General features: G+C 72.3%; 45 protein-coding genes (1 of these 45 cut by a window edge). 32 read left to right on the top strand and 13 right to left on the bottom strand.

The genetic code is table 11. The features are described 5' to 3' along the window. Positions 1-160, bottom strand: the 5' end (the start) of a protein-coding gene (locus ACZ3KP_RS38365) for an NADP-dependent oxidoreductase (RefSeq protein ID WP_467505464.1). Its footprint begins 839 nt before the window's first position; only the first 160 of its 999 coding nucleotides appear in the window; the start codon lies at positions 158-160; the stop codon falls past the left edge of the window. Between the two features lie 117 nt (positions 161-277). On the opposite strand from ACZ3KP_RS38365, the gene ACZ3KP_RS38370 reads away from it, so the two are divergent. After that, complete coding sequence (locus ACZ3KP_RS38370; protein ID WP_467505466.1) at positions 278-727, top strand: MarR family winged helix-turn-helix transcriptional regulator; 450 nt, start codon at positions 278-280, stop codon at positions 725-727. Between the two features lie 46 nt (positions 728-773). Here ACZ3KP_RS38370 and ACZ3KP_RS38375 read toward each other — a convergent pair whose 3' ends face one another. Both ACZ3KP_RS38375 and ACZ3KP_RS38380 read right to left on the bottom strand, forming a co-directional pair. Continuing rightward, on the bottom strand, positions 774-1247 hold the full coding sequence (locus ACZ3KP_RS38375; RefSeq protein WP_467505468.1) for a carboxymuconolactone decarboxylase family protein: 474 nt from the start codon (positions 1245-1247) through the stop codon (positions 774-776). A gap of 102 nt (positions 1248-1349) precedes the next feature. After that, a complete protein-coding gene (locus tag ACZ3KP_RS38380; protein WP_467505469.1) occupies positions 1350-2249 on the bottom strand; it encodes an SCO2400 family protein in 900 nt (299 codons plus the stop codon). A 201-nt stretch (positions 2250-2450) separates the two neighbouring features. On the opposite strand from ACZ3KP_RS38380, the gene ACZ3KP_RS38385 reads away from it, so the two are divergent. From ACZ3KP_RS38385 to ACZ3KP_RS38420, 8 genes are all read left to right on the top strand, one after another. Then, entirely contained in the window at positions 2451-3608 is a 1158-nt protein-coding gene (locus ACZ3KP_RS38385; protein ID WP_358970835.1) for a mandelate racemase/muconate lactonizing enzyme family protein, read from the top strand. Beyond that, complete coding sequence (locus tag ACZ3KP_RS38390) at positions 3605-4612, top strand: zinc-dependent alcohol dehydrogenase (protein WP_360565456.1); 1008 nt, start codon at positions 3605-3607, stop codon at positions 4610-4612. Before ACZ3KP_RS38385 ends, ACZ3KP_RS38390 begins: the two co-directional genes overlap by 4 nt. A 114-nt stretch (positions 4613-4726) precedes the next feature. Then, positions 4727-5701 carry a hypothetical protein gene (locus ACZ3KP_RS38395; protein WP_358970841.1) on the top strand — a complete coding sequence of 325 codons (975 nt, stop codon included), beginning with the start codon at positions 4727-4729 and terminating at the stop codon, positions 5699-5701. Positions 5702-5806: 105 nt separating this feature from the next. Beyond that, entirely contained in the window at positions 5807-6916 is a 1110-nt protein-coding gene (gene chvE / locus ACZ3KP_RS38400) for a multiple monosaccharide ABC transporter substrate-binding protein (protein ID WP_358970844.1), read from the top strand. 45 nt (positions 6917-6961) lie between these two features. Then, complete coding sequence (mmsA, locus tag ACZ3KP_RS38405; RefSeq protein WP_360565451.1) at positions 6962-8512, top strand: multiple monosaccharide ABC transporter ATP-binding protein; 1551 nt, start codon at positions 6962-6964, stop codon at positions 8510-8512. Continuing rightward, complete coding sequence (gene mmsB, locus ACZ3KP_RS38410) at positions 8509-9753, top strand: multiple monosaccharide ABC transporter permease (protein WP_467505472.1); 1245 nt, start codon at positions 8509-8511, stop codon at positions 9751-9753. Before mmsA ends, mmsB begins: the two co-directional genes overlap by 4 nt. A gap of 135 nt (positions 9754-9888) precedes the next feature. Then, a complete protein-coding gene (locus tag ACZ3KP_RS38415) occupies positions 9889-11043 on the top strand; it encodes an aldose epimerase family protein (protein ID WP_467505474.1) in 1155 nt (384 codons plus the stop codon). Between the two features lie 202 nt (positions 11044-11245). Beyond that, complete coding sequence (locus ACZ3KP_RS38420) at positions 11246-12985, top strand: pyridoxal phosphate-dependent aminotransferase (protein WP_467505476.1); 1740 nt, start codon at positions 11246-11248, stop codon at positions 12983-12985. Between the two features lie 114 nt (positions 12986-13099). Here ACZ3KP_RS38420 and ACZ3KP_RS38425 read toward each other — a convergent pair whose 3' ends face one another. Further along, positions 13100-14719 carry a methyltransferase gene (locus ACZ3KP_RS38425; RefSeq protein WP_467505477.1) on the bottom strand — a complete coding sequence of 540 codons (1620 nt, stop codon included), beginning with the start codon at positions 14717-14719 and terminating at the stop codon, positions 13100-13102. A 56-nt stretch (positions 14720-14775) separates the two neighbouring features. Next, positions 14776-15945 (bottom strand): 4-hydroxybenzoate 3-monooxygenase, encoded by a 1170-nt coding sequence (locus ACZ3KP_RS38430; protein ID WP_467505479.1) that lies wholly within the window; start codon positions 15943-15945, stop codon positions 14776-14778. Between the two features lie 148 nt (positions 15946-16093). Between ACZ3KP_RS38430 and ACZ3KP_RS38435 the strand changes: the two genes are divergently transcribed. From ACZ3KP_RS38435 to ACZ3KP_RS38450, 4 genes are all read left to right on the top strand, one after another. Then, on the top strand, positions 16094-17221 hold the full coding sequence (locus tag ACZ3KP_RS38435; RefSeq protein WP_467505480.1) for a sensor histidine kinase: 1128 nt from the start codon (positions 16094-16096) through the stop codon (positions 17219-17221). Continuing rightward, complete coding sequence (locus ACZ3KP_RS38440; RefSeq protein WP_467505482.1) at positions 17218-17877, top strand: response regulator; 660 nt, start codon at positions 17218-17220, stop codon at positions 17875-17877. The genes ACZ3KP_RS38435 and ACZ3KP_RS38440 overlap by 4 nt, the downstream gene beginning before the upstream one ends. 112 nt (positions 17878-17989) lie before the next feature. Then, positions 17990-18625 carry a GOLPH3/VPS74 family protein gene (locus ACZ3KP_RS38445; RefSeq protein ID WP_467505484.1) on the top strand — a complete coding sequence of 212 codons (636 nt, stop codon included), beginning with the start codon at positions 17990-17992 and terminating at the stop codon, positions 18623-18625. 51 nt (positions 18626-18676) lie between these two features. Continuing rightward, positions 18677-20290: a carboxylesterase/lipase family protein gene (locus ACZ3KP_RS38450; protein ID WP_467505485.1), complete on the top strand. Its 1614-nt coding sequence runs from the start codon at positions 18677-18679 to the stop codon at positions 20288-20290. Between the two features lie 98 nt (positions 20291-20388). Here the strand turns inward: ACZ3KP_RS38450 and ACZ3KP_RS38455 are convergent, their stop codons facing one another. After that, positions 20389-21045, bottom strand: a complete 657-nt coding sequence (locus tag ACZ3KP_RS38455) for a hypothetical protein (protein ID WP_467505487.1) — start codon at positions 21043-21045, stop codon at positions 20389-20391. A gap of 23 nt (positions 21046-21068) precedes the next feature. Next, positions 21069-21575: an ATP-binding protein gene (locus ACZ3KP_RS38460; protein ID WP_467505488.1), complete on the bottom strand. Its 507-nt coding sequence runs from the start codon at positions 21573-21575 to the stop codon at positions 21069-21071. A gap of 121 nt (positions 21576-21696) precedes the next feature. Here ACZ3KP_RS38460 and ACZ3KP_RS38465 point away from each other — a divergent pair, with 121 nt between their 5' ends. The 4 genes from ACZ3KP_RS38465 to ACZ3KP_RS38480 all read left to right on the top strand — a co-directional run bounded on the left by ACZ3KP_RS38465 (position 21697) and on the right by ACZ3KP_RS38480 (position 25043). Then, positions 21697-22527 carry a helix-turn-helix domain-containing protein gene (locus tag ACZ3KP_RS38465; protein ID WP_467505526.1) on the top strand — a complete coding sequence of 277 codons (831 nt, stop codon included), beginning with the start codon at positions 21697-21699 and terminating at the stop codon, positions 22525-22527. Then, complete coding sequence (locus ACZ3KP_RS38470; protein ID WP_467505489.1) at positions 22524-22766, top strand: DUF397 domain-containing protein; 243 nt, start codon at positions 22524-22526, stop codon at positions 22764-22766. Before ACZ3KP_RS38465 ends, ACZ3KP_RS38470 begins: the two co-directional genes overlap by 4 nt. Before the next feature lie 705 nt (positions 22767-23471). Further along, positions 23472-23993, top strand: a complete 522-nt coding sequence (locus tag ACZ3KP_RS38475; protein ID WP_467505491.1) for a hypothetical protein — start codon at positions 23472-23474, stop codon at positions 23991-23993. 63 nt (positions 23994-24056) lie between these two features. Further along, a complete protein-coding gene (locus ACZ3KP_RS38480; RefSeq protein ID WP_467505492.1) occupies positions 24057-25043 on the top strand; it encodes a GlxA family transcriptional regulator in 987 nt (328 codons plus the stop codon). Between the two features lie 30 nt (positions 25044-25073). Here ACZ3KP_RS38480 and ACZ3KP_RS38485 read toward each other — a convergent pair whose 3' ends face one another. Continuing rightward, on the bottom strand, positions 25074-25742 hold the full coding sequence (locus ACZ3KP_RS38485) for a DUF4360 domain-containing protein (RefSeq protein ID WP_358970892.1): 669 nt from the start codon (positions 25740-25742) through the stop codon (positions 25074-25076). Between the two features lie 243 nt (positions 25743-25985). Here ACZ3KP_RS38485 and ACZ3KP_RS38490 point away from each other — a divergent pair, with 243 nt between their 5' ends. Next, positions 25986-26978 (top strand): YdcF family protein, encoded by a 993-nt coding sequence (locus ACZ3KP_RS38490; protein WP_467505495.1) that lies wholly within the window; start codon positions 25986-25988, stop codon positions 26976-26978. A gap of 7 nt (positions 26979-26985) precedes the next feature. Here ACZ3KP_RS38490 and ACZ3KP_RS38495 read toward each other — a convergent pair whose 3' ends face one another. Continuing rightward, positions 26986-27444: an RrF2 family transcriptional regulator gene (locus ACZ3KP_RS38495; RefSeq protein ID WP_467505497.1), complete on the bottom strand. Its 459-nt coding sequence runs from the start codon at positions 27442-27444 to the stop codon at positions 26986-26988. Between the two features lie 73 nt (positions 27445-27517). Between ACZ3KP_RS38495 and ACZ3KP_RS38500 the strand changes: the two genes are divergently transcribed. Then, positions 27518-30508, top strand: a complete 2991-nt coding sequence (locus ACZ3KP_RS38500) for a glycoside hydrolase family 35 protein (protein WP_467505498.1) — start codon at positions 27518-27520, stop codon at positions 30506-30508. Positions 30509-30597: 89 nt separating this feature from the next. Here the strand turns inward: ACZ3KP_RS38500 and arfA are convergent, their stop codons facing one another. Next, positions 30598-32109, bottom strand: coding sequence for an arabinosylfuranosidase ArfA (gene arfA / locus ACZ3KP_RS38505; RefSeq protein WP_467505527.1), 1512 nt, complete (start codon positions 32107-32109; stop codon positions 30598-30600). Positions 32110-32332: 223 nt separating this feature from the next. Here arfA and ACZ3KP_RS38510 point away from each other — a divergent pair, with 223 nt between their 5' ends. Beyond that, on the top strand, positions 32333-33211 hold the full coding sequence (locus tag ACZ3KP_RS38510; RefSeq protein ID WP_467505500.1) for an ATP-grasp domain-containing protein: 879 nt from the start codon (positions 32333-32335) through the stop codon (positions 33209-33211). On the opposite strand, the gene ACZ3KP_RS38515 is transcribed toward ACZ3KP_RS38510, so the two are convergent. Beyond that, a complete protein-coding gene (locus ACZ3KP_RS38515; RefSeq protein ID WP_467505502.1) occupies positions 33189-33791 on the bottom strand; it encodes a hypothetical protein in 603 nt (200 codons plus the stop codon). The genes ACZ3KP_RS38510 and ACZ3KP_RS38515 overlap by 23 nt on opposite strands. A gap of 119 nt (positions 33792-33910) precedes the next feature. Between ACZ3KP_RS38515 and ACZ3KP_RS38520 the strand changes: the two genes are divergently transcribed. From ACZ3KP_RS38520 to ACZ3KP_RS38550, 7 genes are all read left to right on the top strand, one after another. Beyond that, a complete protein-coding gene (locus ACZ3KP_RS38520; RefSeq protein WP_467505504.1) occupies positions 33911-34684 on the top strand; it encodes an IclR family transcriptional regulator in 774 nt (257 codons plus the stop codon). Next, complete coding sequence (locus tag ACZ3KP_RS38525) at positions 34681-35541, top strand: SMP-30/gluconolactonase/LRE family protein (RefSeq protein WP_467505506.1); 861 nt, start codon at positions 34681-34683, stop codon at positions 35539-35541. The genes ACZ3KP_RS38520 and ACZ3KP_RS38525 overlap by 4 nt, the downstream gene beginning before the upstream one ends. Positions 35542-35749: 208 nt before the next feature. Then, positions 35750-37189 carry an acyl-CoA synthetase gene (locus ACZ3KP_RS38530; RefSeq protein ID WP_467505508.1) on the top strand — a complete coding sequence of 480 codons (1440 nt, stop codon included), beginning with the start codon at positions 35750-35752 and terminating at the stop codon, positions 37187-37189. Then, positions 37182-38525, top strand: coding sequence for a carboxyl transferase domain-containing protein (locus ACZ3KP_RS38535; RefSeq protein ID WP_467505529.1), 1344 nt, complete (start codon positions 37182-37184; stop codon positions 38523-38525). The genes ACZ3KP_RS38530 and ACZ3KP_RS38535 overlap by 8 nt, the downstream gene beginning before the upstream one ends. Positions 38526-38686: 161 nt before the next feature. Then, the gene (locus ACZ3KP_RS38540; RefSeq protein WP_467505510.1) at positions 38687-39724 is read left to right on the top strand and encodes a rod shape-determining protein; all 1038 of its coding nucleotides are present in this window, start codon (positions 38687-38689) and stop codon (positions 39722-39724) included. An 87-nt stretch (positions 39725-39811) separates the two neighbouring features. After that, complete coding sequence (locus ACZ3KP_RS38545) at positions 39812-40645, top strand: hypothetical protein (RefSeq protein WP_467505511.1); 834 nt, start codon at positions 39812-39814, stop codon at positions 40643-40645. A 505-nt stretch (positions 40646-41150) separates the two neighbouring features. Continuing rightward, positions 41151-41687 carry a hypothetical protein gene (locus tag ACZ3KP_RS38550; protein ID WP_467505531.1) on the top strand — a complete coding sequence of 179 codons (537 nt, stop codon included), beginning with the start codon at positions 41151-41153 and terminating at the stop codon, positions 41685-41687. 18 nt (positions 41688-41705) lie between these two features. Here the strand turns inward: ACZ3KP_RS38550 and ACZ3KP_RS38555 are convergent, their stop codons facing one another. Next, complete coding sequence (locus ACZ3KP_RS38555; protein WP_467505513.1) at positions 41706-42623, bottom strand: DUF4231 domain-containing protein; 918 nt, start codon at positions 42621-42623, stop codon at positions 41706-41708. A gap of 188 nt (positions 42624-42811) precedes the next feature. On the opposite strand from ACZ3KP_RS38555, the gene ACZ3KP_RS38560 reads away from it, so the two are divergent. From ACZ3KP_RS38560 to fxsT, 5 genes are all read left to right on the top strand, one after another. Next, the gene (locus ACZ3KP_RS38560) at positions 42812-42979 is read left to right on the top strand and encodes a hypothetical protein (protein ID WP_358970933.1); all 168 of its coding nucleotides are present in this window, start codon (positions 42812-42814) and stop codon (positions 42977-42979) included. 159 nt (positions 42980-43138) lie between these two features. Further along, on the top strand, positions 43139-45559 hold the full coding sequence (locus ACZ3KP_RS38565) for an FxsB family cyclophane-forming radical SAM/SPASM peptide maturase (RefSeq protein WP_467505515.1): 2421 nt from the start codon (positions 43139-43141) through the stop codon (positions 45557-45559). A 91-nt stretch (positions 45560-45650) separates the two neighbouring features. Next, positions 45651-46358, top strand: a complete 708-nt coding sequence (locus ACZ3KP_RS38570; protein WP_467505533.1) for an AAC(3) family N-acetyltransferase — start codon at positions 45651-45653, stop codon at positions 46356-46358. A 109-nt stretch (positions 46359-46467) separates the two neighbouring features. Beyond that, a complete protein-coding gene (locus ACZ3KP_RS38575; protein WP_467505516.1) occupies positions 46468-47769 on the top strand; it encodes a TIR-like protein FxsC in 1302 nt (433 codons plus the stop codon). Beyond that, positions 47766-51710 (top strand): FxSxx-COOH system tetratricopeptide repeat protein, encoded by a 3945-nt coding sequence (fxsT, locus tag ACZ3KP_RS38580; RefSeq protein ID WP_467505518.1) that lies wholly within the window; start codon positions 47766-47768, stop codon positions 51708-51710. The genes ACZ3KP_RS38575 and fxsT overlap by 4 nt, the downstream gene beginning before the upstream one ends. Before the next feature lie 38 nt (positions 51711-51748). Here the strand turns inward: fxsT and ACZ3KP_RS38585 are convergent, their stop codons facing one another. Then, on the bottom strand, positions 51749-52624 hold the full coding sequence (locus ACZ3KP_RS38585) for an alpha/beta fold hydrolase (protein WP_467505520.1): 876 nt from the start codon (positions 52622-52624) through the stop codon (positions 51749-51751). Between the last annotated feature and the right edge of the window lie 625 nt (positions 52625-53249).

Here is a 53249-nt window from a genome sequence, read left to right on the forward strand (position 1 = left end):
TCATCCTGCCGCGCATGTACGGGTCGACGGAGACGTACTTGTTCCGTACCAGCACCTGTCCCTCACCCGGCGTCGGGACCTCGGCCTCGACCAGGGCGAAGTCCTCGGGCTTCGGCCAGCCGACGGGACGGCTGAGCAGGTGCCACTCGCGGTTGATCATGACGGTGCGCCTTTCCTCTTACTGCTTCCGGTTACTGCTTCCGGGAATACTTCAGTACCTGAAACAACCATGCTCCTGAATATTTCAGCATGTCAAGTAAGGAGGTACCCTCGGAGCATGTCGTCCTCACAGTCCAGTCCCACGCCTACCCGCCGTCCGGACGCCCTCACGCTCGAGGTCGTAGAGCTGATCGGGGACGTCGTGGCCCGCTTCTACGCGGACTACGAGGAGGCGGCGGGCGAGCACGCGCTCACCGGGGCGCAGGCGCGGCTGCTCAGCCTGCTGTCGCTGGAGCCGCTGCCGATGCGGAAGCTGGCGCAGAAACTGAAGTGCGAGCCGTCGAACGTCACGGGGATCGTGGACCGGCTGGAGGCGCGCGGGCTGGTGGAGCGGCGGCCCGATCCGGCGGACCGCCGGGTGAAGCTGGCCGCGGCGACGGACGAGGGCCGGCAAGTCGCCCGCGACCTGCGGGAGGGGCTGCGCTTCGCGCGCGAGCCGCTGGCGGGGCTCTCGGACGCGGAGCGGCTGTCCCTGCGGGACCTGCTGCGCCGCATGCTGCAGGACTGACCGCGACGGGGGCCGGCGCCCGGTGGCGCCGGCCCCCGTCGGAGGGTCAGGCGAACTGGCCGGGCCGGTAGTCTCCCGCCGGCTGCTGCAGGATGACGTTCAGCCGGTTGTAGGCGTTGATCAGGGCGATCGTCCCCACCAGGGCGAGGAGTTCCTCTTCGGTGTAGTGCTTGGCCGCGTTCTCCCACACCTCGTCGGGCACGCCGCCCGCCGCGTCGGCGATCCGGGTGCCCTGCTCCGCCAGTTCCAGGGCGGCGCGCTCGGCCTCGGTGAAGACGGTCGCCTCGCGCCAGGCGCCGACCATGTGGAGGCGCTGCTGGGTCTCGCCGGCCGCAGCCGCGTCCTTGGTGTGCATGTCGAGGCAGAAGCCGCAGCCGTTGATCTGGCTGGCGCGGATCTTGACCAGTTCCAGGGTGGCGGCGGGGATCGACGTCCCCTCGACGGCCTTGCCCGCCCCGTTGAAGGCCTTGACGAGCTTGTTGGCGACGGGGCTGGCGAAGGGGTTCAGACGGGCTTCCATGGGGGCTCCCTGTGGCGTCGTCGGTGGCGTTTCAGTTGCTTGCACACCTATGACGGAGCAGGGGCGACGAATGTGACACGTTTGCTGGATTTGCTTGCGTGGTCACGTGCACCACCACAGGAAGCGGTTGCAGTGGTCCGTCGGGGACGGGTCCGGGGACGGGGCCGCTGTCGTCGGGGTGGCGGTCGGGGGCGAGTCCGGCGTGGCGGTCGCCGTCGCTGTCGGCCTGCCGCCGACCGGGCCCGTCGTCGCCGACTGGGCGGCGGGGTCCTTCGGGGACGCCGACGGGGAGCCGGACGCCTCGCCCTTCGAGGCGGAGGGGGACGGGGAGGCCGAGGGGTCGGGCGAGGCGGATCGCGACGCGTCCGGCGCGCCGGACGCGTCGGCCGCGCCCCCCACGGGCCGGGCCGTCGTACCGGGGGACGACGTGGCCGTACCGCCGTCGGTCGTCTCGCCGCCCGCCGAGGACGAGCCGGGGCTGGTGAAGGGTATGGCGTCGGTGCCCAGTTCGGCGAGGCTCAGGGCACCGGCCGCGAGGACGCAGGCCGCGCTCACGAGCAGGATCCTGCGCCGCCGTCTTCGATGGGCCGCGGCCTTGCGGTCGCGGCGGCTCCCGTCGGCCTCGGAGGGACCCGTGGGGGCGTTGCCGGCGGGGCTCGTGGAAGGTCCGGCGGGATGCTCGGCGGCCCGGCCGCGCCCTCGGCCGCGGGTGGCGCGGCGCCGGTCCGCCCGGCCGCCCGGCCGGAACTCGCCGGGGCCGTCGCCTCCGTCCCCCTCGTCGTCGCCGTGGTCGGCGTGGTCGGCGTCCGGTCCGCCGGCGGGATGGCCGTCCGCGGGATGGCCGTCCGCGGGATGGCCGTCATGTCCCGCGCCGGTGGACTCCACCCCCGCGTACGGCGTTTCGAGGCTCCCGGACGCCTGGCGGGTTTCGACCGGGGCGCCGCACCCGGGGCAGGCGAGGGCGCCGTTGAGGTGCCGTCGGCACGGGTGGCAGTAGTCCATGACGCGGGAAGACTAAGTTCCCCGCGGGTCTCATCACCAGCCGCCTCTGTGAAGGTTCTGTGGGAGACCGAAAGAACTGTCGAAAGCCTTGCCGAAACCGTTACCTGTTCGACCCATTGACACTGCCCTCACCCCATCCTTACTGTCACGCCAGCATTTCGAACGCGTGACGAAATCTCGAACAGCTGAGGGGCAACTGCCGTGCGCATCACCGGAATCAGCACACACGTGGTCGGGACGCCCTGGCGGAACCTGACCTACGTCCAGGTGCACACCGACGAGGGGATCACCGGAGTCGGCGAGACCCGGATGCTCGGTCACACCGACGCGCTGATCGGCTACCTCCGGGAGGCCGAGGCCAACCACATTCTCGGTTCCGACCCGTTCGCATTGGAAGACCTCGTACGCCGGATGAAGTACGGCGACTACGGCCGGGCGGGCGAAATCGTCATGTCCGGTATCGCCGTGATCGAGATGGCCTGCTGGGACATCAAGGGCAAGGCGCTGGGCGTGCCCGTGTGGCAGCTGCTCGGCGGCAAGGTGACCGACAAGGTCAAGGCGTACGCCAACGGGTGGTACACGACCGAGCGGACGCCGGAGGCCTACCACAAGGCGGCCCAGGGGGTGATGGAGCGCGGCTACAAGGCGCTCAAGATCGACCCCTTCGGCACCGGGCACTTCGAACTGGACCACGAGCAGACGCTGTACTCCGTGTCGCTGATCGAGGCGGTGCGGGACGCCATCGGCCCGGACGCCGAACTGATGCTGGAGATGCACGGCCGCTTCTCCCCCGCCACCGCCGTCCGGCTGGCCAAGGAGCTGGCCCCCTTCAAGCCGGCCTGGCTGGAGGAGCCGTGCCCGCCGGAGAACCTGAAGGCGCTGGAGAAGGTCGCCGCCAAGGTCGACATGCCGGTCGCCACCGGTGAGCGCATTCACGACCGCATCGAGTTCCGCGAACTCTTCGAGAGCCAGGCCGTGGACATCATCCAGCCGGACGTCGGCCACATCGGCGGCATCTGGGAGACGCGCAAGCTCGCCGCCACCGCCGAGACGCACTACGTCCTGGTCGCCCCGCACAACGTCGGCGGCTCCGTGCTCACCGCCGCCTCCCTCCAGGTCGGGTTCACCTCCCCGAACTTCAAGATCCTGGAGCACTTCAACGACTTCGCGGACGCCGAGATCAAGAAGGTCGTCAAGGGCGCGCCCGAGGTGGTCGACGGGTACTTCCACCTGTCCGACGCGCCGGGTCTCGGAGTCGAGTTCGACGCCGACGCGGCCGCCGAGTTCCCGCAGCAGCAGGCCCGCTTCGACCTGTGGGCGGACGGCTGGGAGCAGCGCAGGCCGAAGGGCACCAAGTGAGCGCGACCCAGGTCGTCATCGAGGCGCCGGGCGCGCACCGGGTGGAGGAACACACGCCCCGCGAGCCCGGTCCCGGTGAGGCACTGGTCGCGGTGCACGCGGTCGGCATCTGCGGGAGCGACCGCGAGGTGTACCAGGGCAACCGGCCCGAGGGGTACGTCCGCTATCCGCTGACGCCGGGTCACGAGTGGTCCGGGACGGTGAGTGCGGTGGGCGCCGCAGTGCCCACCGGGCTGGTCGGCCGCAAGGTCGTCGGCGAGGGCTTCCGGAACTGCCAGGTGTGCGACCGCTGCCATGCCGGCGAGACCACCCTGTGCAGCTACGGCTACGAGGAGACCGGCTTCACCCAGCCGGGCGCCATGGCCACCACCCTCACCCTGCCGGCCCGGCTGCTGCACCCCCTGCCGGACGACGCCGACCTCACCGCCGCCGCGCTCCTGGAGCCCGCCGCCTGCATCGCGGCCGCCGCCCTGAAGGGCAACGCCCGGCCGGGCGAGCGGGTCGCGGTGGTCGGCACCGGGACACTGGGCATGTTCGCCGTGCAGTTCCTGCGCGCGGTCTCGCCGGGCGAGCTGCTGGTCGTCGGCACCCGCGGTGACCGGGAGGCGCTCTCCCGGCAGTTCGGGGCCACCGACTTCCGCACCAAGGGCCAGGAACTGCCCGACGACTTCGACGTGGTCATCGAGACCGCCGGGTCCGCGTCCGCCGCGCGCACCGCCGCCTCCCTGCTCAGGCGCGGCGGACGCCTGGTCCTGACCGGCATCCCGGCCGCGGGCGCCGACGGCCTGGACCCGACCGACCTCGTCGTACGGCAACTGGAGGTGCACACCGTCTTCGGGGCACCGCCGGACGCCTGGGCGCACACGGTACGGGTCTTCGCAGCCGGTCTCCTGGACCCGTTGCCGCTGGTCACGCACGAGCTGCCGCTGACCGAGTTCCCGCAGGCCATCGAGCTGATGGGGGCCGGTGATCCCAAGGTGGGCAAGGTGCTGCTCCGCCCCTGAGTCGTACGCCGGTCGCGGCGTGCCCTGACCTCGCCGGGGCCGGCGTACCACCACACCGTTTTCACACCCCGAGCCGCGAACCTTGTCCGATATACCGAACATGAAGGACAGCTTGTGACGACCGACGCTTCCGCTGCGGCCCGCCGACCCGGTGAGCAGGCGCTCGCCGCCCTCGGCCTGGGCGCGCCCGCCCTCGACCCCGCCGACGCCTCCGCCCACAGCTTCCCCGGCGGCGGCACGTGGCGCACCGAGATCCCCTCCTGCGAGGGTCCCGAGGCGCTTGCCGTCGTACTCAAGGAGTCCTCGCGCCTGGACGTGCCGATCCACCGGATCAGCCAGGGCAGCGGCGTGTGGATGCTCACCGACGCCGAGATCACCGAGATGGTCGAGGCGACCGGCGAACGCGACATCGAGCTGTGCCTGTTCACCGGGCCGCGCGGCACCTGGGACACCGGCGGCTCGGTGCGCTCCGACTCGCGGGGCGCCGGACTGCGCGCCCGCGGCCACGACGCCGTCGCCGGCTGTGTCGAGGACGCGGTCCGGGCGACGGAACTCGGCGTCAAGTGCCTGCTCGTCGCCGACGAGGGCGTGCTGTGGACGCTGCACCGGGCGCGCGAGGCCGGGATCATCCCGGCGGACACCACGCTGAAGGTGTCCGCGCTGATCGGTCCGGTCAACCCGGCGTCGTACTCCGTCTTCGAGCACCTCGGTGCCGACTCGATCAACGTGCCGAGCGACCTGACGCTCGATCACCTCACCGAGATCCGGCGGGTGTCCGGCGCTCCCCTGGACATGTACATCGAGGCCCCGGACGACCTCGGTGGCTACGTCCGGATGTACGAGGTCGCCGAGCTGATCCGGCGTGGCGCGCCGGTGTACCTCAAGTTCGGTCTGTCCAAGGCCCCCGGGATCTACCCGTGGGGCAACCACCTGCGGGACGTGACCCTCAGCACGGCCAAGGAGCGGGTGCGGCGGGGGCGGCTCGCGCTGGACCTGCTCGCGCGGCACGGGGCGGACGGGGGGATGGCTCCGCTGGGGTCGCGGCTGCCGGGGGCTCTGCGCCGGTTCCCCGTCGAGGGTTCCGCCTGACGAAACGTTGGGGACTGCAGGTCTGTTGTGGCTGGTCGCGCAGTTCCCCGCGCCCCTTCGGGGCGCTTCAACCTCTCAACGACGAGAAGAACAGGGACGATCATCATGCGCACTCGTAGAAGCGCCCTCACCCTCATAGCCGGGGCCGCCTCGCTCGCCCTGACCCTGACCGCCTGCGGTCAGAGCAGTGAGGGCGGCAGCAAGGAGGGCGGCGGCAGCGCCAAGGGCGGCACGATCGGCATCGCGATGCCGACCAAGTCGTCGGAGCGCTGGATCAACGACGGCAACAACCTCGTCAAGGACATCAAGGCCAAGGGCTACAAGACCAAGCTGGTCTTCGGCGAGGACAACCCGGACACCCAGGTCTCGCAGATCGAGAACCTGATCACGCAGGGCGTCAAGGGCCTGGTCATCGCGGCCATCGACAACAAGTCCCTGAACAACGTGCTCCAGGAGGCCGCGGACGCCCACATCCCGGTCATCGCCTACGACCGGCTGATCCTCGGCACCAAGAACGTCGACTACTACGCGTCCTTCGACAACGAGAAGGTCGGTGTCGAGCAGGGCACGTACATCGTGCACAAGCTCGGCCTGGACAGCGGCAAGAAGGGCCCGTTCAACATCGAGCTGTTCGCCGGCTCGAACGACGACAACAACACCAAGTACTTCTTCAACGGCGCGATGAGCGTGCTCCAGCCGTACATCGACAAGAAGCAGCTGGTGGTCAGGTCCGGCCAGACCGCGCTGAACAAGGTGACCACGCTCCGCTGGGACGGCGCGACCGCGCAGTCCCGCATGGAGGACATCCTCACCTCCTCCTACAAGTCCGCCAAGGTCGACGCGGTGCTCTCGCCCTACGACGGCATCTCGATCGGCATCATCGCCGCGCTGAAGTCGGACGGCTACGGCTCCGGCAGCCAGCCGCTGCCCGTCATCACGGGCCAGGACGCCGAGCTGGCCTCGGTGAAGTCGATCATCGCGGGTCAGCAGACGCAGACCGTCTACAAGGACCTCCGCAAGCTCGCCGAGGTCGCCGCGACCATGGTCGACGACGCGCTGAACAAGAAGACCCCGCAGGTCAACGACACCAAGACGTACGACAACGGCACGAAGGTCGTCCCCGCCTACCTGCTGCAGCCGGTGAGCGTCGACAAGTCCAACTACGAGGAGGTCCTGGTCAAGGGCGGCTACTACACCGACGCCCAGCTCAAGTGACCCCCGCCAAGCCCTGATCGACAAGCACTGATTGGAAGGCAGACCATGGCGGGACCCGTCCTGGAAATGCGCTCGATCGTCAAGACCTTTCCCGGCGTCAAGGCGTTGTCGGACGTCACCCTGACCGTCCGCCAGGGCGAGGTCCACGCCATCTGCGGGGAGAACGGCGCCGGCAAGTCGACCCTGATGAAGGTCCTCTCCGGCGTTCACCCGCACGGCAGTTACGAGGGCGAGATCCTCTTCGAGGGTGAGCCCTGCGCGTTCGGTGACATCCGGGCGAGCGAGCAGCGCGGCATCGTGATCATCCACCAGGAGCTGGCGCTGTCGCCGTACCTCTCCCTGGCGGAGAACATCTTCCTCGGCAACGAACACGCCAAGGGCGGGTTCATCGACTGGCGGGAGACCCTGCGGCACGCCACCGAGCTGCTGCGCCGGGTGGGTCTGGACGACCACCCGGAGACCCGCGTCGCCGACATCGGCGTGGGCAAGCAGCAGCTGGTGGAGATCGCGAAGGCGCTGTCGAAGAAGGTGAAGCTGCTCATCCTCGACGAGCCGACCGCGGCGCTGAACGACGAGGACAGCGGCAAACTCCTCGACCTGATCCTGGAGTTGAAGAACCAGGGCATCACCTCGATCATCATCTCGCACAAGCTCAACGAGATCCGCCGGGTCGCCGACTCGGTGACGATCATCCGGGACGGCCACTCCATCGAGACCCTCGACGTGAAGTCGGAGGAGACCACCGAGGAGCGGATCATCTCGGGCATGGTGGGCCGCGACCTGGACCACCGCTTCCCCGAGCGCACCGCGTACGAGGGCGAGGAGGACGCGGCGCCGGCCCTGGAGGTCCGCAACTGGACCGTGCGGCACCCGATCGACCACGAGCGCAAGGTCGTCGACGACGTGTCGATCCACGTCCGGCGCGGCGAGATCGTCGGTATCGCGGGCCTGATGGGCGCGGGCCGCACGGAACTCGCGATGAACGTCTTCGGGCGGACGTACGGCCGTTACGACGGCGGCACGGTCCTCAAGGACGGCACGGAGATCCGCACCAAGTCGGTCGCCGAGGCGGTCGGGCACGGCATCGCGTACGTCACCGAGGACCGCAAGCACTACGGTCTCAACCTGATCGACACCATCAACCGCAACATCTCGCTGACCGCCCTGAAGAAGGTGGCCCGGCGCGGGATCGTGGACGAGCACGAGGAGCGGCAGGTCTCCGAGGGCTACCGCACGTCCATGAACATCAAGGCGCCGACGGTGTTCGAGCCGGTGGGCAAGCTGTCGGGCGGCAACCAGCAGAAGGTCGTCCTCAGCAAGTGGATCTTCGCGGGTCCCGACGTGCTGATCCTGGACGAGCCGACCCGCGGGATCGACGTGGGCGCCAAGTACGAGATCTACACGGTCATCGACCAGCTCGCCGCCCAGGGCAAGGCGGTCGTCTTCATCTCCTCCGAACTGCCCGAACTGCTCGGCATGTGCGACCGCATCTACACCATGGCCGCGGGCCGTCTGACCGGTGAGGTGCCCAGGGCCGAGGCCACGCAGGAAGTGCTGATGCGCCATATGACGAAGGACAAAGAGGTAACGCGATGAGCACGGATGTCACCGCCAAGAGCCCGGCGCCCGCGCCGCCGGGCAAGAGCGGATCGGCCGCCGAGGGGAACCTGCTCCAGCTGGTCCTCGACGGGCTGCGCCGCAACATGCGCCAGTACGGGATGCTGATCGCCCTCGGTCTGATCGTCGCCCTGTTCGCGGTGTGGACCAACGGCGACCTGCTGCTGCCGCGCAACGTCTCCAACCTGGTGCTGCAGAACAGCTACATCCTGATCCTCGCCATCGGCATGATGATGGTGATCATCGCCGGGCACATCGACCTGTCGGTCGGCTCGCTGACGGCGTTCGTGGGCGCGTTCGCGGCCGTGCTGACGGTCAACCACGGAATGGCCTGGCCGCTGGCCCTGGTCCTGTGCCTGGTGATGGGTGCCTTCGCGGGCGCCGCCCAGGGCTTGTTGATCGCCTACTTCGGCATACCGTCGTTCATCGTCACCCTCGCCGGGATGCTGCTCTTCCGCGGTCTCACCGAGATCCTGCTCCAGGGGCAGACCATCGGCCCGTTCCCGAACGGCCTGCAGAACCTGGGCAACGGCTTCCTGCCCGAGGTCGGCCCGAACACCAATTACCACAACATCACGCTGCTGCTGGGCATCGTGCTGATCGCCGCCGTGGTCTGGCAGGAGTTCCGGGACCGGCGCCGCCAGCAGGAGTTCGCGCTGGAGGTGCCGCCCACCCGGCTGTTCCTGCTGAAGCTGACCGCGCTGGTCGCCGCCATCCTCGTCATGACCATGCTGCTGGCCAGCTACAAGGGCGCGCCGATCGTCCTGATCGTGCTGGGCGTGCTGGTCGTCGGCTACGGCTACGTGATGCGCAACGCGGTCTTCGGCCGGCACATCTACGCGATCGGCGGCAACCTGCCGGCGGCCAAGCTGTCCGGCGTCAAGGACAAGAAGGTCACCTTCTACGTCTTCCTCAACATGGGCGTGCTCGCGGCCCTGGCCGGGCTGGTGGTCGCCGCCCGGCTGAACGCGGCCTCGCCGAAGGCGGGCGACGGCTTCGAACTGGAGGCGATCGCCTCCTCGTTCATCGGCGGCGCCTCCATGAGCGGCGGTGTGGGCACCATCCTCGGTGCCATCATCGGCGGTCTCGTCCTCGGCGTGCTGAACAACGGCATGAACCTCCTCAGCGTCGGCACCGACTGGCAGCAGGTCATCAAGGGCCTCGCCCTCCTCGCGGCGGTCGGCTTCGACGTGTGGAACAAGCGCAAGTCCGGTTCGTAGTCAGCGAGGACGCTCCGCCGGGAAGGCCGAATCAACACTGCGGGCCGTGAGGGGCTGGTCGCGCAGTTCCCCGCGCCCCTTCGGGGGCGCGGCTCGGCGGGGCGGCTTTCAACTCTCTTCACAAGGAGCCGCTAGATGGAGCTGAACAGACGCACGGTCATCGCAGGAGCCGCGGCGGCGGGGATCGCCGCCACCACCCTCGGCAGCGGGGTCGCCGAGGCCGCCTCGGGAGGCAGGAAGCCGGTGAAGGAGTCCTTCGGGAAGCTCGCCGACGGTACGAAGATCTACCGCTGGTCGCTGGAGAACGGCGGGACCCGGCTGAAGGTCCTCAACTGGGGCGGTGTCGTCCAGACCCTGGAGCTGCCGGACCGCCGGGGCCACTACGCCAACGTGGTCAACGGCTTCGACACCATCGACGACTACGTCGCGAAGTCCCCGTACTTCGGCGCCCTCATCGGCCGCTACGGCAACCGCATCGGCAAGGGGCAGTTCACCCTCGACGGCAAGCACTACCAGCTGTCCGTCAACGACGGCGCGAACAGCCTGCACGGCGGCACCCAGGGCTTCGACAAGCACGTCTGGGACGTCGAGCCGTTCGTGAAGGGCTCGGACGTCGGCCTCGTCCTGCACTACACCAGCGTCGACGGCGAGATGGGCTACCCGGGCACGCTCAGGACGAAGGTGACGTACACCCTCACCCGGCGCGGCGAGTGGATCATCGACTACGAGGCCACCACCGACAAGGCCACGGTCGTCAACCTCACCAGCCACGTCTACTGGAACCTCGCGGGCGAGGGCAGCGGCTCCATCGAGGACCACGAGCTGACGATCGCCGCGGGCCGCTACACGCCGACCGACTCGGGGCTGATCCCCACGGGCGAACTGGCCACCGTGCGCGGCACGCCGTTCGACTTCCGGGAGACCAAGACGATCGGCCGGGACATCCGCGCCGGGCACGTCCAGCAGGTGCAGGCCAAGGGCTTCGACCACAACTGGGTGCTGGACAAGGGCGTCACCGCGAAGCCGGAGCACGTCGCGACGCTGCGGGACCCGCGGTCGGGCCGGACGCTGAAGATCGCGACCGACCAGCCGGGGCTGCAGTTCTACTCCGGGAACTTCCTGGACGGGACGCTGACGGGCACGGGTGGGCGCACCTACCGGCAGGGGGACGCGCTCTGCCTGGAGACGCAGCACTTCCCTGACTCGCCGAACCACGCGAACTTCCCGTCGACCGTGTTGCGGCCGGGGCACGTGTACAGGACGCGGACGGTGCATTCGTTCGGCGCCTGAGTTGTGGGGGACTGTGCGGGCGGTAAGGGGCCGGCCGCGCGGTTCCCCACGCCCCTTTCGGGGGCGCTGACACTTTTTTCACACCGGTTGAACAGGGACTCAACTGCCCCCGTATTCAGGGGTGGCCCGTGCTCCCCCGCGCGGGCCGCCCAAGACGACGGGCCCGGACGTCCCCATCGGGCCCGCCTCATACGGAGGTTCCATGGCCGGCAACGTCACCTCGTTGTTCCGCAGCGGTGCTCACAGCCCGTCGATGGCGGCGCTGGCACGCGAGGGGGGCGACGGGACCGGCCCGGTCGACTTCTGCGTCCCCTGCAACCCCTATTTCCCCACCCCGGCCATGATGGAAACCATGGCCGCGCGGCTCAAGGACATCATCACCTTCTACCCGAGCAGCGCCGACACCATCACCGCCGAGCTGTGCAACCTCCTCCAGCTCCCGCCGCAGGCCGTGGCCATGGGCAACGGCTCCACCGAGCTGATCACCTGGATCGACCACCTGCTGGTCCGCGAGTCCCTCGCCATCCCCGTCCCCACGTTCGGCCGCTGGACCGACCAGCCCATGGAGACCGGCAAGCGGGTCGACATGTTCCCGCTGCAGGAGTCCAACGGCTTCGCCCTCGACCTCGCGCAGTACGCCGACTTCATCCGCACCCGGGGGACCAGGGTCGCGGTCGTCTGCAATCCGAACAACCCCGACGGCGGGTACGTCCCCAAGCGCGCGCTCGTCCAGTTCATGGACGCCATGGCCGACCTGGACCTGATCGTCATCGACGAGTCGTTCCTGGAGTTCGCCGACGCGGAGCAGGAGCCGAGCGTCGTGCAGGAGGCGATGATGCGGCCGAACGTCATCGTCCTGCGCAGCCTCGGCAAGAACTTCGGCCTGCACGGCATCCGCTTCGGCTACATGGTCGCCAACCCCTCGCTGGCCGGCAAGGTCCGCTCCATGCTGCCGAAATGGAACCTGAACGCGTTCGCCGAGTACGTCGTCTTCATGCTCAAGGAGCACGGCGCCGAGTACGCGCAGAGCCTGCTCCAGGTCCGCAAGGACCGCCTGGAGATGGCGAGCCAGCTCTCCGCGCTGCCCGGCCTGACCGTCTACCCCTCCCAGGGCAACTTCCTCTTCGTGCGCCTTCCCGTAGGCGCCGAGGGCACCGTGGTCCGGGACCGGATGCTCACCGAGCACCGGATCCTGGTCCGCGAGTGCGGCAACAAGATCGGTTCTTCCAGCCGCTTCCTGCGTCTCGTGGTGCGCCCCGAGGTGGACGTGCGTCGCCTGGTGTCCGCCATGGAACAGGTGCTGTACGGGACCAGGAGGGGAGCCGCCGTACCCGAACTGGGCACCGGGAACAGCTACAGCTCGGGTACGGCGGCCGTCGACCGGCTGGTGAGCGAGACGAACGGGGCGGGGATCCCGTTGGCGCAGGCGGTGGGGGCCGGACCGGTCCCGAGCCTCACGCCGGCTCCCGGGCCGGGGCTCGCCACGGCGCCCGCGGCCGGGCTCGGCATGCCGATGACCGGGCAGTCGGGCGGGGCGGGGACGCCGCAGCCGATGATGGCGCCGGTGCCGGCTGCCGCTGCTGCTCAGATGCAGATGCCGATGCAGGCGCCGGTGGCACCGCAGCCGATGACACCGCAGCCGATGGCACCGCAGCCGATGATGACGCCCGTCCCCGCGCCCGCGCCGCCGATGCAGATGCCGCAGATGCCGCAGATGCCTGCCCCGGCGCCCGTCCCCGCGCCTGCTCCGGCTCCCGCTCCCGCGCCCATGCCGACCGGGCCCACGCCCCCCGGGGTACCGGCCCGTGGCGGGCTGACCGCGGCGCAGGTGCGGGGGGCGACCGCGCCGCCGCCCGCGCCCGGGTTGTCGCCGGCGCCGGCGACGGGGTGGCCGAACGCGCAGAGCTGGCCGAACGCGGCGGGGATGGGACAGGCGGGCTGATCGACGGGGGCGTTCCGTACGCGGCCGGGTGCGGGTGGTTCGTGGCTGGTCGCGCAGTTCCCCGCGCCCCTGAAGGGGCGCGTCGTGCCGGGCGGCGTGTCGGAATACTGGCTCCTAAAGGGGCGCGCCCACCCGTACGGCATGGATCAGTGCGGCTCCCAGAGGGAGGGCGTGACATGCCGTCCGTCGGAAGCCTGCCTCCTCCAGTAGGCGTCGGTAATGGGACTCGTCCCGTTCCCGGCCCCCGACGTTGCACAGCATGTGGACGTCCCAGGCCGCCGCTGTGCTGCTGGGCAGCAGGCGTTCCACGACGAGGAGTCCGGCGCCGGGCCGCATCGCCTGGGCGCACCTGCGCAGGATGGTCAGGCAGTGGTCGTCGTCCCAGTCGTGCAGGACGCGCGACAGAAGGTAGATGTCGCCGTCAGGCGGCACCGAGTCGGTGAAGTCGCCCTCGGCGAAGGTGCAGCGGTCTCCCAGATCCGCCAGCTCCGGGCGCGCCGCCGCCAGCGCCTCCGGGCGTTCCAGCAGGACCCCCTCCAGGTGGCTGTGGGCGCGCAGGATCCGGCCGAGCAGCGCGCCGTTCCCGCCGCCCACGTCGATCACCCGCCGGGCGGCGGAGAAGTCGGCCAGCCGCGGTACCGGGGTGAACATCTCCGCGCTCGCGGCCATCCCCCGGTGGAAGAGGTCGGCGAGTTCGGGGTGTGCGGCGAAGTGGCGGAAGTGGTGCCGGCCGTGGCGGTGGGCGAAAGCTTCCTTCCCGGTGCGAACGGCGTAGGGGAGCCCGGCGAAGGAGTCGTAGAAGGGGCCGCCGTAGAGCAGCGCGAGCGGGTGCATCGAGAACTCGGTGCCGGTGCGCAGGGGTTCACCGAGGGCGGTGAGGTGGTAGGTGGCGTCGGCCGCGGTGAGCAGGCCGAGGCCGGCCAGGTAGCGCAGCAGGCGGCGCAGGGCGTCCGGGTCGGTGCCGGTCAGGTCCGCGAGGGCGGCGGCGTCGAGGCCGGGGCGGGCGGCCAGGTGGTCGGCGATGCCGAGTTCGGCCATGGTGCGGACGGCCTGGGTGGCCCAGGCGCCGGTCATGACGTCGAGGAGGGCGAGGGCGGGGTCGGGGAGGGGTTCCTGGCGGCCGGGGAGGCGGAGTTCGAAGCGGCGGTGGCCGGCGGTGCGGAAGTAGAGGACGGTGACGTTCTCGTGGTCGTTGTAGCCGCCGCCGTCCGGGACGGCGCCGCCGCGTTCGGTCAGCAGGGTGCGCAGTCCGGCGGGGATCACCCGGCCCGGCGCGGTCACGGCGAAGGCGTGGTGGGACTCGTGGCCGGCGGAGCGTTCGTCGGCGGCGACCGCCTCCAGCGGGGAGCCGGACGGCACGGGCAGCGCGAAGATCTCCACGGTCCGCCCGGCCACCGGCACGTGCACGATCCCGACCGGGCTGTCGCCGAGGACGGCACCGTAGCGGCGGGTCAGCCGTCCGCGCACCACCACGCTCGGGACGACGGGGCCCGGGTCGAGGCCGGCGTCGCGCAGTTCGGCGCGGAGCCCGTCGAGGGAGGCGGGGAAGACCAGTACGGCGGTGTGGTCGTACCCGAGGTGGCGGGCGACGTCGGCCCGCTCGTCGGCCGTCAGGCCGGGCAGCAGATCGGCCAGCACCTGGTCCGTGTCGTGGTCGCGGACGTGGTCGGCGGCGCGCCGGATCCGGTCCAGGTCGGTTTCCGTCAGACATGCCTGTACGACGGAGAGGTTCATGAAGAATTCCCGATGATCGTGGGGCAGGGAGAACCGGGGCCGAGACGCCCCGGGGGTCAGATGCCGGTGTAGTTCTCGGCGAAGAAGTCCTGGTGGGCGCGGGAGGTGCGCAGGCTCTCCAGGCGGGCGTACTGCAACTGGCGTCCGTAGCGGGCCTCGTCGCCGTCGCCGTCCGCACCGACGGGGCCGTGCAGCAGGCCGCTCATCCAGTGCGAGAACTCATGGGCCCGCCAGACCCGGGGCAGGCAGTCGGCGGCGTACCGGGCGAGGCCGCTGTCGTCACCGCGCAGCAGCGCGGCCTCGAAGGCGCGGGCCAGCAACTCGGCTTGGAGGACAGCCAGGTTGGCGCCCTTGGCCGCCGACGGGCTGATGAGCCCGGCCGCGTCCCCGGCCAGCCACAGCCGCCCGGCGCCCGGCGCCTCCAGCACGTCCGAGCACAGGTCGACGACCGCCTTCTCCAGGACGGCTCCCGTGCGCAGCGGCCCGAACTCGGCCGTGCGCATCCGGGTGGCCAGCTCGGTCCAGATCCGGTCCTCGCTCCAGTCGGCGGGGGCCGTGCCGCGCGGGCACTGGAGGTAGTACCGGGTGACGGTCGCGGTGCGCGCCATGTGACCGGCGAACCCGCGCGGGTGCAGGGCGTATCCGGTGGCCGGCATGCTGGGCGGGGCCGCGGCCAGCACGGCGAGCCAGGAGACGCCGTGGTCCCAGCGGGCGGTGCGGGTGCCGTGCGCGGTCAGGGTGGCGCGGCCGATCCCCCGGTGCCCGTCGCAGCCCGCGACGTACCGGCCGGTGACGTCCGCGCCGTCGCGCAGCCGGACCCGGCCCTCGGTGACGTGCGTCGCCTCGACGCCGAACCGGAGGTCGCCGCCGCGCCGCAGGTACTCGGCGACCAGGTCGCGCACCAGCTCCTGCTGGGGGTAGACGGTGTGCACCTCGCCACGGCCCAACGTGGCGTAGTCGAGGGTGAATTCACCTCGGTCGCCGCGGAACTGGCAGGTGGTGTGGGTCCTGCCGCGGGTGAGCAGGCCTGCCGCCAGGCCGTTCTCCGTGAGGACGCGCACGGAGCGGGCCGCGAGGAACCCGGCGCGGGCCCGGCCCTCCACCGCGGCACGGTCGCGCCGTTCCAGGAGCACGCAGTCGACGCCCCGGTCCAGCAGCAGGTTCCCCAGGACGAGTCCGGCCGGGCCGGCGCCGACGATCACTACCCCGGCCTGTGCTTCTGCCATGCCCGCCTTCTGAAGTCGCTTGTTGATCAAGGCTTGTTGATCAAGAGGTTTCATATCATCTGGATCCTGGATACAGTCGGGTGAACTATCGTGATTAGCCCTAAAGGGTTGCTGTTCGATACGAGAGGCCGTGGATAGGGTTCAGGGCGTGGAGCGCAGCGGCGAAGAGGCGAAGGCGCTGTGGTGGGGGTCGGCCGGGCTGGTGCTCGGGGTCACCGGGACCTCGGTGGTCGTCGCCGGCGCGGAGCACGCCGGACGGCTGTCCGTGGCACTGGCACTGGTCCTCGCGCAGGTTCCCGTGCTGCGCCGGCTGGTACGGGCCCCGGTCGCCGTGCTGGCCGCGACCACGGCCGCGGGACTCGCTGTGTGGGCGCTGCTGCCCGCGGTGACCCTGACGGGCGCGTTGCTCGCGGCCCAGATCGCACTGTGCGTACTGTCGGCGACCGGGCCGCGACGGGTGTCGGCCGGGGCGCTCGCGGCGATGTGCCTGCTCGCGCCGCTCGGCTGGGTGGCAGGCGGGCCCGCGGGGCTGACGGTCTATCTGCTGACGGTGGTGCTGGCGTGGACGGCGGGCCAGTGGCGCCGAGCGCACGGGGCCAGGATCCGGGCGGAGACGCGCCGTGCGGTCGCGGAGGAGCGGGCGCGGATCGCGCGCGAGGTGCACGACGTCGTGGCGCACACGCTGTCCGTGATGGTCGTCCAGGCCGCCGCGGCCGACGACGTGTTCGCGGAGCGCCCCGACCAGGCCCGGCAGGCACTGCGGGCCATCGAGACGGGCGCCCGCTCGGCGCTGGGCGAACTGCGGCTGCTGCTGCGGGCGTTCGGGCCGGGTACGCAGGAGGACGAGGACTCGGTCGGGGCCGGGGCCGGGAGGCGGACGCCGTCGCTCGCGCGTCTCGACGAACTGGCCGGGGCCGTGCGGGCGGCCGGGATGACCGTGCACGTGTGCCGTGAAGGTGCCGTCGACGGGCTGCCGGCCGCGGTGGACCTGGCGGCGTACCGGATCGTCCAGGAGGCCCTCACCAACGCGCTGCGGCACGCGGCCGGCGCCGACGAGGTGCGCGTGCGGGTGACGGCCGACGGAACGGGGGTGCGGGTGACGGTGGTGGACAACGGCCGTAGGCGACAGGGAGGTTCGGGGTCGTCGGGCGCCGGGCGCGGTCTGGTCGGGATGCGGGAGCGGGCCCGGCTGGTGGGCGGCAGCCTGCGGGCCGGTCCGCTGCCCGGCGGCGGGTTCGAGGTGGTGGCGCTGTTGCCTGCGGAGGGCGTGTCATGACGTTGCGTGTGGTGGTGGCCGACGATCAGGCCCTGGTCCGCACCGGGTTCCGGATGATCATCGACGCCCGGGACGACCTGGAGGTGGTGGGCGAGGCCTCCGACGGGCGGGAGGCGGTGCGGCTGACCCGGGAACTGGCACCCGACGTGGTGCTGATGGACGTCCGCATGCCGGTGCTGGACGGTATCGAGGCGACCCGGCGGATCGTGGCGGACGGCGGACCGGCCCGGGTGCTCGTGCTGACCACCTGGGACGCGGACGCGCATGTCGTCGACGCACTGCGGGCGGGAGCCAGCGGCTTCCTGCTGAAGGACATCCGCCCCACCGAACTCGTCGAGGCCGTCCGCAGCACCGCGCGCGGCGACGCGCTGCTCGCGCCGGCCGTGCTGAGCCGGGTCCTGGACCGGTTCCTGCGCACCACTCCCGATCCGGCACCACCGCCGTCCCTGCGGGACCTGACCGGCCGTGAGCGGGAGGTGCTGACCCTGATCGGGCAGGCGCTGTCGAACGCGGAGATCGCCGGGCGGCTCGGCCTGTCGGAGGCCACCGTCAAGAACCACGTGACCGCGGTGCTGCGCAAACTGGGCCTGCGCGACCGCGTCCAGGCCGTCGTCGCCGCCTACGACCACGAGCTGGTGCGGCCGCGCCGTCCCTGAGCCCGGTCTCCTCCTCAGGGAGGAGACCGGGCCGGGGTCCTCCCGTGTTCCCAGTGCCGACCCGTTCCCGTGGCCGATCCGCAGCCGGGGTGTCCGGTCCTAGCGTCGAGGGGTGACCGACGACCTGACCTGCCTCGTGTATCTGCTCGCCCACGACGAAGCCTCCGCGGGCCCCTACGACCGTTCCCGGACCGGACTGCTGGTCCGGGCCGCCGCGCTGATCGACCTCGCGCTGCGCGGCCGACTGCGGGAGATCGGCGGCACGGTCGCCGTGACCGGCACGGAACCGACCGGCGACCCCGTCCTGGACGGTGTGCTGCGCGATGCCTCCGGGCACGGCTGGCGGCAGCTGGTACGCCACCACCGCAGGCGGACCCTGACGGAGCTGGAGGACCGGCTGGCCGCCAACGGGCACCTCACCGTGCGGGCGCCCCGCGCCTTCTCCCGTGCCCGGCGGGTGACCCTCAGGGACCGCACCGCGGCCGCCGCCCTGCGCACCCGGGTCTCCGCGGTGCTGCACGGGGACGGCCCCGTGCGGGAGATCCCGGACGTCGACGCGGCGCTGCTGGCGCTCGCCGCGGCGGGCCGCATCCGCTCGGTCGTGTCACGGCGGGACCAGAAGGAGCTGCGGCCGCGCATCGACGCCTGCACGGGGCGGCTCGCGGCCCTCGCACCCGGCCTGGAGCAGGCCGTACGCGCGCTGCCGACGACCATGGTCGCCGCACAGGGCGGCATGGGCGGCGGCTGACGACCGGACGAACGCCCTGTCGAACGACCGACCGAACGGGGAGACGACGCCATGCACCGCACCCTGACCACCCTGGCCTGCACCCTGACCGCCGCACTCGCGACGGCCTGGCCGACGCCACCGGCCCCACCACCGGGACCGCCCCTGCTCACCGAGACGGCCACCACCGCGACCAGCGCCACAGGGGCCGCGACACCCGCCGCCCCGACCGCCGTCCGCACCCCCGGCGGCCTGGTCCGGGGCGCTGCTCACGGCGGCTACCGGACCTTCGAGGACGTTCCCTACGCCGCGCCCCCGGTCGGGCGGCTGCGCTGGGCTCCGCCGCGGCCTCCGGTCCCCTGGGCCGGGGTACGGGACGCCACCCGGCCCGCGCATGCCTGCCCGCAGCCGGCCGGTGAGGTGCCCGGCGGCAGCACCGACGAGGACTGCCTGCATCTGAACGTCACGACACCCGACGACGCGAGCCCGGCCCGTCCCAGGCCGGTGATCGTCTGGCTGCACGGCGGCGGCCTCACCACCGGCGCGGGCAGCTCGTACGACGCCCACCGCATGGCCACCCGCGGCGATGTCGTGGTCGTCACCGTCGACTACCGTCTCGGGGCCCTCGGTTTCCTCGCGCACGACGGGCTGCCCGGCTCCGGCACCTTCGGCCTGGCCGACCAGCAGGCGGCGTTGCGCTGGGTCCGTGCCGGAATCGGCGCCTTCGGCGGTGACGCGCACGACGTGACACTCGCCGGTGAGTCGGCGGGCGGTTACAGCGTCTGCGCCCAGCTCGCCTCGCCCGCCGCGGCAGGCCTGTTCGACCGGGCGATCATCCAGAGCGGCCCGTGCACAGGCCGCCCCGACCGGCCGTTCGCGCCGTCAGCCGTCCCCCTGTCCGCGGCACGGGCCACAGGCTCGGACTTCGCGACGCGGGTCGGCTGCGGCTCCGCCCGTGACGTGCCGGTCTGCCTGCGACGGGTGCCCGTCGCCCGGCTGCTCGCGGCCCAGGACACCGATCAACATCCCGCCTTCGACACCCCGTTGCTGCCCGGCGATCCCGCGGCGGCGATCTCCAGCGGCCACTTCCGGCACATCCCGGTGCTCCTCGGCGGCAACCACGACGAGGGCAACGGCTGGGCCGCCGGGATCATCCAGGCCGGAAACCCCGTCACCCCGGCCACCTGGCCCGACGTCGTGTCCGCCTTCTTCCCCGCACCGGGGCAGGCCGAGGCGATCGTCCGCGCGTACCCGGTGCACGCCACCGACGGCGGCCCGGTGTTCGGCGCGGTCATCGGCGACGCGGACTTCGCCTGCCCCACGGCACGTACCGACCGTCTTCTCGCCGCCCACGTCCCCGTCTGGCGTTACGAGTTCGCCGACGAACACGCCCCGCCGCTCACCCCGGGCACCCCGCCGTTCCCGCTCGGCGCACCGCACGCGAGCGAACTGCCCTACCTGTTCGACCTGGGCGGCCGTCCCCGTGACCTGACCGCGGCACAACACCGCCTGGCCGAAACGATGATCGACTACTGGACCCGTTTCGCCCGCACCGCCGACCCGAACGGCCCCTCGTCCCCGCACTGGCCGCAGGGGACGCCCCTCTCCCTGTCCCCGGACCACGTCAGCCCCGACAGGACGACCGGCCTCCGCCACCACTGCGCCTTCTGGGACACCCTGGGCTGACCGCCCGGTGCTGTCTCGACGGGGCGCTGGTCCGCTCCGACATCACCGAGCCTCCGGGCCCCGGGGGACGACGAGGTGCGCACGTCCCCCGGGGCCCCTCACACGGGTTCCCGGGCCGAGGCCTCGCGCCGCCGAAACCTCCAGTACCACTCGTTCTGCCTGGCCGTGGAGAACCCGATCACGGCGCAGGCCAGGGCCTGGCAGGCGACCGGCACGGCGGAGACGCCCCACCAGAAGGTGGGGGCCCCGGGCCGGGGACCCCGCCGCACCGGGAACTTGCCCTCCGGGTCGACGGTCACGGTGAGCCGGTCGCCCACGGCGAGGTGCGCGGCGCCCACCGTGCCGGCCAGCCGGTGACCCGACAGATCGGCCAGCCGGGCCACCTGACCCCCGTCGCTCAGGCCTCCCGCGCCGTCGGCGTGGAACACGGACGTCACGACCGCCCGCTCGACCCGACCCCGGTCGTGCAGCGCCTGCTGCTCCAGCGCGTAGACGAACGCGGCCGTCGTCAGCGCGACGCACACCGCGGCCAACACATCCAGCTTCCCGAACTCCCGGTACTTGTCGAGGAGGAGGAAGACCAGGCCGATCAGACAGCCGACCGCGAGGACGGCACCGACGAAGACGAGCTGCGACGCCCACCAGCCGGGCGCACGGGCCACTCCGTACGCGATGCCGAAGGAGCCGGCGGTCACCAGGGCGCTCGCGGGCACCGCCAGTACGGTCCACAGCGCCCGCACGGTCCACGTCCGCAAGCGGGGCGTCTCCTCGGCCTCTTTCATGACACGGTCTTGCCCAGGGCGTCACCTGGTGAAGCCGCCTGGCGGTGGCGCCGCAGGGGCAGGTCGACCTCGGCCCGTACGGTCTTTCCGGGCGCGTCGGCACGGTCGCGGTCCAGCTCCTCCCAACGGTCGGCCAGCGCGTCCACCAGCAGCAGCCCGCGCCCACCGTCGTCCAGCGGCCCAGGCGGCGGTACGGCCCCGGGCGCGGGCGGCCGTCGTTCGGCCCGCGTGTCGGTCACCTCGACGCGCACGCTCCCGGTCACCACCGTGACCCGCAACTCGAAGTCCCGGCCGGGCACGCGGCCGTGCGTCACGGCGTTCGCCGCCAGCTCCGCGACGATCACCGACACCTTGTCGACGACCTCCGCCGACGCGAACACCCCTCCCCATGCGTGCAGTTGGGCGACGGCGAGATGACGGGCCAGGCGTGCGCCACGCGTGGTGGCACTGAGCCGCTGGGCGAAAGTTCGACTCACGGTGACCGTGGTGGGGGGAGCTTCCATGCGCCCAATCTGCCGCCGGTGAGGGGTGGTTCTCCAGGTGACGGCCGCGTACGCCGCGCGGGCGTACGCGGTGACCGACTGGACCGTACCGGTCACCGACTGTGACCATTGCGCTCGGGAGGTGGCCTGCGTGGGCGAGGGAGTGGAGCCGGAGTCTTCCGACAGTCTGCGGACTTTCGGGGCGGTGGTCCAGGCGTTGCGGGAGCACGCCGGGCTGAGCAGGGAGGAGTTCGGCGAGCGGGTGCGGTTCTCGAAACACACGGTGGCGTCGGTGGAGTTGGGCCGCCGCATGCCGGACGAGTCGTTCGTGGAGGCGGCGGAGGGGGCCCTGGGCAACACGGGGGCGCTACGCCGTGCGGCGGGACACGTGGCCCGGCAACCGGGGTTGGCGGCCTGGTTTCGCCAGTGGGCGCGGATGGAGAAGTCTGCGATCAGCCTGTGCAACTACGAGTGCAGGATGGTCCCCGGGCTGTTGCAGACAGAGGCATACGCTCGGCAACTGTTCGCCGACGAACTCCCCCCGCTGTCCGACGAGCAGATCGAGGCCAGTTGGAAGGCACGAGGCGAACGCCAGCTCCAGTTGCGGGAACGGCCGAACACCGCCTTCAGCTTCATCCTGGAAGAGCACGCGCTCCTGCGCCAAACCGGCGGGGTGGAAGTAACGCGTGAGGTAATCGACCGCCTGTTGGAAATGACCCAGTTGCGGAACGTCGAGATCCAGATCATGCCGTTGGTCCAGAGCTCGCACGCCGGGCTGCACGGGCCTATCGCCCTGCTTGAGACTCCCGAGCACAGGTGGTTCGGCTACAGCGAAGGGCAGGAGAACGGCCAGATGATCGCCAACCCGCAAGTGGTCAGCGTGCTGCAGGGCAGGTATGCCAGGATTCGTTCACAGGCTCTCGCCATCCAGGACTCCGTGAGCCTGCTGCAACGGATGCGAGGGGACCTATGAGCATGACAGGCCTGGCCTGGTTCAAGAGCAGCTACAGCAGCGGATCCGGCGATAACTGCATCGAAGTCGCCCTCTTCTGGCACAAGTCGAGCTACAGCAGCAGCGGCGACGGCGACTGCGTCGAGGTCGCCCCCTGCCCCACCACCATCCACATCCGCGACTCCAAGAACCGTCAGGGCCCCCAGCTCGCCCTCTCCCCCGCCGCCTGGGCCAACTTCCTCGCGTACGCCGGAAAGTGACCGGGGCCGCCCGCTTCTCTTGCATGGTCGTGCCTCCGCGACCCGCGTAAAGGGCGCTGCGCGTCGCCTTCGGCGATGGGCCTGCGGCCCACCCTTGACACGGCTCGCTCCATCACGAGGGAGAAGCGAGCGAGCAGCCCGGGAAAGTGGCCGGCTCAGGCAGACAGCCCCCACGGTCGGCTGCGTTCGCGCCCGGCGTGAAGGAACGCGATCGCACCTCGACGGCACGCCGGGCCGGTCAAGCGGCGAACGGCGGGTGGCGAGTGACCGAAGGCCGGGGCCGGAGCAAGAGCGCGAGCCATCGGCTCCGTATCGGCCAAGCAGGCCGGAACGGCAGGGGCCGGGTGCCCGCAGGCGGCCAGAGCGGCCCCCCGCACCCAGGCGCTGTCGCGCCCCCACTTCCGGCGCGGATCTGGCCCACGGCTGGGAACACCCCGGTCGGCCCCCCGTTCCCCTCCAGCCGCCCGCACGCTTCTCTCCCGTGCGGGAGCGCACCTAGTCAAGGGTGGGCCGCAGGCCCATCGCCGAAGGCGACGCGCAGCGCCCTTTACTCGGTGCGCGGACGCACGATACTGGCCGGAGAAGCGGGCGGCCCCACGGTTCTCCTCCCACGGGCGCGGACACTCTTCGTCCATACGACCTACACAGGAAGCGAACGGCGTGATTTGATCTCGGCACTGCGAGTGCACCGGGGGAGATCCAGCCATGTCCAGACGTCTTTTCGCCGTGTTCCTGGCGCTCAGCGCCGCCGCCCTCACCTCGTGCTCCGACGGCGGAGGGGCGGCCCTGGCCGGTGCCGGGAAGGGCGGCAACCTCGTCGGGTACGCGCACACCCAGGTCGGCAAGGAGTACTGGGTGGCCATGCCGCAGCTGGAGAACACCTCGGGGAAGCCGCTCACCGTCCTCAACGGGAAGATCGTCGACGTGCCGGCCGGGCTGCGGATCACGGCGTACCGGGTGGTCAGCGACGGCGCCGGCCCTCACCCCATAGGGGTGGTGCCCGTAGGCGTCACGGACGACAGCGGCTCCGCCCACCAGGGCAGTTCGATCCGGATTCCGGCGCACACCCTGTCACACCTTTCCTACGAGGCCCGGGTCAAGGTGACCGGCACCGTGCACGGCGACCTGACCGACTGCCGCTACACGTACCGGCAGGACTCCACCACGCACCACGAGGACATCGGCTGCGACACCCGAATCCGCCTCGGCAAGCCCCTCAACGGCTAGCCGAACCGCTTCCAGCCCCCCTCGACCGACGGCCGGATACGCCACGAGCGATAGAATCGTGCCATGTCCGCCGACATCGACTTCCTGCCCAGCCGCCCGCACCGCGTCGTCGTGCTCGCTCTCGACGGTGTCTACCCGTTCGAGCTGGGGATCCCGAACCGGGTCTTCCCCGGTGTTCCCGGCGCCTACGACGTGGTGACGTGTGCGGCGACGCAGGACCGTACGGTGGCGACCAGCGCGGACTTCTCGGTCACCGTCGAGCACGGGCCGGAGGCGCTGGAACACGCGGACACCGTGGTCGTGCCGCCGTACGACATGGCGCGGATCTCGCAGGAGCTGCCGGAGCCCGTCGCCGCCGCGCTGGCGCGGATCCGGCCCGGGACCCGGATCGTCTCCATCTGCACGGGCGCGTTCGCGCTCGCGGCGGCCGGGATGCTCGACGGGCGCCCGGCGACCACGCACTGGGCGTTGGCGCCCCGGTTCCGGCGGATGTTCCCGCAGGTCGCCCTCGATCCCGACGTGCTGTTCATCGATGACGGGGACGTCCTCACCTCGGCCGGGGCGGCCTCCGGTGTCGACGTGTGCCTGCACATCGTGCGCTCCGACCACGGCAGCGCGGTCGCCAACAGCGTGGCCCGGCAGTGCGTCGTACCGCCCTGGCGGGACGGCGGCCAGGCGCAGTACATCGAGGCGCCGGTGCCGGACGAGGGGGCCACGGGGACGGCGGCCACCCGGGCATGGGCCCTGGAGAACCTGGAACGGCCGCTGGCGCTGAAGGAGCTGGCCGATCACGCCGGGATGAGCCGGCGCACCTTCGCCCGCCGGTTCCAGGAGGAGACGGGGACGAGTCCCGGGCGCTGGCTGATCCAGCAGCGGGTACGGCGCGCCCGCGACCTCCTGGAGACCAGTGACCTGCCGGTCGACCGCATCGCGGCGGAGGTCGGCTTCGCCACCGGTACGTCCCTGCGCCAGCACCTGCACGCGGCGATCGGCGTCTCCCCGCAGGCGTACCGGAACACCTTCCGGAAGACGCCCGCGGGTACGGGCTGACGGGTCACCGCGACGGGGTGCCGCGACGGGTCACTTCGCGGCGCAGTGCTTCCAGGCCAGGTGGTAGACGGTGCTGATGTCGCCGTCCGTGGAGTCCATGGTCATGAAGCTGACCTTGCCGGGGTTCGCGCTGCCGGCGTTCACCCGCAGCTCCGTGTTGATGTTGAAGTTGCGCTGGACCCCGCAGGGCGCCCAGACCAGCTGGGCCCAGTCGGTGGTGTCGGTGGCCTGCCAGTTGTCGTTGTAGGGGCCGGTGAAGGGGTGGCTGGCGGCGGCCGTGTTCGACGAGCCCTGGAAGTAGTACGAGGCCCGCTGGGTGCCGGTGGCGCCCTGCTGGAGGGAGGCGAAGCCGCGGTAGTCGGCGCTGGCGATGGCGTAGGTGAAGCCGCCCGGCACGTGGACCACCAGGTTGAGCTGGCAGTTGCGCCGGAAGGCGGTGGGGTCGGAGGTGCCGCCCGCCTGGGCGAGGTAGGCGCTGTAGGTGACGGTGAAGGCCTCGTTGTCCTCGGAGACGGCGACGGCGGTGGTCCCCGCGGGACAGCCGGAGCCGTTGACGGTGGCCACGTTGATGACGATCTTGTCCGGCGGCGGGTCGTCGAACACGGGCGACGACGCGGCCTTGGCCTGCGCGGGCAACCCGGCGGTGAGCAGCGCGGCGAGCGCTCCGCCGAGCAGGAGGCGGTGTCTCCTGGGTGCCATGGTTTCTCCAGTTCGGGTGATTCGAGTGGGGGGTTGCACCCGCGGTCCCGACGGTTCAACTTTGAAGAAACTGTGTGTTTCCTGTGAAGACCGGGGCGCTCGCATCGTAGGGACCATGGCATGAACCGGTCAGGTCGAACTCCGGCCATTCACAACGCCGGATTTCACAGCCGCCGCCCGGGACAGACGAGGGGGGAGCCGGGGAGGAGCAGCCTCCGCGGCGAAGCGTCCGACAGGAGCCCGATGTTCACGTACGCCGCAGCACTGGTCTTCCTGGTCTTCTGCGTCCGCGTGGTGCTGGACCCGCGCCGCTTCAGCAACGCCGTCCTCCTCGGGATCACCGTCGCCCTCGTGTCGGTCTCCGCGTTCGTACGCCCCGAACGGCCACCGGTGTCCCTGCGGACGACGGCCCTGGCCGCCTGCGCGCTGCTCGTGCTGGGCGCCCTCGCCCTCGCGTTCCTGCTGATGGCGAACGGCGTGAAAATGGTCCGCAGGGAGGGCAGCCGCCCCGGCAACCTGCTCACGCTGCTCACCGGGCTCGCCGTCCTCGGCTTCCTCACCCTGCTCGGCGCGGCCGTCGCCGGCCGCTCCCCCGCCCTGGTCCGCGTCGCGGCCTTCTCGACACCCCCGGTCGGCTACGTCTCCTTCCTCTTCCTCTGCTTCCTGGGCTACGCGCTCCTCTACGGCCGGCTGCCGATGCGGCGGAACGTGGACTTCGTCGTCGTCCTCGGCTGCGGACTCGTCGGCGGCTCCCGGGTGGGGCGGCTGCTGGCGAACCGGCTGGACCGGGCCCGGGGGCTGTACGAGGCACAGGCCGCCCGCGGCAACCCGCCGCTCCTGGTCACCTCCGGCGGACAGGGCGGCGACGAGGAGCTGCCCGAGGCCGACGCGATGGCCGCGTACCTGGTCGCGGCCGGGGTCCCCGAGGACCGGATCCTGCGCGAGGACCGCTCCCGCAGCACCGAGGAGAACCTGCTCTTCAGCAAGAGGATCATGCAGGAGGTGAAGCAGGAGTACCGGTGCCTGGTGGTCACCAACAACTTCCACGTGTTCCGGGCCGCGCTCACCGCCCGCCGGACCGGCGTCCGGGGCCAGGTCGTCGGGGCGCCCACCGCCCGGTACTTCTGGCCCGGCGCGACGATCCGCGAGTTCGTCGCGGTCTTCCTGCACTACGCGAAGACCAACCTGGGCATCTGCCTGGCCCTCGGCCTGCTGGGACTGGTCGCCTTCCGGTGAGCGGCGGTCACGGGTTCTCCCACGCCGCCGGTTCCGCCGCCAGCGCCCGTACCGGCTCCGGCAGCGCGTCCGCGGCGATGTCCGCCACCGTGACGCCTTCGAGGATCTTGCGGACGTTGGCGCGCAGCGCGATCCACAGGGGCAGCAACGGCTCGGCGGTCCCCGTGTACGCGAGGCCCGTCGGGCGCTCCCCGCGCACCGAGACGATCGGTCCGTCGACCGCGCGGATCAGGTCCGCCACGGTGATCGCGGACGCCTCCCTGGCCAGCCGGTAGCCGCCGCCCCCGCCGCGCCGGCTGTCGACCACCCCGGCCCGCCGCAGGTCGCCGAGGATGCTCTCCAGGAACTTGTGCGGGATGCCCTGCGCACCGGCGATCTCCTCCGCCGTCACGGGACCGTCCCCCTGCCGTACGGCGAGCTCCAGCACCGCCCGTACCGCGTAATCCGCCCGTGCCGAGATCCTCATGCGTCCATTGTGAGGCGTACTCCCGTGCAGAATGACCGGACCCGCGCCCCATAAGATCGCCCGGGAGGATCCCTTGGCGCTCAGCAGACGTACCTTCAGTGCACTCGCCGGCTCGGCCGCGCTCGGCTTCGCCCTGGGCGGCAGCGGCGGCCCCGGGGCGCCCGCGGCGTACGCGGCCCGCAGCGTGCCCACCGGCCCGCCGCCGCCCGCGCCGCGCGCCGACGGACAGCGGCACACCATCGGCTACGACCACCACTCCCTCGTCGTCGACGGCAGACGGCTCGTGGTGTGGTCCGGCGAGATGCACCCGTTCCGGCTGCCGAGCCCGTCCCTGTGGCGGGACGTGCTGGAGAAGATGCGGGCGCACGGCTACAACACGGTCAGCATCTACGTGGCCTGGAACTACCACTCCCCCGCGCCCGGCACGTACGACTTCACCGGGGTGCGCGACCTCGACCTGTTCCTGCGCACGGCCGCCGAGACCGGGCTGTACGTGATCGTGCGCCCGGGCCCCTACATCAACGCCGAGGTCGACGCGGGCGGCTTCCCCGGCTGGCTGACCGCCACCGAGGGCACCGCCCGCACCACCGACCCCACGTACCTCGGGCACGTCGACGGCTGGCTGACGGCCGTCAACCGCATCGTGCGCCGCCACCAGCTCACGGACGGCGGCGGGACCGTCCTGCTGTACCAGATCGAGAACGAGTACGACGGCCACGTCACCGACCCGACCGGCCCCGCCTACATGTCCCACCTGTACGAGAAGGTGCGGGCCGACGGCATCGACGTCCCCCTCTTCCACAACGACAAGGGCCGCAACGGCTACTGGATCCCCGGCTCCTTCGACACCGGCCGCGGGCGCGCCAAGTGGCTGTACGGCTTCGACGGCTACCCCGACCCCTCCCGCACCCCGCCCGACTGGGGGGACTTCGGGATCGGCGGCCCCAAGGGCGGCGCGACCGCCAGCCCCCGTACGCCCGGGTTCATGCCCGAGTTCGGCGGCGGCTGGTTCGACCCCTGGGGCGGGGTCGAGTTCGGCGGGAAGGGCTACGCCGGCTCCCGGGCGACCCGGGACGCGGCCTACGAACGGCGCTTCCACCTCACCCACCTCGCCAACGGCATCACCCTCCAGAACGTCTACATGACCTACGGCGGCACCACCTGGGGCTGGCTGCCCGCCCCGGTCGTCTACACGTCGTACGACTACGGCGCGGCCATCGACGAGGCCCGCAACGTGACGCCGAAGATCGCGCCGATGCACCAGCTCGGCCATCTCCTGCAACGCGTCCCGGACTTCGCGAAGCTGGAGCGCGCGGCGGACGTCCACGCGGCCGGGCTCAAGGCGTACCACCTCACCAACCCGGACACCCGGGCGCATGTGTACGTGCTGCGCAACGACGGCGCCGGCGAGGTCACGTCCACGCTGCGGACCCACGCGGGCGACGACGTCGAAGTCACCGTCCCGGCCCACGACGCCCGGCTCCTCACCGCCGGACTCTCCCTCGGCAAGCGGACGCTGCGCTACTGCACCGCCCAGCCGATGTTCGTCCTCACCGCGGGCCGCCAGGACGTCGCCCTGTTCACCGGCCGCTACGGGGAGATGGCCCACCTGGTCCTGGACTGCCCGTCCGAGCCGTTGGTCCAGCGCCTCGACCCGGAGGCCGCCTGGGTCTACAACCAGGACGTCCTGCACGTCACCGCCCCGCTCGGCAAGGGCGGCCTCACCCGGGTCCTGGTCCAGGGCGGCGAGAGCGACACCCCGCTGCTGCTGCTCTTCGCCGACGACGCGACCTCGGTACGGCTGTTCCCGTACGACACGCCGTCCGGGACCGTGCTGGTCTACGGCCCGGCGCTGGTGCGCCACGTGACACTGGACGGGGAGACCGTGCGGCTCACCGGGGACACGGTCGGCCCGACCGGCCTGGAGGTCTGGGCACCGCGCGGGATCACCGCCGTCACCTGGAACGGGCATCCGGTGCCGACCCGGGTGGGGCTCTCGGGGAGCCTGGTGGCCACGTCACTGCTGGCGGGCGCGCCGAAGCCGGCGCTGCCCGCGCTCGGCGGCTGGCGCCGCAAGGCCGAGAACCCCGAGTCGGCGGTGGACTTCGACGACTCGAAGTGGACGGTCGCCGACCGGAAGACGTCGTTCAGCACCACGCCCGTGCCGGACGGTCAGCCGGTGCTCTTCGCGGACGACTACGGCTTCCACTACGGGGACGTCTGGTACCGGGGCCTGATCGAGGACGCCTCGCTGAGCGGCCTGGAGTCCGTCTCCCTCGCCTACAGCACCGGCACCCAGGGCATGCTCATGGCCTGGCTGGACGGGAAGCCGCTGGGCTCGCACCGGATGCCGGTGCCGGACGCGAAGACGGTCCGGCAGGGCAGCTGGACCGCCACCGCGACGTTCTCGGTGGCCGGGGCCGGGCTGTCCAAGAAGGCGCTGAGGAAACGGCGCCATGTGCTGTCCGTGCTGGTGCGGCGCATGCAGCACGACATGGACGGCCGGTCCGACGACGCCCAGAAGGCGGCCCGCGGGCTGACCGCCGTGACCTTCGAGGGGGCTTCTCCGAAGGCGGGCTGGCGGATCCAGGGGGCCGGCGCCGCCGACCCGGTGCGGGGGCCGCAGAACAACGGCGGGCTGTACGGGGAACGGGAGGGGTGGCACCTGCCCGGGTTCGCGGACGGGCCGTGGGAAGAGGTCTCGCTGCCGCGCGCCGACAAGGGGATGGGGGTCAGCTGGTACCGGACGGAGTTCCGGCTGGCGGTGCCGGACGGGGTGGACGCGTCGGTGGGGCTGGTGCTGGAGGACGATCCGGCGCGGGCCTACCGGGTGCAGATCTTCCTGAACGGGTGGAATCTCGGGCAGTACGTCAACGACGTGGGGCCGCAGCACACGTTCGTGCTGCCGAACGGGATCCTGCGGACCCGGGGTGCGAACACGTTGGCGTTGGCCGTGCTGGCGGACGGGACGAGCGAGGTCGGGCCCGGGGTGGTGCGGCTGGAGTTGCTGGGGAGTGCGGCCGGAGGGGTTGAGGTTGTGGGGGTGGACTCCCCCGGCCGTTGACTGCGGGTCGTGGGGGGTTGCTCGCGCAGTTCCTCCCCCAGCCTTCGGCCGGGGGTACCCCCAGCGCCCCTGAGGGGGCGCGTTGACCCCTACGTCAGTCGGATGACATTCCAGGACAACGGTTCCAGTGTGGCCTGGAGTGTGCCGTCGGTCAGAGTGGTGCCGGTGGCCTGGTGCGGTACGACGCGCTCCGGGTTCTCCAGGGTGTTGCGGGCGTCGGGGTCCGCGTCCGACAGGACGCTGTGCTCCGCCACGGACGTCAGGCCGAGGGCGCTCAGGGCGACTTCGAGGGGCAGTGCCTCGGTGCGGCTGCGGTTGACGGCGAAGACCGTGACCGTGCCGTCGTCCGCGCGGACCGCCGTCGCGTGCAGGAGGTCCGTCTCGCCGTACTTCTTCGTCTCGTGGGTCGGTGAGTCGACCCGGACGTCCAGGACCTGGCCCCGGCCGTGGCGCGACGCCTGGGCGAACGGGAAGAACGTCGTCTGGCGCCAGGCCGGGCCGCCCGGTTCCGTCATGATCGGGGCGATCACGTTGACCAGCTGGGCCAGGCAGGCGACCGTGACCCGGTCGGCGTGCCGGAGCAGGGCGATGAGGAGGGAACCGAAGACCACCGCGTCCATGACGCTGTAGTTGTCCTCCAGCAGGCGGGGGGCCTCGGCCCAGTCCCGCGCGGCGGAGTTCTCGATCTCGTGCCACCTCGACGTGTACCAGACGTTCCACTCGTCGAAGGAGAGGTTGATCTTCTTCTGGGACTTGAGCCTGGCGCCCACGTGGTCGCAGGTGGCGACCACGTTCTCGATGAAGGACTCCATGTCCACGGCGGAGGCCAGGAAGGAGTCGAGATCGCCGTCCTGGGGCTCGTAGTAGGCGTGCAGGGAGATGTAGTCGACCAGGTCGTAGGTCTCCGCGAGGACCGTCGCCTCCCACTCGGCGAAGGTCGGCATGGACTGGCTGGAGGAGCCGCAGGCGACCAGTTCCACGGACGGCTCCAGCTGGCGCATGGCGCGGGCGGTCTCGGCGGCGAGGCGGCCGTACTCCTGGGCCGTCTTGTGGCCGGTCTGCCAGGGGCCGTCCATCTCGTTGCCCAGACACCAGAGCCTGATGCCGAACGGGTCCTTGTCGCCGTGGGCGGCGCGGAGGTCGGAGAGGGCGGTGCCGGAGGGGTGGTTGGCGTACTCCTGGAGTTCCAGGGCCTCCGCCACGCCCCGGGTGCCGAGGTTGATCGCCATCATGGGCTCGGCCTGCGGACCGACCTTCTTGAGGAAGGCGATGTACTCGGAGAGTCCGAAGCGGTTGGTCTCCGTGGACCGCCAGGCGAGGTCGAGGCGGCGGGGGCGGTCCTCGGCCGGCCCGACCGAGTCCTCCCACTTGTAGCCGGAGACGAAGTTGCCGCCGGGGTAGCGGAGGGTGGTGACGCCGAGTTCGCGGACCAGGTCGAGGACGTCCCGGCGAAGGCCTTCGGCGTCGGACGTGGGGTGCGTCGGCTCGAAGATGCCGGTGTACACACAGCGGCCCAGGTGCTCGACGAAGGAGCCGAAGAGACGGGGGTTGACCTCGCCGACGGTGAAGGCGGGGTCGAGGGTGAAGCGGGCGGTGCGCAATGTTCGCCTTTCGAGGTGGGTGGTTCTCCATCGTGGGCGGGTGGGGGTGCGTTCGACATACCGGATCATGCCCGTGACCTCGAACGGACCGTAAGATCGAAGCGCCTGCGCGTCAATGGGTCCGGCGCGACTTTCCCGCGGTGGCTTTTCGGTTGCGATGCGGCAGGTGCGGCCCGTTAGCCTGCCGGGGAACCCGGCCGTCGTCAGTCAAGGGAGTTCCGCCGTGCCCCGCATAGCCCTCGCCACCTACGACCCCGGCGCGGAACCGAGCAAGGACCAGGACCTGCCGGTGCTGCTGCGGGCGCTGGCCGACGCGGGGGCCGAGGCCGTCGCCCGGCCGTGGGACGACCCGGAGACGGAGTGGGGCGGCTACGACCTGGTCCTCCTCCGCTCCACCTGGGACTACAGCTGGCGTCTCGACGAGTTCGTGGCGTGGGTGGAGCGGGTGGGCAAGGCGACCCGGATCGCGAACCCGGCGGAGGTGGTGCGGTGGAACACCGACAAGCGGTATCTCGGTGACCTCGCCGCGGCCGGTGTGCCAGTGGTGCCGACCCGGTACCTGGCCCCCGGCGACCCGGCCGGCTCCGCCCTCCCCGCCGACCGCGACTTCGTGGTCAAGCCCACCTTCGGCGCCGGCGCCCGGTTCGCCGCCCGCTACACACCCGGCGAGCACGACACCGCCCTGCGGCACCTCGCCCGGATGCACGAGGAGGGGCTGACCGCGATGGTCCAGCCGTACGTCTCGGGCATCGACGTCAGCGGGGAGCGGGCGCTGCAGTTCTTCGGCGGACGGCTGCTGCACGCCAGCCGCAAGCAGGCCGTGCTCACGCCGGGCACGGCGTACGACGCGGACAAGGTGGCCCATCCGGACCTGGTGGTGTGGACGCCGACACCGGCCGAACTGGCCGTGGCGGAGCGCGCGTTGGCCGCCGTACCGGAGGCGCCCGAGCTGCTCTACGCCCGGGTGGACCTGGTCGACGGCGAGGACGGCCGGCCGCGGGTGATGGAGCTCGAGCTGGTCGAGCCGAACCTGTTCCTGTTCCTGCACCCCGGTTCGGTGGCCGCGGTCGCGGAGGCGGTCATCGGCGCGGCCCGTCGATGACGGCGGTGCGCTGGAGCAGGCCCCAGGTGAACTCGGCGACCGCCTGACGGCCGTCGGGAAGGGGCAGGGCCAGGCCCCACCGGGTGGGGGCGGTGCCCTCCAGGGGGCGGGCGGGGGCGAAGGCGCGGGCGGCCTCGTCGATCGTGCAGGACCAGGGGGTCAGGTCCGCGTAGGTCTCCAGGGTGGGGGCGGGCGCCTCCGGGTCGCGGACCAGCCACTCGTTCCAGACCGCGCCGCCGCCCGCGACCAGCACCTCGAAGCGCAGGGTGGGCCAGAGCGGGAGCCGCCACTGCCACACCACGCACTCCAGGTCGCCGACCGTGCGTTTCGCCTCCCGATGGGGCGGCCCGAGCACTGAACGGTACCGGGCGGCGGCGGACCGGGACCGGGGCGAGCGGACCATCGCCTGCCAGCGCTTGTTGGCCTCCCTCATGTCCGCGAGGGACGCGCCCAGTTCGCGGCGGGCGTCCTCGACCAGGTCCGGATTGTGGTCGGCCATGCGGCGCAGCAGCACCAGCTGGAAGTCCAGTTGCACAGGACCCATGGTGCACCTCTGGCTGCCCGGCTCGTTCCCGGCCATTGCCCGGGCAATCCCCGATGGCTAGCCTGTGTTCGTCATGCCGATCGCCTGTTGATATCTCGAACGGCTCCACCGCTCCGACGAGATCTGGCGCTTAGACCCAAGGGAGGGGGCCGGACGTGGGACGCCTTGTGCCTGCCGTGACCCGGGCTCTCGACATTCTTGAGCTCTTCCTGGACGGGGACGGGACCCTCTCCGCCCCCGACATCGTGCGCAAACTCCAGTTGCCGCGGACCACCGTGCACGAACTGGTGACCACGCTCGCCGCCCGCTCGTACATCGTGCCCGTACCCGGACAGCCCGGACGTTACCGGCTCGGCGTGCGCCCGTACCAGCTCGGCAGCCGCTACGCCGAGCAGCTCGACCTCGCCGCCGAGGGCCAGCAGGTCGCCCGGTCCGTCGCCGAGACCTGCGACGAGACCGTCCACGTGGCGATCCTCGAAGGCACCGACGTCATCTACATCGCCAAGGTCGACTCCACGCACGCGGTCCGCATGGTCTCCGCCGCGGGCCGCCGGCTGCCCGCCCACTGCACCTCCGTCGGCAAGATGCTGCTGGCCTCGCTGCCGGAGCCGGAGCTGTCCGCGCGCATCCCGGACGGCGCCGACCTCGTCCGCATGACACCGAACAGCATCACCGACCCGGACGCGCTGCGCGCGGCCCTCACCGAGATCCGCGCGCGCGGCATCGCCGTGGAGAGCCGCGAGTCCAACCCCGACGTCTCCTGTGTCGCCGCGCCGGTCCGCGACCGCACCGGCCAGGTCGTCGCGGCGCTCTCCATCTCCGTACCGATGATCCGCTGGAGCGACGAGCGCCGGGACGAGCTGGAGCAGCTCGCCGTGAAGGGCGCCGCGGAACTCTCCGAGCGCCTCGGCCACCGGAGCGTGGCATGACGACGACGGTGCACACCGCGTACGAGGTCGCGGTCGCGGCGGAGGCGACGCTCGGCGAGGGCCCGACGTGGGACGCGGCGACCGGCCGCCTGCTCTGGATCGACATACTCGGCTCCCGCGTCCACACGTACGATCCGGCGACCGGGCGCCGTACGACCCGTACGACCGACCAGCACGTCGGCGCGGTGAAGCCGCGTGCGAACGGCGGGCTGGTGCTCAACCTCCGGGACGGCGTGGCGCTCCTCGACCCCGACGACACGTTCCGCTGGCTGCACCGCGAGCCGGTGCCCGGCCGCCGCGCCAACGACGCGGCCGTCGCGCCCGACGGCTCGCTGTGGGCCGGCACGATGCGCTACGACGAGGCGACGGGCGGGGGCACGCTGTCGCGGGTGGGGGCCGACGGGGCGGTGACGACGCTGCTGCCGGACGTCACCGTCAGCAACGGGACGGGCTGGAGCCCGGACGGCCGCCTCGTCTACTACGTCGACACCCCGACCCGCCGGGTGGACGTCTTCGACTACGACGGCGGACTCCCCCGCAATCGGCGGCCGTTGGTGACGATCGAGGAGGGCGCCGGGTTCCCCGACGGGCTGACGGTGGACGCGGACGGCTGCGTGTGGGTGGCGCTGTGGGACGGGAGTGCGGTGCGCCGCTACACGCCGGCCGGTGAGCTGGACCGGGTCGTCACACTGCCCACGCCGCGTACGACGGCGTGCGCGTTCGGCGGCGCCGGGCTGACCGATCTGTACGTCACGACGGCGCGCGTGGGGCTGGCTGCGCCGCAGGCGACGGCCGGGTCGCTGCTGGTGGTTCCGGGGGTCGGGCAGGGGGTTGTCCAGCCGGTGTTCGCGGGATAGGGGGTTGAGGTCCGGGGGGCGGGGTCGTGTTTCGGCTGCGGGTGCGTGGGGGCTGATCGCGCAGTTCCTCCCCCAGCCTTCGGCCGGGGGGACCCCCAGCGCCCCTTAAGGGGCGCTGTGCTGGGCGTGGCTCGATCGGTCGGCGGTGGGGGCGGGGTCGGTGGGGTAGGAAGGATGCGTTCGGGTGTCGATCGGTGAGGGGCGTGGCATGTCGGGTCTGTTTCCGGAGCTGGTGGGCGAGCGGGTCGCGTTGCGGTTCGGGGGGCGGTCGCTGACGTACGGGCAGCTCGCCGGGGCGGCCGGGGCCGTCGCCGGGCGGGTGCGGGGCGCCGCGCGGGTCGCCGTGTGGGCGACCCCGGAGCTGGAGACCGCCGTCGCCGTCGTGGGCGTCCTGCTCGCCGGCCGGGCGGCCGTCCCTCTCAACCCCAGGTCGGGCGAGAAGGAACTCGCGCACATCCTCTCCGACAGCGCGCCGACGGCCGTGCTGGCCGCACCCGGCGCCGAGCTGCCGCCCGCCCTCGCCGGTCTGCCCCGCATCGACGTCGACACGCAGGCGGTGGGCCCGGTACCGGAGGACGACTCCACCGAGTCCGACCCCGCCCTCGTCGTCTACACCTCCGGCACCACCGGACCGCCCAAGGGCGCCGTCATCCCCCGCCGGGCCGTCGCCGCGACCCTGGACGCGCTCGCCGACGCCTGGCAGTGGACCGGGGAGGACACCCTCGTCCACGCCCTGCCGCTCTTCCATGTGCACGGGCTGGTGATCGGGATCCTCGGGCCGCTGCGGCGCGGTGGCTGCGTCCGGCACCTGGGGCGGTTCGACACCGCCGGCGCCACGCGTGAGCTCAGCGACGGCGCGACCATGATGTTCGGCGTCCCCACCATGTACCACCGCATCGCCGAGGCCCTGCCCGCCGACCGCGAGCTCGCGCGGGCGCTGGGCCGGGCCCGGCTGCTGGTCTCCGGTTCGGCCGCGCTGCCCGTCCACGACCACGAGCGGATCGCGGCGGCCACCGGGCGCCGGGTCATCGAGCGGTACGGCATGACGGAGACCCTGATGAACACCAGCGTGCGGGCCGACGGTGAGGCCCGCGCGGGCACCGTCGGCGTGCCGCTGCCGGGGGTGGAGCTGCGGCTGGTGGAGGAGGACGGGACGGCGATCACGGCGTACGACGGGGAGAGCGTCGGCGAGATCCAGGTGCGCGGCCCGAACCTGTTCACCGAGTACCTCAACCGGCCCGACGCCACCGCCGCCGCCTTCACCGCCGACGGCTGGTTCCGCACCGGGGACATGGCGGTACGGGAGCCGGACGGCTATGTGCGGATCGTCGGCCGCAAGGCCACCGACCTGATCAAGAGCGGGGGTTACAAGATCGGTGCCGGTGAGATCGAGAACGCGCTCCTCGAACACCCCGGGGTGCGGGAGGCCGCCGTCACCGGGGAGCCGGACGCCGACCTGGGTGAGCGGATCGTCGCCTGGATCGTCCCGGTGGATCCGCAGTCGCCGCCCCCGGCCGAGGAGTTGGCCGGCCATGTCGCCGGCCGGCTCGCCCCGCACAAACGCCCGCGTGTGGTCCGCTACCTGGACACCCTCCCCCGCAACGACATGGGGAAGATCATGAAACGGGCCCTCGGTGAGCATGCCTGAGCGGCTCTCCGCCCGGCGGTTCCTCGACCTCGTCACCGACCCCGGCACGTTCACCGAACTCCCGTACCCGGCAAGGAAGTCCGCGCCCGACGGCCCGCTCGGCTGGCAGGGTTACGACGCCTCGCGCGCCCGCGCCGCCGCACGCACCGGCGAGCGGGAGTCGGTCGTGATCGGCACCGCGCGCGTCGAGGGCACGGCGGCCGTGCTGATCGCGTTCGAGTTCGGGTTCCTCGGCGGATCGCTGGGCGAGCGGACCGGGGACCGGCTGGAGGCGGCGTACGGCCACGCCCGGACGCACCGGCTGCCGGTCGTCCCGCTGGTCGCCACCGGCGGCAGCCGGATGCAGGAGGGCATGCTCGCCCTGTCCCAGCTCCAGCGGGTGGCACGGCAGTCGGCGCTCACCCGCGAGGCGGGGCTGCCCCAGATCGCGGTCCTGCGGGACCCGACGACCGGCGGCGGCTGGGCCACCCTGGGCGCGGGCGCCGACGTGATCCTGGCGCTGCCCGGCGCCCAGGTCGGTTTCGCGGGCTCCCGGGTCCGCCCGCCGGACGCGGACCCGGCCGCGTACACGGCGGACGCCCAGCTGGCGTCGGGGGCGGCGGACGCCGTGGTGCCCCTGGCGGACCTGAAGGCGTCCCTGGGGTTGTGGCTGCGGCTGCTGACCTCCCCCTCCGCACGGCCCGCCGAGCCGCCCGCCGCCCTCGGCGACCCCCGGTTGCCCGGCACCGGCTGGGCGGCCGTCCGGCGGGCCCGGGACCCGCGGCGCCCGCGCGCCGGCGCCTACCTGGACGCCTATTTCAGCCGCCGGGTCGCCCTGGTCGGCGACCGCTGCGGGGGCGCGGACCCCGAGGGGATGCTGTGCGGGTTCGGGGAGCGGGACGGCCGTACCGTCGCCTTCGCCGCGCAGACCGGTACGGCGACCCGGCCCGCCGGATTCCGCACCGCCACCCGTCTGATACGGCTCGCGGACCGGCTGGGGATCCCCGTGCTGACCCTCGTCGACACCCCGGGCGCCGCCAACGACGCGGAGGCGGAACGGCAGGGCGCGGGCGCCGCGATCGCGGAGCTGTTCGGCGCGGTGGCCGCCGCCCGTACGCCGGTCACCACGCTCGTCATCGGCGAGGGCGGCTCCGGCGGGGCACTGGCACCGGCCGCCCCCGACAACACCTGGGCCACCCCCGACAGCTACTTCTCGGTGATCGCCCCGGAGCTGGCGGCGGCGATCCTGAAGCGGCCCCCGGAAGCGGTCGAGACCACCGCCGACCAACTGCGCATCCGCCCCCAGGACCTGCTGGCCCTGGGCGTGATCCGAGGCATCGTCCCCACCGCCCCCTGACCACGACCGGCGGCCCTCCCCGGTGGCGTTCGGGCCCGAACCCCCCATTCAGCGGCGCCCCGCCCGGCCCCCTCCCGCAGGCGCGCCGCCGGCATCACCCAGAGGATGCGAAAGAAGCCGTCGTCCGCCGTCCCACGGCCCGCGCACTCGGGAGGATCGCCGTGACCGTCAGTCTGGAGCAGTTGCGCCGCTGCCATTTCGCCGTCGATCTCGGGGCCGCCCGCACCCGGGTGTACGTGAAGGGCATGGGGCTGGTGGTGGACCAGCCGTCCGTCGCCGCGATGAACACGCGGACGGGTGCCCTGATCGCCGTGGGCGAGTTCGCGGAGAAGATGACGGGCCGTACCCCCGACTACATCCGCGTGGTGCGTCCGATCTCCGGCGGCACGGTGGTCGACATCGAGATGGCCCAGCGGATGCTGCGGCAGCTGCTCGGCGACCGGACCCGCCGCATGCTGCGCCGCAAACCCCGGCTGCGGGCCGCCGCCTGCACCCCGCACGACGCCGACCCGCTGGCGCAGCGGGCCACCATCGAGACGCTGGTGGGGCTCGGCGCGCGGCGGGTGGAGCTGGTCGACACGCTGATCGCCGCGGCCGTGGGGTGCGGGCTGCCGGTGGAGCGGCCGGAGGCGACCATGATCCTCGTCTGCGGGGCGGCCGCCACCCAGGTGGCCGTGCTCTCCCTCGGGTCGATCGTGCGCGCGGAACGGATGCCCGTCGGCGGTGAGTCGGTGGACCACGCGATCGTGCAGCTGCTGCGCCACGAGCACGAACTGATGCTGCCGAGTCAGGCGGTACGGCCGTTGCAGCTGGCCCTCTCGGAGAACGGGCTCACCCCGCACGGGCCGACGTCCACGGAGATCCACGGCCGGGACGTGGCCACCGGCCTCGCCCGCAGCGTGCAGGTCGACACGGCGGCCGTCCGGGACGCCATCCAGACACCCCTGACCGCCGTCCTGGACGGGATCGGCAAGGTGCTGCGGGACTGCCCGCCCGACCTGGTCGCCGACCTCGCCGACCGCGGGATGGTGATGGTCGGCGGGTCCGCGCTGCTCCCCGGCTTCGACCAGCTGCTGCGGCAGGCCACGGGGATGCCGGTGCACATCGCGGAGCGGCCGGACGTGTGCGCCGTCCAGGGCCTCGGCGAGATGCTGGAGGGCCGCATCGAGCCACTGCTGCTCGGCCCGCGGTCCTGCTGAGGACCCCTCAACCGGCCCACCTCGCCGACCTGGTGCATGCTGGGGCCGAGGTCGGCCCTTGCACGCTGTTCGCTAGCATCCCTGAGCATGACAATGCGGGGGTACCGGTTGGGTGTTGTGGCGGTGCTGGCGGCGCTCTGCGTCTCCGGTACGGGACGGCCGGAGGTCATCCGTACGGCCTCGGACCTCGGCCCCCTCCCGGCCGACCGCTACGACTACACGCCGCAGGACTACCAGCGATCGCAGCAAGCATCTGGTTTGCTGGTCCGGCAGTGCATGGCCAAGCACGGCCACCCGGACTTCCCGCTCGACCCCCGCTACCCCAGCGATCCCCTCGTCGCCATCGCCGTCGCCACCGACTACGGTGCCCTGGATCTCGCCGCCGCCCGCCGCTGGGGCTACGGCTGGGACCCGGCGAAGTCCCAGGTTCTGCGGCCGAAGGGCCGTCGCATGACCGACGCCGAGTACGCGGACTACCCCGCCTGCGACGCGGAGGCGAGCCGGCGGCTGCTGCGCGGCATCGACGTCAAGCGGGACTGGCTTTACGCACTGACACGGGCGGTCGAGGTCGACAAGGCGGTCAAGCGCGACCCGCGCCTTCGGGCGGCGTGGGACGTGTGGTCCCGCTGTGTGGCGGACCAAGGATTCACGCGCTATCCCGACCCCGGGGCGGCGTACACGGACACCGCCTGGCAACGGGGCAGTGACGGCAACACCCGGCACACGGCGCGGGAGCGGGCCACCGCCGCCGCGGACGTCACCTGCAAGCGCCGCCACCATACGGCCGAGCTCTGGCACGCTGTCCGGGCACGGAAGCAGGCCGCGGACATCTCCAGGCACCGCGCCCGCTACACCGCCGGGCTGCGGGCGCTGCGGACGTACCGTGCCCACGTCGCCGAGGTGCTCCGGACGCTTGGCTGAAGGTCGTCCCGTCACCGCGGGCTGGGCCTGGTCCGAACCAGCTGCCTGGGTGCCGGTCCTCTGGCGGCAGCTGACGGATCCCGCGTCGCCGCGGACGGCAGCCGTGACCAGGAACATCACTATGGCCGCGGCCACTTCGACCAGCCCTGGGCGAAGGTGCGCCCGGACCCGTCCGTGATCTTGCGGCCCCCCCGGGCAGGCTGGTGAGCGAGGGCTGCTGGCAGCGTGACTGGCCGCCGTGGTGGTAGGGGGCCCGGCGGTGGCATCGACGGACCGCGCTCGCCGCGCTCGTCATGCGCGCACCGCACATCACGAGCGGCCTGACCACGCTGGGGGTGACTCCCGTCGGCCACGTGACGGCACTGTTCACCGGCCTGCTGCTGGCACGGGGTCTGCGGTCGTCCGACGCCCGTGTGAGCCGATGCGCCCCCTGCACGCCCGGTCATCCCTCGGTTAGGCTGTACTTACCCAAGGTGACGGAAGGGGACGTTCCGTGACAGCCTCCGTGACAGCCGACAGCGCCGCCCGCCCGGCCGAGGCGGCAGGGGTCCCCCGACGCATCGTCACCCGGCTCGGTGTGACCGGGCACCGTACGATCCCGTCGTCCGTGCTGCCCTTCGTGCGCACTGCCCTGCGGCTCCAACTCAGCCGGACGGGAGTGGCGTTGGAGGCGCTCAGCTGTCTCGCGGCCGGTGCGGACCAGTTGTTCGCGGACCTCGCCCTCGCCCATGGCGTCCCGGTGACGGCCGTGATCCCGGGCATGGACTACGAGGCCCACCTGGGCGACGACGCGGCGCAGGCGTCGTACCGCAGGATCCTGCGGTCCTGTGCGCACCGCGTCGACCTGCCCGTCCAACCCACCCACGAGGAGGCGTACTTCGCGGCGGGCCGGTGGATCGTGGAGCACTCCGACGAGCTGCTCGCCGTGTGGGACGGCCGTCCGGCGCGCGGGCTCGGCGGCACCGGTGACGTGGTGGCCCACGCGCGGCGCCTCGGGGTGCCGGTGACGGTGCTGTGGCCAAAGGGGGCGCTGCGGGACTGACCGCGCGCCAAGCCCCCCTCAGGTGCCGAACCGCACCAGCCACTCCGTATGGGCCGGCGACATCAGGCGCTCCGCCTCCCCGACCGCCTCGGCCCAGCCCGCCTCCGTGACGGTGGTGGACATGGCGATCCGGGCGGTCTCCAGGTCCTGTTCGATGAGCGAGTGCGCGTACGTCAGCGGGCCGTGCCGCCGTACCTCCTGCCAGGCGACGCCCGCCGCGGCGGCCGCGCTGAGCAGGCCCGCGAGGTCCGCGCCGCCGAGCAGGCCGACGGTCCGCAGCAGGGCGGCGGCCAGGGCGAACAGGGTCAGCGCGGCGGTGACGGCCGACCAGCGGGCGGCGGCGCGGTGCGCCCGGGAGGCCCGGTTCTTGTACCAGACCGTCTGCTCCAGGAGCCGGTCGCGCAGATAGAGGTCCCGGCGCGCCGCGAACGACTTGGCGCGCTCGGCGCGCATCCGCGGCGTGATCTGGCCCCGGCCCCGTTCCCCGGCCTCGTCGCGGGAGTCCTCCCAGCCGCAGGCGCGCAGTTCGCGCAGCCGCTCCTCCAGGCGCTCCGCGAACACCGCGTCCGGGTCGGCGACGGCGGAGTGGAAGGGACCCCCGTGCGCCATGTACTGCCAGGCCAGCGACTTCAGCAGCTCGGCGGCGGCCCGGTGCGCCTGCCAGTGGGCGCGGGACCGCCGCCGCGAGGTGTTCAGGCCGAGGACGATCGTCAGCGCGTACAGCAGCGCGGCGAGCACCGCCATGACGTGGCCGGACGCCTGCTCGGTCAGGACGGCGGCCGTGGTGGCCAGCAGCAGCACGAGCAGATGTGTCCGCACGGACCGGAACGAGTCACTCTGGTGGCGTAACGCGCACTGGTCACTCACCTGGAACAGCGGTGGCAGATCCCGTTCGCCCAGCGTGGTGCTCGGTACCGGAGTGGTAGCGGCCCCCATGACGCCCCCCGAATGCCCTGCGCGCCCCCGAAGGCTTTCGCGCGCCCCCGAAAAACAGATCCGAGACATCAATGAGTACGGAAACCCGGCCCGTGCACAAGAGGTTCGCACGGCATTCCTGGTATAGGGTCCGCACCATCGGGACCAGTCTCGGTTCCGCGAGCCCGAACCGGAGCGACGAAACAATCATGACGACCACCTCGACGCAGTTGCGCAACCCGGCGCCGGCCGCCCGGCACACCCCCCTGGCGGACATCGACCCGTACGCGGCCTCCACGGCGCGCGACACGGGCCGCGTGACCGACGCCCCCGACCACCGGTCGAGCCGACTGGTCACGTTCAACTCGGCGGCCTGACCGGGCAGCACGCCACGGGAACGTCACCCGGACGTGGGTGCGCCGGCCCCGGCGCGCGCCGCCCGTACCCACGTCAGTGCGCTGACAGTGCGTCAACGTTTTTCACAGTCATGCCGTTTGGGGCCCGTCGGGGGCGGGAAGTCTGACAGACTGCCTCCGGTGACGATCCAGTCGCCCGACAGCCCACCCCTGAGACAGCTGGTCCTCAAGATCCACAGCAGGTGCGATCTGCTCTGCGACCACTGTTACGTGTACCAGCACGCCGACCAGAGCTGGCGGTCCCGCCCTACCTTCATCCGCCCGGAAACCGTCCGTGCCGTCGCCGGGCGACTGGCCGAGTACACCCGGGCACGGGCACTGGAGTCCGTCTCGGTGATCCTGCACGGCGGGGAGCCGCTGCTGGTCGGGCCCGCCCGGTTACGGGACATCTGCGCCGAGCTCACCCGGGCCCTCGCCCCGCTGACCGCCCTCGACCTGCGCATGCACACCAACGCGGTCACCCTGAACCGGCGGCACCTGGACGTCTGCCGGGAGTTCGGGGTCCAGGTGAGCGTCTCGCTCGACGGCGACCGCGCGGCCAACGACCGGCACCGCCTCGACCGCAGGGGCCGCAGCAGCTTCGACCGGGTGGTCCGCGGCATCCGGCTGCTCCAGGAACCGGAGTACCGCCACCTGTTCAGCGGGATCCTGTGCACCGTGGACGTGGCGAACGACCCCGTCGCCGTGCACGACGCCCTCACCGAACTCGCCCCGCCGCGGATCGACTACCTGCTTCCGCACTCCACCTGGGACAGCCCGCCGCCCCGCCCGGACCAGGCCGCCCCCCCGGACGGGACCGCCACCCCGTACGCCGACTGGCTGCTCGCGGTGTTCGACCGCTGGGAGGAACAGGGCCGCCCGATGCCGGTGCGGACCTTCGACTCGGTGCTCAGCACCCTGCGCGGCGGGCCGCCCCTGACCGAGGCGATGGGGCTGGCGCCCAGCGACCTCGCCGTGATCGAGACGGACGGCACCTTCGAACAGGCCGACTGGCTGAAGATCGCGTTCGCCGGGGCGCCGGAGACCGGCTACGACGTCTTCCGGCACGGCTTCGCGGAGTTCGCCGCGCATCCCGGGGTGCGGGCACGGCAGCAGGGGGTCGAGGGGATCAGCGAGACCTGCCGCCGCTGCCCGGTGGTGCGGTCCTGCGGCGGCGGGCTGTACGGGCACCGGTACCGCGCGGAGAACGGCTTCGACAACCCCAGCGTCTTCTGTGGCGACCTGCGCTCGCTGGTGGAGGGCATCGCCGACCGCGTGACCGACCGTTCCTTCGCCCCGGCCGTGCTGAGCCAGGACCGGCTCGGCTGGGCGCAGCTGGAGCTGGACCGGCTGCTGCTGCGGCGGACCCGGCAGCAGCTGGTGGCCGAGCCCGACGCGGCGGAGGCCTGGCGGCTGCTGCTGGCCCTGGACGCCGACCCAGAGACCGCCCCACGGCTCGACGAGGTACTCGCCCACCCCTACGTGCGCACCGGCCTCCGGCGCTCCCTGCGCGGCCCCGCCGACACGGCCCGGTTCATGTCGCTGACCGCCGCGGCGGCCCTGCGCGCGGGATGGTCCGCCACGCTGTCCTGGGACCAGCCCGGCACCCGGCTGCACCTGCCCACCTGGGGCACCTACCGGCTGGCCGCCCCCGGCCGCGTCGAGGTGACCGTGGCACCGAACGCCTTCCGGGTACGCGGCCCCGGCGAACCGACCGCACGGGACGGCGAGGACGACGCGTACACCAGGGACCGTGAGGACGGCCGGGTCCGCAGGGACCACGCGGACACTGGGGACCGCGCGAGCACCGGACACCGTGCGGACACCGGACATCGCGAGGACGCCAGGCACCGCGAGGACGCCGGGGACCGCGAGGACGCCGGGGACCGCGAGGACGCCGGGGACCGCGAGGACGGCTGGGTCCGCGGGGACCGCGCGTACACCGGGGACGGTGCGCTCACCGGGTCCGTCCAGGACGGCTGGGTCCGGCTGGACGGGGCCCCCGCCGCCACCCGCTGGCACCCGCTCGGCCGGCTGCTGGCCCAGGACGGCCCGCTCGTCGACGACGCCGACCCCTACCGCGACTGCTACCCGGCCACGGTCGCCCCGCCGCTCGCGAGCGGCGACTTCGTGGAGCGGCTCGGCCGGGCCTACGAACTGCTCGACAAGGACGCGTCCGGCCCGCGCGCCGACCCGGACGCGTTCCGGCCCACCGTGCTCACCCCGCTGGAGGCGGGCAGCGGACTGCTGCTCGGTGCGCACGGGTTCGGGGCGCTGGGCGTCGCGGTGGACGTGACCCCGGAGGAGTTCGCCCGGGAACTCCCGCGCATCGGCCGCCGGGCCAGGCTCACCGCCCTGCGCGAGACGGCCGACCTGCACCGGCCGGGCAGCCCCGCGGGCGACCTGCTGGACCGCGCGGACGACGAGCTGGGCCGGGCGGCGTACCCGGCGGCGGCCCGCGCCCTCACCGCGCTCACCCTGCTGCCGGAGTCCGAACTCACGGCGACCGGAGCCGTGCTGGTGGCCCGGATGTGGTCGCAGTGGGCGGGCCGCCGTGGCTGAACAGGCGTGCGCCACCGCGGGCGACGCGGCGCGGAAAGCGGAACTGGCCGACCTGATCAGCTCGTTGGGGGTGCGGCGCGGCGGGGTGCTGATGGTGCACGCCTCGCTGAGCGGTACCGGGACCGCCCCGGAGCTGGTCCGGGACGCGCTGCGGGCCGCGCTCGGCCCCGCGGGCACCCTGGTCGTGCCCGCGTTCACACCGGAGAACTCCGACACCTCCCGGGCCCACCTGGAGGCCGTCGCGGGCATGAGCGAGCGGGAGGCGGCCGAGTACCGCGCCGCGATGGCGCCGTTCGACCCGGAGGCCACCGAGTGCCCGACGATGGGCGCGCTGGCCGAGTGCGTACGGTCGACGCCCGGTGCCGTGCGCAGCGCGCATCCGCAGACCTCGCTCGCCGGACTCGGCCCGCTGGCACCGAAGTTGCTCAGGAGGCACCCGCTGCGCAGCCACCTCGGCAGGCTCTCCCCGATGGCGCGGCTGTACCGGGCCGACGCGCAGATCCTGCTGCTGCGGGTCGGGTTCGAGGTGTGCAGCGCGTTCCACTACGCCGAGTACCTGATGCGGCCGAGGCCGCCCCGGCGCGTGTACCGGTGCGTGGTGGGGGACAAGGGGAACTGGGTCCCGTACCGTGATCTCTCCCTGGACGACAGCGACTTCGGCGAGATCGGCGCCCGGCTGCCGGGCGGGCTGCTCACCGCGGCCGAGTGGGCGGCGAAGCCGGTCGTGCTGTGCTCCATGCGGGACGTGGTGAGACACGCCAAGGGTCAGATGTCTGGATATCGACGGGCTTTGGCCTGAAAACAGTGAACCGGAAGCGGGGTCCTTCGGGCACATTGTTGAGTCCGGCTCAGGCGTTGACGACGGGGGCGGTCCAGCGGCTTGCCGAGGGGCAGGGAGACGTGCGGACATGGGGGAACGGGTGCAGAATCGGGCTCCGGACAACCGGCCCTACTTCTTCCTGTCGTACGCCCACACCCCGCAGTGGAGCCCGGACAGCGGGGACCCGGACCACTGGGTGCGGGTGCTGTTCAACGACCTGTGCAGCCACATCATGGCGCTCACCGACCTGCCCGCCGGATCCCAGGCCGGCTTCATGGACCGGGACATGCGCTCCGGGGAGGGCTGGCCCGAGAAGCTGAGCGAGAACCTCGCCACCTGCCGGGTGTTCGTGCCGCTGTTCTCGCCGCGCTACTTCTCCAGCGAGATGTGCGGCCGCGAGTGGTACGCGTTCCACGAGCGGATGCTGAACGCCCGCACCAACGGGACGGCGACCGCGTCGGCCATCGTGCCCGCCCTGTGGACCCGGGTCGACATGGGCGAACTCCCGGACTCGGTACGGCGCATCCACGTCGAGGACACCTCGTCCGGCGGACGGTACCTGAGCAGCGGCATCTACGGGCTGATCAAGCTCAGCCGGCTGCGCGACGAGTACGACGAGACCGTGTACGGCCTGGCCGAACGGATCGTCCAGGCGGCCCGCGAGTCCCGGTTGCCGCCCGGCCGCCCGCGGGACTACGAGAGCACGCCGAGCGCCTTCAAACCGCCCGGCACCGGGCCCCGGCACATCCGGCTGACCGTGGCCGCGCCCAGCGAGGACAGCGTCCCGCACACCCGTGACCCCGGGCCCTACGGGGACGACGCGCTGGACTGGAACCCGTACCAGACCGAGTCGACCAGGTCGCTGTCCACGCACGCCGAGGAGCTGATCCGCTCGCTGGACTACCGGGTGAGCGTCGTCGCCTTCGACGACGAGAGCCCCGGCGAGGAGACGCAGGCGTCCGGGGACCGGCAACCGGGGATCCTGCTCGTGGACCAGTGGGCGCTGACCGACGAGGAACGCCGCAGCAGGCTGAAGACGTTCGACGCGTACGCGCGCCCGTGGGTGAGCGCGATCGTGCCGCGCTGCCGCGCCGACCTGCAGAACCACGGCGAGCAGGGGCGCCGGCTCGCCGAGGAGCTGGAGCGGGTGATGCCGACCATCCTGGAACGGGCGCGACGCGGTGACGCCCGGCTCGCCGTCAACGGCGTCCCCACGCTCAAGGCCTTCACCAGGGTGCTGCCCGAGGTGGTGGCGTACACGACCAGGCAGTACCTGAAGAACGCGGAGGTCCGACTGCCGCCGGGCCCGGACATCCCCAGGCCCCGCCTGGCGGACCCCTACCAACCGTCCGACCCCGACGCGGGCGACGAACCCGGAGGAGACGCATGACGGCCGCACCGGACGGACGCATCATCACCTTCTACTCGTACAAGGGCGGTACCGGACGGACGATGGCGCTCGCCAACACGGCGTGGATCCTCGCCGCCAACGGCAAACGCGTCCTCGCCGTGGACTGGGACCTGGAGGCCCCCGGCCTGGACCGCTTCTTCCACCCGTTCCTGGACCCCAACGTGCTCGCCGCCACCGGGGGCGTCCTGAACATCCTCCAGGACTACGCCTGGGCGGCCACGGACGGCATCACCCGCTCGGGACCCTGGCACCTGGAGTACGCGGACGTGGAGCAGCACGCCGTCTCGCTCTCCCCCGAACGGCAGGGACTCGGCTTCGAGAACGGCGGCTCGCTCGACTTCCTCTCCGCGGGCAAGCAGTTCCGCGCCTACTCGGGCACGGCGTCCTCCCTGGAGTGGGACAACTTCTACGACCGGCTGCGCGGCGGCATGTTCCTGGAGGCACTGCGCGACAGCATGAAACGGTCGTACGACTACGTGCTGATCGACTCGCGCACCGGGCGCTCCGACACCGCGGACATCTGCACCCTGCAGATGCCCGACATCCTCGTGGACTGCTTCACCTTCAGCGACCAGGCCCTGGACGGCGCCGCGGACGTGGCGTACAGCGTCGGCGACGAGCACCGCAACCGGCGGATCCGGGTGCTGCCGGTGCCGATGCGCGTCGACGACGGCGAGAAGGACAAGGTGGAGGCGGGCCGCGCGCTGGCCCGGGCGAAGTTCGCCGGACTGCCGAAGGGTCCGGGCGGGGAACGCCTCAGCGCCGACGAGATCACCGCCTACTGGGGCAGCGTCGAGATCCCGTACAAGCCGTACTACGCGTACGAGGAGACGCTCGCCGTCGTCGGGGACAAGAAGGGCGACCCGAAGTCGCTGCTGGCCGCCTTCGAACGGCTCACCGCGTTCGTGACCGACAACGAGGTCACCGCGCTGCCGCAGATCCCGGACGCGGTACGGCTGCGCTGCCGGGACGCGTTCATCCGGCGGCGGCCGCAGACCACCGCGATGCAGGTGGCCGTCGTGTACGCGGCGGAGAACCGGATGTGGGCCGACTGGGCCGAGTCGCTGCTGAAACGGGCCGGCTGCACCGTCGCGCTGCACGACCTGACCGCCGGACCGCCGGAGCGTCCCGCCCCCGGCACCCGCGTGCTCGTCCTGTGGTCCAAGGCGCTGTACGGCTCCCGGCACACCGCCCTCCTGCCGGGCCCGGCGGCGGGCACCGACGGGCCGGCGGACACCCTGATCCCGGTACAGGTCGACGACGTCCCGCCACCGGAGTCGTACCGGCACCAGGCCGACGTCGTCGACCTGCACGGCCGCGACGAAGCGGGCTGCGAGAGCGTGCTGCTCGGCGCGCTCGAACTGCCCGCGCAGCTGCCCAAGGGCGGACCTGCGGCACCCCGCTTCCCCGGCCACGTCCCCGATCACTGGAACGTGCCGCAGCGCAACAGCACCTTCACCGGCCGCGGTTACATCCTGGAGAAGGTGCGGGAGCAGCTGCGCAGCGGCATGACCGCGGTACTGCCCCAGCACCAGGCGCTGTTCGGGATGGGCGGGGTCGGCAAGACCCAGATCGCGCTGGAGTACGTGCACCGGTTCAGCGCCGACTACGACCTGGTGTGGTGGGTGCCGGCCGAGAACGTCGACAACGTGGTGGCCTCGCTCGCCGAACTCGGAGCCCGCATCGGCGCCCCCGGCGGCGAGGACATGGCGCTGGCCAGCAAGGAAACCGTCCGCATGCTGTCGCGCGGCAACCCGACCAAGCGGTGGATCCTCGTCTTCGACAACGCCGACGACCCCGACGACCTCACCGGTTACCTGCCCACCACCGGCGGCGGGCACATCCTGGTCACCTCCCGCAACCAGGCGTGGTCGGACAAGGGCGAGACCCTGCCGGTCGATGTCTTCCAGCGGCAGGAGAGCGTCGAGCACCTGTCCCGGCGCGCCCCCGGCCTCTCCCCGGCGGAGGCCGACCAGGTCGCGGAGGCCGTGGGCGACCTGCCGCTCGCGGTGGAACAGGCGGGCGCCTGGCTGGCCGAGACGGCCATGCCGACGGCCGAGTACCTGCGCCGCCTCACCGAGGAGACCGCCGCGGTGATGGGGCTCAACCAGCCCTCGGACTACCCCGAGACGGTGGCCGCCACCTGGAACATCTCCATCGAGCGGCTCAAGGAGCGCTCGCCCGCCTCGGTACGGCTGCTGCAGCTGTGCGCGTTCCTCGCCGCCGAGCCGATCTCCTCCAAGCTGCTCTACGACAGCGACGAGATGCTCGGCGCCCTGCGCCCCTTCGACGCCGCCCTGACGGAGAGCCTGCTCATCGGCCAGCTGGTACGGGAGATCGGGCAGCTCGCGCTGGCCAAGGTCGACCAGATCTCCCGTTCCATCCAGGTGCACCGCCTGGTGCAGGCGGTGATCCGCTCCCAGATGACGGAGGACGAGCGGCGCCGGGCCCGGCACACGGTGCACGAGATCCTCCGGGGAGCCCGCCCCAAGGGCGACGAACCCACCGACAACCGCGAGAACTGGCCGCAGTTCGACATCGTCTGGCCGCACCTCACCGCCTCCGACATCCGCAACTGCACCGAGGCGGAGCCCCGCAGGCTGCTCATCGACCGCGTCCGCTACCTGTGGAAGCGCGGCGAGTTCCCCCGCGCGCAGCGGCTCGCCGAGGAACTCCTCGCCCACTGGAAGGAACCCCTCGGCGAGAACGACGAACAGTACCTGTACCTGCGCTGCCAGCTCGCCAACGTGCTGCGCTCCCAGGGCCTGTACGTCGAGGCGCGGGAGATGGACGACGACGTGCTCGACCGGCAGCGCCGGCTGCTCGGCAACCGGCACCCGCACACCTTCATCACCACCTCCGGCCTGTCCAGCGACCTCGCGGCGCTGGGCGAGTACACCAAGGCGGTGGAGCTGGCGAAGGAGGCGCACGACGGCTTCAGCGACCTCTTCTACGAGGCCCACCCGCGCACCCTGAACGCCGCCAACAACCTCGCCCTGGCGCTGCGCATGGTCGGCAGGTACCGGGACGCCCGGGGCATCGACGAGGTCACCCTCGCCCGCCGCACCCAGGTGCACGGCGCCGACCACATCTACACCCTGTCGTCCGCCGAGAACCTCGGCCGCGACCTGCGCGAGGTCGGCGAGTACACGGCGTCGGTGGCGGTGCTGTCGCGGGCGTACGAGCAGCACAAGCGGGTCCTCGGCAAGGAGTTCCCCGGCACTCTGCGGTGCGCGAAGTCGCTCGCGGTGTCGCTGCGCCGGGCGGGCGAGCTGGAGGACGCGCGGCGACTGACGGCGGCGACCCTGGAGCAGTACCGGGCGCAGTACACCGCGCCCACTCCGGACTCGCTCGCCTGCGAACTGAACCTGGCCGCCGACCTGTTCGCGGCCGAGGACCCGGAGGCCGCGCGGGACGTCGCGCAGAAGGTGCTCACCGAGTACGTGAAGAAGCCCGGCGAGGCCCACCCCTACACCCAGACGGCGATGAACAACCTCGCGGTCTTCCACTGGGGCTGCGGTGACCGGGACGAGGCCGAGGAGGTGTTCCGCAAGGTGCTGGAGCGGATGACCGAGGTGCTCGGCGCCCATCACCCGCACACCCAGTTCTGCTCCGCCAACTACGCCATCGTGCTCGCCGAGACCGGCCGCCTGGAGGAGGCCTGGGAGCGGGAGCGGCACAGCGCCGACGCGCTCCGCGCCGACCTCGGCGCCCAGCACCCCGAGGCACTGGCCGTGGTCAGCAACAGCGCCGTCACCCTGGGCGCCCTCGGCCGCACGGAGGAGGCCCGCGCCCTGCGCGAGGACACCGTCAGGAGGCTGAAGGGGCTGCGCCAGCAGCTCGGCGAGAACAACGGCATCACCCGGTACGCGGTGGAGGAACGGCGGGTGTACCGGGACCTGGAGCCGCTGGCGGTGTGAGCGGGCGCCCCGGAACGCGCCGGGGCGGTCGGGGGCCGTCAGTCCGGTGTCCCCGCCAGCAGCCAGTCCAGTACTGCGGGCAGGGCGCGCAGGGATCCGAAGTGGGCCGCCGTGGGTTCCAGGACGGCCTGGGCGCGCGGGATACGGGCAGCGAGCCAGGAGAAGTGGGAGGCGGGCGAGAACACGTCCTTCGCGCCGTGCCACAGCAGCACCGGCACCCCGATGTGCGCCGGGTCGAAGCCCCACGGGCGGGTCAGCGCGAACGCGTCGTCGATCCAGCCGTACGGCGAGGTGCGCAGCGCCTCGTGGTAGGTGCGCAGCAGCATCGAGCGGATGCTGCTGTCGGAGACGATCAGCCGGTCCTCGTCGGTCAGGTCCGAGCGCAGGTCCTCCAGCAGCCGCGCCGGGTTGTCGCGGATGTCGGCCGAGCGGGGGATGATCCCGGCCGCGTAGCCCTCCGGGTCGGTGACGGCCGTGTGGAACTCCCGGACGTTGAAGGGCGTCATCCCGGCGTACCAGTCGAGTCCCTCGGCGTCCCGCGGCGCGAGGGCCACCAGGGCCGCCGCCCTCGTCACCCGGCCCGGCAGCAGGGCCGCGCAGGCCAGGGCGTGCGGTCCGCCGCCGGAGCGGCCGGCCACCGCGAACCGCTCGAGACCGAGAGCGTCCGCCACGGCCGCCACGTCCTCGACGACGTCCACGACCCGACGTCCGGGCCGGCGGTCCGAACCCCCGTAGCCGGGCCGGTCGAAGCTGATGAGCCGGGTGCCGTGCTGGTACAGGAACATGGGCCGGGGCCGGGGCCCCACCCTGCTGCCGGGCATGCCGTGCAGCAGGAACACCGGCCGCCCCCGGGGGTCCCCCGACACCTCCACCCGCAGCCGCCGCCCACCCGTCGTGCGCACCAGATCCGGCACCGCCGTGTCCCCCTCCCGCGGCCCTGGCCGGGACCACGTTGCCCCACCATTTCCCACCCGGCCCCCGGGCGAAACGAACGTACCGGTCGACCGGACGGGATCGGCGTGACGCCAACTCCTGCCTCCTACATCCCAGTTAGGCGCACCTGCCGGTCTGTGCGGAGGGGACGGGGAGGCCGGGGCGGGCGGTCGTAGCGGGAGAGCACGGCCTGCGGGGCGTAGGCGCCGCTGGGGTGCGGTCCGGGCGAGCCGGGGGTGAGGTGCGTCGGGTGCGTGGCGTAGGCGTCGGCCAGGGCGCGGGAGTCCAGCCGGGCGGTGTCGCAGGGACACAGGACGGTGACCTCGCGGCCCTGGAACGCGTGTTGATCAGGGCCTCGTGCCGGACAGGCCGGGTGTCCCACGGCCGTACGGCCCGTCCGCACCGACGCGCCCCGTGCGCACCACTGGGCACCCTCTGCCCGCCGAGCGCGACGCGGATCACACCGACAGGCCGCCGCGCGCCCCGCGACGCCGTCAGGGCCTGTCTGCCAGGCCCTAGGCCCTGTCGTCACATTCCCGTCGTCGCCCGGAGGGCGGCCCTGCGGCGTCAGGTGCGTGCTCTGGGGGTCCCCCCGGCCGAAGGCTG

The sequence above is a fragment of the Streptomyces sp. NPDC020958 genome, assembly GCF_055562175.1.

Excerpts from the sequence above, each read along its gene's own strand:
- ACZ3KP_RS38370 (WP_467505466.1), top strand. The coding sequence starts at position 278 with ATGTCGTCCTCACAGTCCAGTCCCACGCCTACCCGCCGTCCGGACGCC.
- ACZ3KP_RS38375 (WP_467505468.1), bottom strand. The coding sequence starts at position 1,247 with ATGGAAGCCCGTCTGAACCCCTTCGCCAGCCCCGTCGCCAACAAGCTC.
- ACZ3KP_RS38380 (WP_467505469.1), bottom strand. The coding sequence starts at position 2,249 with ATGGACTACTGCCACCCGTGCCGACGGCACCTCAACGGCGCCCTCGCC.
- chvE (WP_358970844.1), top strand. The coding sequence starts at position 5,807 with ATGCGCACTCGTAGAAGCGCCCTCACCCTCATAGCCGGGGCCGCCTCG.
- mmsA (WP_360565451.1), top strand. The coding sequence starts at position 6,962 with ATGGCGGGACCCGTCCTGGAAATGCGCTCGATCGTCAAGACCTTTCCC.
- mmsB (WP_467505472.1), top strand. The coding sequence starts at position 8,509 with ATGAGCACGGATGTCACCGCCAAGAGCCCGGCGCCCGCGCCGCCGGGC.
- ACZ3KP_RS38415 (WP_467505474.1), top strand. The coding sequence starts at position 9,889 with ATGGAGCTGAACAGACGCACGGTCATCGCAGGAGCCGCGGCGGCGGGG.
- ACZ3KP_RS38420 (WP_467505476.1), top strand. The coding sequence starts at position 11,246 with ATGGCCGGCAACGTCACCTCGTTGTTCCGCAGCGGTGCTCACAGCCCG.
- ACZ3KP_RS38425 (WP_467505477.1), bottom strand. The coding sequence starts at position 14,719 with ATGAACCTCTCCGTCGTACAGGCATGTCTGACGGAAACCGACCTGGAC.
- ACZ3KP_RS38430 (WP_467505479.1), bottom strand. The coding sequence starts at position 15,945 with ATGGCAGAAGCACAGGCCGGGGTAGTGATCGTCGGCGCCGGCCCGGCC.
- ACZ3KP_RS38440 (WP_467505482.1), top strand. The coding sequence starts at position 17,218 with ATGACGTTGCGTGTGGTGGTGGCCGACGATCAGGCCCTGGTCCGCACC.
- ACZ3KP_RS38450 (WP_467505485.1), top strand. The coding sequence starts at position 18,677 with ATGCACCGCACCCTGACCACCCTGGCCTGCACCCTGACCGCCGCACTC.
- ACZ3KP_RS38460 (WP_467505488.1), bottom strand. The coding sequence starts at position 21,575 with ATGGAAGCTCCCCCCACCACGGTCACCGTGAGTCGAACTTTCGCCCAG.
- ACZ3KP_RS38470 (WP_467505489.1), top strand. The coding sequence starts at position 22,524 with ATGAGCATGACAGGCCTGGCCTGGTTCAAGAGCAGCTACAGCAGCGGA.
- ACZ3KP_RS38475 (WP_467505491.1), top strand. The coding sequence starts at position 23,472 with ATGTCCAGACGTCTTTTCGCCGTGTTCCTGGCGCTCAGCGCCGCCGCC.
- ACZ3KP_RS38480 (WP_467505492.1), top strand. The coding sequence starts at position 24,057 with ATGTCCGCCGACATCGACTTCCTGCCCAGCCGCCCGCACCGCGTCGTC.
- ACZ3KP_RS38485 (WP_358970892.1), bottom strand. The coding sequence starts at position 25,742 with ATGGCACCCAGGAGACACCGCCTCCTGCTCGGCGGAGCGCTCGCCGCG.
- ACZ3KP_RS38490 (WP_467505495.1), top strand. The coding sequence starts at position 25,986 with ATGTTCACGTACGCCGCAGCACTGGTCTTCCTGGTCTTCTGCGTCCGC.
- ACZ3KP_RS38495 (WP_467505497.1), bottom strand. The coding sequence starts at position 27,444 with ATGAGGATCTCGGCACGGGCGGATTACGCGGTACGGGCGGTGCTGGAG.
- ACZ3KP_RS38515 (WP_467505502.1), bottom strand. The coding sequence starts at position 33,791 with ATGGCCGGGAACGAGCCGGGCAGCCAGAGGTGCACCATGGGTCCTGTG.
- ACZ3KP_RS38525 (WP_467505506.1), top strand. The coding sequence starts at position 34,681 with ATGACGACGACGGTGCACACCGCGTACGAGGTCGCGGTCGCGGCGGAG.
- ACZ3KP_RS38530 (WP_467505508.1), top strand. The coding sequence starts at position 35,750 with ATGTCGGGTCTGTTTCCGGAGCTGGTGGGCGAGCGGGTCGCGTTGCGG.
- ACZ3KP_RS38535 (WP_467505529.1), top strand. The coding sequence starts at position 37,182 with ATGCCTGAGCGGCTCTCCGCCCGGCGGTTCCTCGACCTCGTCACCGAC.
- ACZ3KP_RS38545 (WP_467505511.1), top strand. The coding sequence starts at position 39,812 with ATGACAATGCGGGGGTACCGGTTGGGTGTTGTGGCGGTGCTGGCGGCG.
- ACZ3KP_RS38555 (WP_467505513.1), bottom strand. The coding sequence starts at position 42,623 with ATGGGGGCCGCTACCACTCCGGTACCGAGCACCACGCTGGGCGAACGG.
- ACZ3KP_RS38560 (WP_358970933.1), top strand. The coding sequence starts at position 42,812 with ATGACGACCACCTCGACGCAGTTGCGCAACCCGGCGCCGGCCGCCCGG.
- ACZ3KP_RS38570 (WP_467505533.1), top strand. The coding sequence starts at position 45,651 with ATGGTGCACGCCTCGCTGAGCGGTACCGGGACCGCCCCGGAGCTGGTC.
- ACZ3KP_RS38575 (WP_467505516.1), top strand. The coding sequence starts at position 46,468 with ATGGGGGAACGGGTGCAGAATCGGGCTCCGGACAACCGGCCCTACTTC.
- fxsT (WP_467505518.1), top strand. The coding sequence starts at position 47,766 with ATGACGGCCGCACCGGACGGACGCATCATCACCTTCTACTCGTACAAG.